The 47,139-nt window shown below is 67.2% G+C and carries 38 protein-coding genes (1 of these 38 cut by a window edge); 21 read left to right on the top strand and 17 right to left on the bottom strand.

Annotated elements, in window-relative coordinates:
* Positions 1 to 131 precede the first annotated feature (131 nt).
* Entirely contained in the window at positions 132 to 1,100 is a 969-nt protein-coding gene (locus ACFTS5_RS31150; RefSeq protein ID WP_378638091.1) for a glycosyltransferase family 2 protein, read from the top strand.
* On the top strand, positions 1,097 to 2,620 hold the full coding sequence (locus ACFTS5_RS31145; protein WP_378638089.1) for a DUF2142 domain-containing protein: 1,524 nt from the start codon (positions 1,097 to 1,099) through the stop codon (positions 2,618 to 2,620). Before ACFTS5_RS31150 ends, ACFTS5_RS31145 begins: the two co-directional genes overlap by 4 nt.
* Before the next feature lie 21 nt (positions 2,621 to 2,641).
* Here the strand turns inward: ACFTS5_RS31145 and rfbB are convergent, their stop codons facing one another.
* Positions 2,642 to 3,643: a dTDP-glucose 4,6-dehydratase gene (rfbB, locus tag ACFTS5_RS31140; protein ID WP_378638086.1), complete on the bottom strand. Its 1,002-nt coding sequence runs from the start codon at positions 3,641 to 3,643 to the stop codon at positions 2,642 to 2,644.
* A gap of 326 nt (positions 3,644 to 3,969) precedes the next feature.
* Here rfbB and ACFTS5_RS31135 point away from each other — a divergent pair, with 326 nt between their 5' ends.
* Positions 3,970 to 4,668 carry a hypothetical protein gene (locus ACFTS5_RS31135; RefSeq protein WP_378638083.1) on the top strand — a complete coding sequence of 233 codons (699 nt, stop codon included), beginning with the start codon at positions 3,970 to 3,972 and terminating at the stop codon, positions 4,666 to 4,668.
* A 188-nt stretch (positions 4,669 to 4,856) separates the two neighbouring features.
* Here the strand turns inward: ACFTS5_RS31135 and ACFTS5_RS31130 are convergent, their stop codons facing one another.
* The gene (locus tag ACFTS5_RS31130) at positions 4,857 to 5,900 is read right to left on the bottom strand and encodes an alpha/beta hydrolase (protein WP_378638081.1); all 1,044 of its coding nucleotides are present in this window, start codon (positions 5,898 to 5,900) and stop codon (positions 4,857 to 4,859) included.
* Positions 5,901 to 6,145: 245 nt separating this feature from the next.
* Between ACFTS5_RS31130 and rfbA the strand changes: the two genes are divergently transcribed.
* Both rfbA and ACFTS5_RS31120 read left to right on the top strand, forming a co-directional pair.
* The gene (rfbA, locus tag ACFTS5_RS31125; protein ID WP_378638078.1) at positions 6,146 to 7,018 is read left to right on the top strand and encodes a glucose-1-phosphate thymidylyltransferase RfbA; all 873 of its coding nucleotides are present in this window, start codon (positions 6,146 to 6,148) and stop codon (positions 7,016 to 7,018) included.
* A 3-nt stretch (positions 7,019 to 7,021) separates the two neighbouring features.
* Positions 7,022 to 7,573, top strand: a complete 552-nt coding sequence (locus ACFTS5_RS31120; protein WP_266295138.1) for a dTDP-4-dehydrorhamnose 3,5-epimerase — start codon at positions 7,022 to 7,024, stop codon at positions 7,571 to 7,573.
* 60 nt (positions 7,574 to 7,633) lie between these two features.
* Here the strand turns inward: ACFTS5_RS31120 and ACFTS5_RS31115 are convergent, their stop codons facing one another.
* The gene (locus ACFTS5_RS31115) at positions 7,634 to 9,112 is read right to left on the bottom strand and encodes an MFS transporter (protein WP_378638075.1); all 1,479 of its coding nucleotides are present in this window, start codon (positions 9,110 to 9,112) and stop codon (positions 7,634 to 7,636) included.
* A gap of 85 nt (positions 9,113 to 9,197) precedes the next feature.
* On the opposite strand from ACFTS5_RS31115, the gene ACFTS5_RS31110 reads away from it, so the two are divergent.
* Positions 9,198 to 9,617 carry a MarR family winged helix-turn-helix transcriptional regulator gene (locus tag ACFTS5_RS31110; protein ID WP_378638073.1) on the top strand — a complete coding sequence of 140 codons (420 nt, stop codon included), beginning with the start codon at positions 9,198 to 9,200 and terminating at the stop codon, positions 9,615 to 9,617.
* Here ACFTS5_RS31110 and ACFTS5_RS31105 read toward each other — a convergent pair.
* Both ACFTS5_RS31105 and ACFTS5_RS31100 read right to left on the bottom strand, forming a co-directional pair.
* Positions 9,601 to 10,446, bottom strand: coding sequence for a helix-turn-helix domain-containing protein (locus ACFTS5_RS31105; protein WP_378638070.1), 846 nt, complete (start codon positions 10,444 to 10,446; stop codon positions 9,601 to 9,603). The genes ACFTS5_RS31110 and ACFTS5_RS31105 overlap by 17 nt on opposite strands.
* Positions 10,447 to 10,567: 121 nt before the next feature.
* The gene (locus tag ACFTS5_RS31100; protein ID WP_378638068.1) at positions 10,568 to 11,152 is read right to left on the bottom strand and encodes a DUF4282 domain-containing protein; all 585 of its coding nucleotides are present in this window, start codon (positions 11,150 to 11,152) and stop codon (positions 10,568 to 10,570) included.
* A gap of 191 nt (positions 11,153 to 11,343) precedes the next feature.
* On the opposite strand from ACFTS5_RS31100, the gene ACFTS5_RS31095 reads away from it, so the two are divergent.
* The 3 genes from ACFTS5_RS31095 (at position 11,344) to ACFTS5_RS31085 (ending at position 14,910) form a co-directional block, all read left to right on the top strand.
* Positions 11,344 to 11,847, top strand: coding sequence for a hypothetical protein (locus ACFTS5_RS31095; protein ID WP_378638065.1), 504 nt, complete (start codon positions 11,344 to 11,346; stop codon positions 11,845 to 11,847).
* 107 nt (positions 11,848 to 11,954) lie between these two features.
* Positions 11,955 to 14,114, top strand: a complete 2,160-nt coding sequence (locus ACFTS5_RS31090; protein WP_378638063.1) for a molybdopterin oxidoreductase family protein — start codon at positions 11,955 to 11,957, stop codon at positions 14,112 to 14,114.
* 169 nt (positions 14,115 to 14,283) lie between these two features.
* The gene (locus ACFTS5_RS31085; protein ID WP_378638060.1) at positions 14,284 to 14,910 is read left to right on the top strand and encodes a pyridoxamine 5'-phosphate oxidase family protein; all 627 of its coding nucleotides are present in this window, start codon (positions 14,284 to 14,286) and stop codon (positions 14,908 to 14,910) included.
* Between the two features lie 4 nt (positions 14,911 to 14,914).
* On the opposite strand, the gene ACFTS5_RS31080 is transcribed toward ACFTS5_RS31085, so the two are convergent.
* On the bottom strand, positions 14,915 to 15,412 hold the full coding sequence (locus ACFTS5_RS31080; RefSeq protein ID WP_378638058.1) for a GtrA family protein: 498 nt from the start codon (positions 15,410 to 15,412) through the stop codon (positions 14,915 to 14,917).
* 27 nt (positions 15,413 to 15,439) lie between these two features.
* Here ACFTS5_RS31080 and ACFTS5_RS31075 point away from each other — a divergent pair, with 27 nt between their 5' ends.
* The 3 genes from ACFTS5_RS31075 (at position 15,440) to ACFTS5_RS31065 (ending at position 19,717) form a co-directional block, all read left to right on the top strand.
* Positions 15,440 to 16,855: an FAD-binding protein gene (locus tag ACFTS5_RS31075; protein WP_378638109.1), complete on the top strand. Its 1,416-nt coding sequence runs from the start codon at positions 15,440 to 15,442 to the stop codon at positions 16,853 to 16,855.
* Positions 16,852 to 17,631, top strand: a complete 780-nt coding sequence (locus tag ACFTS5_RS31070; protein ID WP_378638055.1) for a decaprenylphospho-beta-D-erythro-pentofuranosid-2-ulose 2-reductase — start codon at positions 16,852 to 16,854, stop codon at positions 17,629 to 17,631. The genes ACFTS5_RS31075 and ACFTS5_RS31070 overlap by 4 nt, the downstream gene beginning before the upstream one ends.
* A gap of 115 nt (positions 17,632 to 17,746) precedes the next feature.
* The gene (locus ACFTS5_RS31065) at positions 17,747 to 19,717 is read left to right on the top strand and encodes a galactan 5-O-arabinofuranosyltransferase (protein WP_378638052.1); all 1,971 of its coding nucleotides are present in this window, start codon (positions 17,747 to 17,749) and stop codon (positions 19,715 to 19,717) included.
* A 55-nt stretch (positions 19,718 to 19,772) separates the two neighbouring features.
* Here the strand turns inward: ACFTS5_RS31065 and ACFTS5_RS31060 are convergent, their stop codons facing one another.
* On the bottom strand, positions 19,773 to 20,402 hold the full coding sequence (locus ACFTS5_RS31060) for a TIGR03086 family metal-binding protein (RefSeq protein WP_378638050.1): 630 nt from the start codon (positions 20,400 to 20,402) through the stop codon (positions 19,773 to 19,775).
* 83 nt (positions 20,403 to 20,485) lie between these two features.
* On the opposite strand from ACFTS5_RS31060, the gene ACFTS5_RS31055 reads away from it, so the two are divergent.
* The 5 genes from ACFTS5_RS31055 to ACFTS5_RS31035 all read left to right on the top strand — a co-directional run bounded on the left by ACFTS5_RS31055 (position 20,486) and on the right by ACFTS5_RS31035 (position 26,615).
* A complete protein-coding gene (locus tag ACFTS5_RS31055) occupies positions 20,486 to 21,448 on the top strand; it encodes a helix-turn-helix transcriptional regulator (RefSeq protein WP_378638047.1) in 963 nt (320 codons plus the stop codon).
* Positions 21,449 to 21,624: 176 nt separating this feature from the next.
* A complete protein-coding gene (locus tag ACFTS5_RS31050; protein WP_378638045.1) occupies positions 21,625 to 22,167 on the top strand; it encodes a hypothetical protein in 543 nt (180 codons plus the stop codon).
* Between the two features lie 214 nt (positions 22,168 to 22,381).
* Positions 22,382 to 22,894 carry a hypothetical protein gene (locus tag ACFTS5_RS31045; protein ID WP_378638043.1) on the top strand — a complete coding sequence of 171 codons (513 nt, stop codon included), beginning with the start codon at positions 22,382 to 22,384 and terminating at the stop codon, positions 22,892 to 22,894.
* Between the two features lie 82 nt (positions 22,895 to 22,976).
* Positions 22,977 to 26,291 (top strand): arabinosyltransferase domain-containing protein, encoded by a 3,315-nt coding sequence (locus ACFTS5_RS31040; RefSeq protein WP_378638041.1) that lies wholly within the window; start codon positions 22,977 to 22,979, stop codon positions 26,289 to 26,291.
* A 162-nt stretch (positions 26,292 to 26,453) separates the two neighbouring features.
* Positions 26,454 to 26,615 carry a hypothetical protein gene (locus ACFTS5_RS31035; protein WP_156677619.1) on the top strand — a complete coding sequence of 54 codons (162 nt, stop codon included), beginning with the start codon at positions 26,454 to 26,456 and terminating at the stop codon, positions 26,613 to 26,615.
* 186 nt (positions 26,616 to 26,801) lie between these two features.
* Here the strand turns inward: ACFTS5_RS31035 and ACFTS5_RS31030 are convergent, their stop codons facing one another.
* Together ACFTS5_RS31030 and ACFTS5_RS31025 are read right to left on the bottom strand one after the other, a co-directional pair.
* On the bottom strand, positions 26,802 to 30,134 hold the full coding sequence (locus ACFTS5_RS31030; protein ID WP_378638038.1) for an arabinosyltransferase domain-containing protein: 3,333 nt from the start codon (positions 30,132 to 30,134) through the stop codon (positions 26,802 to 26,804).
* 379 nt (positions 30,135 to 30,513) lie between these two features.
* The gene (locus ACFTS5_RS31025) at positions 30,514 to 30,873 is read right to left on the bottom strand and encodes a hypothetical protein (protein WP_378638035.1); all 360 of its coding nucleotides are present in this window, start codon (positions 30,871 to 30,873) and stop codon (positions 30,514 to 30,516) included.
* Between ACFTS5_RS31025 and ACFTS5_RS31020 the strand changes: the two genes are divergently transcribed.
* From ACFTS5_RS31020 to ACFTS5_RS31005, 4 genes are all read left to right on the top strand, one after another.
* Entirely contained in the window at positions 30,854 to 31,201 is a 348-nt protein-coding gene (locus ACFTS5_RS31020; RefSeq protein ID WP_378638033.1) for a hypothetical protein, read from the top strand. The two genes, ACFTS5_RS31025 and ACFTS5_RS31020, sit on opposite strands and share 20 nt — an antisense overlap.
* 363 nt (positions 31,202 to 31,564) lie before the next feature.
* Positions 31,565 to 32,062 carry a peptidylprolyl isomerase gene (locus ACFTS5_RS31015; RefSeq protein WP_378638030.1) on the top strand — a complete coding sequence of 166 codons (498 nt, stop codon included), beginning with the start codon at positions 31,565 to 31,567 and terminating at the stop codon, positions 32,060 to 32,062.
* A gap of 171 nt (positions 32,063 to 32,233) precedes the next feature.
* On the top strand, positions 32,234 to 32,761 hold the full coding sequence (locus ACFTS5_RS31010; protein WP_378638028.1) for a hypothetical protein: 528 nt from the start codon (positions 32,234 to 32,236) through the stop codon (positions 32,759 to 32,761).
* A gap of 89 nt (positions 32,762 to 32,850) precedes the next feature.
* Positions 32,851 to 33,411, top strand: a complete 561-nt coding sequence (locus ACFTS5_RS31005) for a Uma2 family endonuclease (RefSeq protein ID WP_378638025.1) — start codon at positions 32,851 to 32,853, stop codon at positions 33,409 to 33,411.
* A 95-nt stretch (positions 33,412 to 33,506) separates the two neighbouring features.
* On the opposite strand, the gene ACFTS5_RS31000 is transcribed toward ACFTS5_RS31005, so the two are convergent.
* The 8 genes from ACFTS5_RS31000 to ACFTS5_RS30965 all read right to left on the bottom strand — a co-directional run.
* Positions 33,507 to 34,088 (bottom strand): Uma2 family endonuclease, encoded by a 582-nt coding sequence (locus tag ACFTS5_RS31000; protein ID WP_378638023.1) that lies wholly within the window; start codon positions 34,086 to 34,088, stop codon positions 33,507 to 33,509.
* Positions 34,089 to 34,213: 125 nt separating this feature from the next.
* Positions 34,214 to 35,758 (bottom strand): acyl-CoA carboxylase subunit beta, encoded by a 1,545-nt coding sequence (locus ACFTS5_RS30995; RefSeq protein ID WP_378638019.1) that lies wholly within the window; start codon positions 35,756 to 35,758, stop codon positions 34,214 to 34,216.
* A 4-nt stretch (positions 35,759 to 35,762) separates the two neighbouring features.
* The gene (pks13, locus tag ACFTS5_RS30990; RefSeq protein ID WP_378638017.1) at positions 35,763 to 40,976 is read right to left on the bottom strand and encodes a polyketide synthase Pks13; all 5,214 of its coding nucleotides are present in this window, start codon (positions 40,974 to 40,976) and stop codon (positions 35,763 to 35,765) included.
* A gap of 187 nt (positions 40,977 to 41,163) precedes the next feature.
* A complete protein-coding gene (fadD32, locus tag ACFTS5_RS30985) occupies positions 41,164 to 43,074 on the bottom strand; it encodes a long-chain-fatty-acid--AMP ligase FadD32 (RefSeq protein ID WP_378638015.1) in 1,911 nt (636 codons plus the stop codon).
* A gap of 181 nt (positions 43,075 to 43,255) precedes the next feature.
* Positions 43,256 to 44,275 carry an LLM class F420-dependent oxidoreductase gene (locus ACFTS5_RS30980; RefSeq protein WP_378638012.1) on the bottom strand — a complete coding sequence of 340 codons (1,020 nt, stop codon included), beginning with the start codon at positions 44,273 to 44,275 and terminating at the stop codon, positions 43,256 to 43,258.
* Between the two features lie 140 nt (positions 44,276 to 44,415).
* Entirely contained in the window at positions 44,416 to 45,408 is a 993-nt protein-coding gene (locus tag ACFTS5_RS30975) for a cutinase family protein (protein ID WP_378638106.1), read from the bottom strand.
* Positions 45,402 to 45,905, bottom strand: a complete 504-nt coding sequence (locus tag ACFTS5_RS30970) for a DUF732 domain-containing protein (protein ID WP_378638010.1) — start codon at positions 45,903 to 45,905, stop codon at positions 45,402 to 45,404. The genes ACFTS5_RS30975 and ACFTS5_RS30970 overlap by 7 nt, the downstream gene beginning before the upstream one ends.
* A 113-nt stretch (positions 45,906 to 46,018) precedes the next feature.
* Positions 46,019 to 47,139: the 3' portion of an alpha/beta hydrolase-fold protein gene (locus tag ACFTS5_RS30965; protein ID WP_378638007.1), read on the bottom strand. It continues 673 nt past the right edge of the window; 1,121 of the gene's 1,794 nt are visible here — the last part of the coding sequence; the start codon falls outside the window, past its right edge; it ends in the stop codon at positions 46,019 to 46,021.

Raw genomic sequence — 47,139 nt, 5'->3', positions numbered from 1 at the left:
GAACACAAACGATCAAGCAACGGCGGCTAACCGGCGGCCCCTTGGGGCCGCGAACACGCGCGCGCCAGCGCGCCGACAATCCTGTAGCCTCCCGGTGTCCCACTGCTGCCTAACTCCGAGGATTGACCCGGGTGGACTCCACCGAGCTTCGCATTGCCGCCGTGGTCCCCTGCCACAATGAAGAGGCCGCGGTCGCCAAGGTCGTCACCGACCTCAAAGCCGCTGTGCCGGGGATCGTCGTCTACGTCTACGACAACCTGAGCACCGACCGCACCGCCGAATGCGCCCGTGAGGCCGGGGCGATCGTGCGCTTCGAGAACACCAAGGGCAAGGGCAATGTGGTGCGCCGCGCCTTCGCCGATATCGACGCCGACGTCTATCTGATGATCGACGGCGACGACACCTACGAGGCGTCGGCCGCTCCGCTGATGATCAAGACGCTGCTCGAGGGCCCCTACGACCACATCCTCGGTGTACGCAAGCAGGACGACGCCGACGCCAGCGCCTACCGCAGCGGTCACGAGACCGGCAACAAGGTGCTCAACGGCGTGGTCGGCAAGGTGTTCGGCGAGAACGTCGAAGACATGCTGAGCGGCTTCCGGGTGTTCTCGCGCCGGTTCGTGAAGAGCTTCCCGGCCGTGTCGCGCGAGTTCGAGATCGAGACCGAGCTGACCGTGCATTCGCTGCACCTGCGCGTGCCGCAGACCTCGGTGCCGGTCGGTTTCCGCGACCGCCCCGCGGGCAGCGAATCCAAGCTGCGCACCTACCGCGACGGCACCAAGATCCTCGCGCTGATCCTTGGCCTGGCCCGCCACGAACGCCCCGTCGCGTTCTACGGCCTGTTCGGCACCATCGCCTGGCTGGTCTCGGTGATTCTGACCGTGCCGATCGTGATCGACTTCTACAACACTCACCAGGTGGCGCGGTTCCCGACGCTGTTCCTCGCGTTCACACTGCTGCTGCTCGGCAGCCTCGCCTGGACCGCGGGCCTGATCCTGGACGGTATCCGCCGCTCCCGCCACGAGACGGCGCGGTTGGTCTACCTGCGTTATTCGGCCGCCGGGGTGAGCGAGGACGTCGCGGCCGGAGACCGTCGGTGACCACGTCCATCGAGCCCGAGACGACTGTAGAACCCAGCAAGACCCCCGCACGCAAGGATCGGGCGTTGGCGCCGATCCGGACCGTGACCCAGCGGTTCGGCGCCGCCACCGTCGCGTTCGCGATGATCGCGACCGTGTTCGGCGCCGTATTCGCGGTGCTCACGCCCGCGTTCTGGGGCCACGACGAGATCACCCAGTTCGGCCGCGCCTACCAGGTCGCCCACGGCGGCGTGTTCCCCCAGCGCATCGTCGACGATCGCGGTGTGGCCTACGGCGGGCAGATCCCGGTCAGCGTCGACGCGCTGATGGGCTACGCCTTCAAGGACTACAACGACAACCCCGAAGAGCCCGACGCGATGGTGGCCGACCCCGGCGCCTACGACCGGCTCGCCGCGGCCGAGGTTTCCTCGACGACCCGGCAGATGTGGTTCACCAACACCGCCGCCTACTCGCCGGTGCCGTATGTGCCCGCCGCCGTTGGCATTCGGCTGGGCGAGGCGCTCGGTCTCAACGTGGGTGGCATGTATCTGCTGACCCGTTTCGCCGGCCTGGTCGCCTATCTCGCGGTCGTCGGATTCGGGCTCTACGCGCTGCGCGAGCGGCGTAGCCAGTGGCTGGTATTCACCGTGGCGGTGCTGCCGATCGCGCTTTTCCAGGCGGGCACCGTCACCGCGGACACGCTCACCAACGCGCTCGCCATCATGGTGTCGGCGCTGCTGCTGAAAGCGCTGTTCGTCGGCGATCGACTGCACCGGGCGGAAACCGCCGCGCTGCTCGCCGCGACGATCGCACTGCCGCTGAGCAAACCGACCTATGTGCTGCTGGCGATGCTCGTTGTGGTGGTGCCCGCCGACCGGCTCGGTTTCACCGGAAAACTGAAATTCGTTCCGTGGGCATTCGCGGTGACGGGCGGTGTCCTTTTCCTCGCCTGGACGAAGATCGCGGCGCCCACCGGCGACGGCATGGGCCTGATGCGCCCGCCCCATCAGTGGGGGCAGGTGCGACCGGGCGATCAGCTTAAGGGAATCCTCAGCGACCCGGTGCAATTCGTGCACACCTTCGGCGAGAGCATCGCGCTGCGCGACCATCGCTGGTTCAACCAGTTCTTCGGCGAACTCGGTTTCGCGTATGTGGACGTGCCCGCGATTTCGATGCTGGCGTGCCTGCTCGCCTTCGCGGTGAGTTTCGGCATCGTCGACCGGATGAGTACCACCACAGCCACTTTCCGTCGCACGCTGATCGTGGCGCTCACGGTGCTCGCGAGTGTGGCGATGATCTACGTGACGCTGTACATGTCGTTCACGCCGGTCGATTTCTACATCATCGACGGTGTGCAGGGCCGGTATTTCGTGCCGCTGGCAATCATGGGACTGGCGGTACTGGCTCGCGTGGTGCCGCTGCGACTCACGAATTCCGAGGGCGTGATTCCGGCCCGTGGGACCGCGATCACCATCGCCTGTGCGTCGACTTTCGCGCTTGTCGCTACCGCCGCAACGTATTACACCGTCGTCTGGGGATAATTCCCCAGACGACGGTGGGGATTACAGAGTTTTCTCGCCCGCTGCCGCGTAGGCGCGTTCGGTATCGGCCTTTTTCGGTCGCCACCAGTCCTCGTTGTCGCGGTACCAGGCGACGGTGTCGGCCAGGCCGGCGCGGAAGTCCGCGTAGCGCGGTGACCAGCCCAGCTCCTCGCGCAGCAGGCTCGCGTCGATGGCGTAGCGCTGGTCGTGGCCGGGGCGGTCCGTCACGTGATCGAAATCGGTGGGCTCTCGATCGAACGCCTGCAGAATGAGCTGGACGACCGTGAGGTTGTCGAGTTCACCCTGGGCGCCGATCAGGTAGGTCTTGCCGGTCCGGCCGCGCTCGAGAATGTCCCAGACCGCGCGATTGTGGTCGTCGACGTGGATCCAGTCGCGCACCTGATGGCCCGCGCCGTACAGCCGTGGGCGCACACCGTCGATCAGGTTGGTGATCTGGCGCGGGATGAATTTCTCCACGTGCTGGTAGGGGCCGTAATTGTTGGAGCAGTTCGACAGGGTCGCGCGGACACCGAACGACCGGGTCCAGGCGCGTACCAGCATGTCGCTGCCCGCTTTGGTCGCCGAATACGGGCTCGACGGGTTGTAGGCGGTGGATTCGGTGAAGCCCGGCTCGTCGGGGGTGAGATCGCCGTACACCTCGTCGGTGGAGACGTGGTGGTAGCGCACCTCGTGGCGGCGTACCGCCTGCAACAGTGAGTAGGTGCCGACGATATTGGTCTGTACGAACGGCCACGGCTCGGCCAGGGAGTTGTCGTTGTGGGATTCGGCCGCGAAATGCACGACCGCGTCCACCCCGCTGACCAAGTTGTCGACGAGATCGAGATCGGCGATATCGCCGTGCACGAATTCGATCCGATCCGCGACCGGATCCAGCGATGCCCGGTTGCCCGCGTAAGTGAGCGCGTCGAGCACGGTCACTTGGACATCCGGGCGCGTGGCCACGGTCTGCTGGACGAAATTCGCACCGATGAACCCGGCCCCGCCGGTTACGAGCACTCGCACTCGGTCAACGATACGTGCATTCCATGGACGCTCGTGACGAAAGGTGTCACCGTTATGTGTTGCTGGAACGTCTCTGACCTGTGACCCGGCATATATTTACACAGTGATCTCCGTCACATTACCTGTAGGTAGGTTAAGACTCAGAGTTGGTTTTCCTGAGAAAAAGCCCGGTCAACGCTCAGGTTTCTATCAGCGCACAGGCATCGGAGTATCAATGGTGAACAAAACTTGAACTAACAGTCACAGCAGGTTCACCTCTGGTTAGCTGCGGGAGCTTTTGATCTACGAGTCCCCTCCGCACGCTCCGACTTTGAGGTTCAACAAAAATGCTGATGAGGAAATTCGCCGCCACGTCGGCGCTGCTGATCGCCGCCATGGGCGTCACCGCCGGCACCGTGAACGCCGCGCCGGCCGAAGAAGCCGCCCCGATCAACTACTCCGCCGAGGTCGTCGACGGTTCCAAGTCCGTCATCACCACCGATGCCGGCTCGCTGGTCGTCGAAGACGGCGCCTTCAAGATCAAGGCTGCCAACGGCACCACCGTCGCCGGCACCCCGCTGTCGTTCCGCCTCGATGACTTCGAGCTGCCGATCGCCGCCGAGATCTCGGGCAACAAGGCCGTCCTGACCCCCCAGCTCGACCCGGCCCAGGCCGTCTACAAGCCGGTGGCCCTGCCCTACGAGGACAAGGCTCCCTGGAAGACCGAGTACGAGCGTGAGCAGGCCGCCTGGAGCCGTCTGACCTCCACCATCTCCATGGGCGCCACCATCGGCACCCTGGCCGGCGGCCTCGGCGGCGCGACCATCGGCTGCATCGCGGGTGCCGCGGCCGGCCTGGTCGCTACCGGTGTGCTGCTCGCCCTGTTCGGTGCCGGCCCGCTCGCGGGTTGCGTCGTCGGCGCCACCACCATCGGCGCCCTCGGCGTCATCCTGGGCCAGATCTTCGTGACCGCTCCGGTCGCGATCGGTGCTGCGATCCAGTACTTCACCACGATCAACCAGCCCTTCGTCGCTCCGGCCAAGTAATTTCGCCGTAGTACAGAAGGAAAGCGGCCCCCGCCCGGAGAAATCCCCTTTCTCCCCCCGGCCAATTTATTTCCCCTTTATTACACATTCAACGGGCCCCCCCCCGGTATAAACCGGGGGGGGGGCCGCTTCTTCGTGTCGGAGGTGGCTCGGTCGGCCGACCGTGGTCAGGACCGCCCGAGCCGTTCTCAGGCCGTACGTGCCCGCTGGGCCGGTTCCACCGCGGTCCGGACGAACTTCGCCACCCGGCCCAGCGCCGAACGACTCTCCGGCATGCTCGGCAGGATGCTCATGAACGCGTGCACCTGCCCGCGCCACAGCTCCAGGGTGTTGGGCACGCCCGCGGCGGTGAGCCGGTGGGCCATCAGTTCACAGTCGTAGCGCAGCAACTCGTCCTCGGCGGCGATGAGCAGCACCGGCGGCATCCCGGCCAGATCGGCGTTGACCGGCGACAGCGCGGGATCGAGCGGACCGGCGTGCTCGGCGCCCAGGTGGACGACCGCCTCGAGGCCCTTCAGCGGAATGTAGGCGTCCCGGTTGACATTGACGTAGCCCTCTTTGGCCCGGTAGTCCAGATCGAGCAGCGGGCTGAGGCCGACGAGGGCGGCAGGCAGCGGCAGGCCGATCTCGCGCGAGCGGATCGCGGTGGCGAAGGTCAGGAACCCACCCGCCGAGTCACCGGCGAACACGATGCGCGCCGGATCGGCGCCGTGACGCAGCAGCCAGCGGTAGGCGAGCACACAGTCGTCGATCGAGGCGTCGATCGAACCGGGAAGTTGCCGGTATTCGACATTGAGGACGGGCAGTCCGGTGCGCCTGGCCAGTCCGGCCACGACCGCGCGGTGTGTCTGCAATCCGCAGACCGCGAAGCCGCCGCCGTGCATGTACAGCAACGCACCGTGGCGCAACGCGCGGGATCCGCCCGCGGGCCGCACCATTTCCATCTTGAAGCCCTGGAGCTGGATCTGCTCGCGCTCGATGCCGTGCGGTTCGGGCCGCAACCGCGACAGCAGGTCGACCGCGACGGCGCCGACCGGGATGGTGGCCCGGTTGATGGGCACGGTGCGCAGCAGCGGTCCGATCAGGCCGAGGCAGGCGCCCATCAGGACTCGCGAGGAGGTACTGGTCCGGCCGGAGTTGACGATGATGCCCGAGTCCGGCCTCTCGGCGGTGCTGATCGGGGCCACGGGCGCGAGCCCGCCCATCACGCCGGTGATCTTTGTGGCTACCATCGCGCACCTACCTCTACAGCTGGCGCGTCGACCCCTGACCAGGCGTAAACCCCCCGGATCGGATGTCGGCGCTGACATCTAACACAGTGATGTTTCACACATCGACGCTCACATAATCAGATGAACGTCTTGTCTGTCTCAGTTATCGCCCGACACACCCGGTCACGAAACGTTCGTGACCAATTCGTCGACGTGTCGGAACCTCCCCGTCTCCGGGGCGGACGGGACTGGCAGACTTGCCACCTATGCGCGGAATCATCTTGGCGGGCGGCACCGGTTCACGGTTGCACCCGATCACGCGCGGGGTGAGCAAGCAGCTCGTCCCGGTCTACGACAAACCCATGGTCTACTACCCGCTGTCCACCCTCATGCTGGCAGGGATCGACGACATTCTGGTGATCACCACGCCGGAGGACGCCGACGCGTTTTCCCGGCTGCTGGGCGACGGCAGCCAGTTCGGCGTCGCGATCAGCTATGTGGTGCAGCCCGAACCCGACGGGCTCGCGAGCGCCTTCGTCCTCGGGGCCGATCACATCGGCAACGAACCGGCGGCGCTGGTCCTCGGCGACAACATCTTCCACGGGCCCGGCCTCGGCGCCAGCCTGGAACGCTTCCACGACATCGACGGCGGCGCGGTGTTCGCCTACTGGGTGAAGGACCCGACCGCCTACGGCGTGGTGGAGTTCGATCAGGGCCGCGCGGTCTCCATCGAGGAGAAGCCGAAGGTCCCGCGCTCGAACTACGCCATCCCCGGCCTCTACTTCTACGACAACGACGTGGTCGAGATCGCCCGCGAGCTGAAGCCCTCGGCGCGCGGGGAGTACGAGATCACCGATATCAACCGCGCCTACCTCGAGCAGAACCGGCTCAGTGTCGACGTGCTCGCCCGCGGCACCGCCTGGCTCGACACCGGCACCTTCGATTCCCTGCTCGACGCGGCCAATTACGTGCGCACGATCGAGGAGCGGCAGGGCCTCAAGATCGGCGTGCCCGAGGAAGTGGCCTGGCGCCGCGGCCTCATCTCCGACGAACAGCTGTGCAAGCTCGCCGAACCGATGGTGCGCTCGGGCTACGGCCGCTACCTGCTGGATCTGATCGACCGCGGAAAAGACTGGTAGCGCATGGAATTTCGTGAACTGGCGATCCCCGGCGCCTGGGTGGTGACGCCGCGTCTGCTCGGCGACGACCGCGGCATGTTCTGTGAGTCGTTCAAGGCCTCGGAGTTCGAGAAGGCCACCGGGCGCCCGTTCGAGCTGCACCAGGTGAACACCTCGGTCTCGGCGGCCGGGGTGCTGCGCGGCATCCACTACACCGACGATCCGCCCGGTCAGGCCAAGTATGTGACCTGTGTGCGCGGCGCCTTCCTGGATGTGGTGGTCGACCTGCGGCCGGGCTCACCGACCTACGGCCGGTGGGACAGCGTGCTGCTCGATGACGTCTCGCGGCGCTCGGTGTTCCTGTCCGAGGGTCTCGGCCACGCCATCCTCTCGCTGGAGAACCGGTCGACGGTGACCTACCTGTGCTCGCTCGAGTACTCCCCCGAGTTCGACAGGGACCTGGACGCCTTCGATCCGCGTCTCGGCATCGAATGGCCGACCGAGGGCCGCGACGGCCGCCCGCTGACCTACGTCCGCTCGGCGAAAGACGAAGCAGCGCCGAAGTTTTCCGCCTGATTCACGTGAAACCACGAACGGCACCACCTGCGAGAGGTGGTGCCGTTCAGCGTTTTCCGATCAGGCGACCGGTTCGAGAACCTTCGCCTCGACGAGCGGTGCGTCCTGGGCAGGCTTGCGGAACCTGGGCAGGAAGACAGTCAGTGCGACCAGCGCGCCGACGATGGTGACGCCCGCCGCGAACTCCAGGCCCGGCCGGTAGGTGTCGAGCATCTGCTGCGGAGTGGCACTCGTACCGTGCCCGCCGGAGGTGACGATGGCGGTGGTCACCGCGAGCACGACGGCCGCGCCGACCTGCATCGAGGTCTGCAGCACGCCTGCGGCGAGCCCCTGCTCGTCGTCGTCGATACCGCTGGTGGCCTGCACATTGATGGCGGGGAAACCGACCCAGCCGATGCCGATCAGCAGGATCGCGGGCAGCAGCACGGTGAAGTAGCCGGGTGCCGTGTCAATCCGCAGGAACAGCAGGTAGCCGATCGCCATCACGCTCATGGTGACCGCGATGACCGGTCCGGTGCCGAAACGGTCGATCAGCTTCTCGGAGAAGAACGCCGACCCGACGACCAGGATGCCCACCGGCAGCAGGGCCATCGCCAGCTTCAGCGCCGACCACTCCAGGGTGTCCTGCATGTACAGGGTCACGATGAACTGCCAGGAGAAGTAGGAACCGGCGACCGCGATGATGGCCAGGCTGGCTCGCACGAGCGAGGCCTTGCGCAGGATGCCGAGGCGGACCAGCGGGTGCTTCACCCGCTGTTCGGTGACGACGAACGCGGCGAACAGGGCGACCACGGCGAGGAACGAACCGATGGTGCGGCCCGAGGCCCAACCGACTTCCGGCGCGGTGACCACGGTGTAGACCAGCAGCAACATGCCCGCGGTGGACAGCAGCGCGCCGAGTAGATCGTGTCCGCCTTCTTCGGCCTTACCGTCCTTGGGCACCAGCACGAACGCGGCGGCCAGGGCAGCGAGCGCGATCGGGACGGGCAGCAGGAAGGTCCAGCGCCAGCCGACGCCGGTCATCAGGCCACCGAACAGCAGGCCCATGGAGTAGCCGCCCGCGCCGAAGACGGTGTAGATCGACAGCGCCTTGTTGCGCGCTTTTCCTTCGGCGAACGTGGTGGTGATGATCGACAGACCGGTCGGCGCGGTGAACGCGGCGGCCAGGCCCTTGATGAAGCGGGTGGCGATCAGCAGCGCGGGGTCGCTCACCAGACCACCGACGAGCGATGCGACCGCGAACACCGCGAGGGCGATGAGGAAGACCTTGCGGCGGCCGAGCAGGTCGGCGGTGCGTCCGCCCAGCAGCAGCAGGCCGCCGTAGCCGAGGATGTAGCCGCTGACGAGCCACTGCAGGGTGGAGGTGGACAGATCGAGTTCGGCGCCGATGGACGGCAGCGCGACGCCGATCATCGAGACGTCGAGCCCGTCGAGGAAAAGGACGATGCACAGAGTGATCAGCATTCCCCAGAGGCGGAGGGGCCACCTGGTGGGATCGGTCGCCTGATCTGCGGCCGAGAGCGTTGCTGGCGAAGTCATGCGGAGGACATTACATGCGTGTGCATTAATTGCCAACACATAAAATGCCGTTGCATGAACATGCGCCAACCACTAAGATGGGGCCATGAACCCGGCCGTAACGTCAGCTCGGCGCACCGAAGCGCCCACCGAGCTGGTCGGTCAGTGGCGCGAACTACTCGGCAGGCATGCCGCCGTGAGTTGCGCCCTGGAGAAGGCGCTCCAAAGGGACCACGAGATCGGCCTCAGCGAATTCGAAACGCTGGACCGACTGGTCGACGCGGCGTGTCAGAAGTACCGCATGACAGAACTGGCCCAGGACATCTACCTGAGCCAGAGTGCGCTCTCGCGCGCGGTGGCCAGGCTGGAACGCGACGGCCTGGTCGAGCGGAGCATGTGCGATCTCGACCGTCGCGCCATCTTCGTCCAGCTCACCGACAAGGGCAGGGCGGTCTACGACCGAGCCCTGCCCACCCACCGTTCGGTGCTCGCCGGTTCGTGGGACAGCCCTACAACGTGCCCGTAGCCGCCGCGGTGATATCGGTGAAAGCACGCCGGTAGCGATCACATTCGGCAGGCTTGTCCAGATAGGTGCTGCCCGCGAAGGTCTCCACGTAGACCACCGGCGGCTCCGGTCGATCCACCGAATCGTCGACCCCGAAATCCAGGATCACGAACCGGCCCGATTCGAGACCCGCGTGGTAGCCGGAATCGCCGGGAACCACCTGGATCCGCACCGTTTCGCGCTCGGCCAGCTCCCGTAATCGCGCGAGCTGGCCCGCGCGGACCCGGTCGTCACCGATCACACGGGTGAGCACCGACTCGGCCAGCACCACGTCCAGTCGCAGCGGCGAATCTGCCCTGGTCACCAGAGCCTGCCTGGCCGCCGACACCCGCAGCCTGCGCTCGAGCTCCGCCTCGGTGAGCCCGGGGATCGTCTGCTCCAGCAGCGCTTTCGCGTAGTCCTCGGTCTGCAACAGGACAGGGACGAGGCCGTCCTCGTAGAGCGCGAGCCCCGACGCGGCTTCCTCGAGGCCGATGTAGACCTCGAATCCCTCCGCGATCACGTCGCCGTAGCTCGTCCACCAACCCCGCGCTTTGGTTTCGCGAGCCAAGGCGGCCAGCGGTTCGACCAGATCGGCCGGCGCGCCGTACACCTTGCACATGGCCTCGACGTCGAGGCTGCGCAACGACGTCTGCCCCGTTTCGATCCGCCAGATCTTCGCTTCCGACCACTCCAGTTGCGCCGCCGCGGTTCTCGTCGTCATCCGCGCACGATTGCGCAGGTCACGTAAGTGCCTGCCCAACTGCCTGCGCGGCATCGTAGAACCGGTGACGCCCTGTGGTGAAGCCATACTTCCCCCCTGTATCCGAACTCCGGTCTCCGGACAGAACTTTCGGAGACCGACCTACGCAGCCGACATATTCGGATCTGCGTACGGATTGTTTCACAATGAATCGGACACCGCGCAAGACCTATTTTTTCTTGCGGAACCGCCAGAACTGCACCGCACGAACGTCTTCGGAGAGCTGACTCACCGGCTCGGCGACATCGGACAGCGCCTGGAACAGGCCGTCGGCCAGGTCACTGATGTGTTCGACGCGGCCGGCCAACCGGGCGGCGTTGTCGGCGAATTCGAGCATCAGGCGGACCGAGGCCGCGATCGTGAGCCCCAGCGGGATCGACACCAGCGCGGCGAGCACCCCCAGCACCGCGGAGGCTTTCCACATCAGCACGGTGAAGGCGATCGGCAGGCCGATGCCGAAGGACGCGACACCGAGCACGTAGGCCAGCGGTAGCAATGTCCTGGTCGCGGGCCTGCGGAACTGCACGTCCAGCAGCGAACGGGCGGCTTCGGCGGCCCACTGTTTGGCGGAACCGGTACTGCGGAACGGCTCTTCGAACCCCGCGTCACGCGCCAGATCGGCTTCGTAGGAGACTTCACCGGCACGATCGGGCCGCTTGCCACCGGCCTCTTTCCAAGAGAGCCAACGGGATTCGGCGTCGAATTCCTCGACATCCTCGTCGTTCGACTCGGGAGTGCCAGGCGCTTCGGTCATGCCTCGAATCCTGCCCGCTTTCGACCCCGACGCCAACCTCTCGGCACCTTACCTGCGATAGCGAAGGTTACCGGACTGAGACGAAGCAGACACTCTCGAATATTTTTCGGTAACGGCGTAACGAGTCGGCCACCTCCCGCCGATACGCCCATGAACGCAGGAACAGAGCTCTTCGGGGAATGGAGAACACAGTGCGCACGACGTTTCCGACCACCACTACGGCCGCCGACAAAGGTGCCGCCGCGCAGGAGTACACCGCGCGTGGATGGACGGTCGCTGAAACCACCAACGGTCTGTGCTTGATCACCGACGACGAGGTCTCGGCCATCGAGATCACCGGTGAGATCGCGGGCGACGTTCGCCGCTTCCTGCGCGCCAACAACCTGTCCGGCCCCGTGATCGAGATCCCGGGCCAGGAGCGCCGCGAGATCCACCTGGTCACCGGTGTCCGCAAGGCCGCCATGGCGATCGAGGCCATGCGTGAGGCCGGCGTCATCGTGCACACCGACGGTGCCAGCATCCCGCTGCCGCCGACCCAGCTCGCCGCGGGCAGCGCCTCCTGGGGCGTCGCGCCCACCGAGGCTCGCTGGATCCCGCCGGTCGTCGCCCTCGGTGCGGCCGTCCGCTCGGCGATCGCCCGCAGGCAGACCGGCAAGCAGGCAGGCAAGCGCGCGGCGCTGACCCTGGCCAGCTGATCTGAACCAGCCCGGACCCGCGATCCGCGACGCCTCCCCGACGTCGCAGCTCGCGGGTTTTCGGCGTTTCCGGCCATCGCCCGCCCCAGTGGGCGTAAGCATGGAGTATGGCTCCACGTTCGCTGTTGCGTACCTGTCCGCTGTGTGAGGCCGTCTGCGGTCTCACGGTCACCCTCGACGACGCCGACCAGGTGCTGTCGGTCCGCGGCGACCGCGACGACCCGTTCAGCAAGGGCTTCCTGTGCCCGAAAGGCGCCAGCTTCGGCAAGCTCGACAGCGATCCCGACCTCGTCACCACCCCGCTGATCCGCGACGGTGACGGCTTCCGCGCGGCAGGCTGGGACGAGGCGTTCGACCTGATCGCGGCCGCGTTCGCCGAGATCCCCCGTGGCGCGTCCGCGGTGTACCTGGGCAACCCGAACGCGCACACCGTCGCGGGCGCGCTCTATCTGCCCGTCCTGATCCGGGCGCTGAGCACCCGTCACATCTACACCGCGAGCTCGGCCGACCAGATGCCCAAGCAGGTCGCGGCCGGGCTCATGTTCGGCGACCCGCTGACGGTCCCGGTCCCCGACCTCGATCGCACCGACTTCCTGCTGATGCTGGGCGCCAATCCACTCGAATCCAACGGGTCGCTGTGCACCGCGCCCGACTTCCCCGGGCGGTTGAAGGCGTTGCGGGCGCGCGGGGGCAAGCTGGTGGTGGTCGATCCGCGCGAGACCAGAACCGCGGCGCTCGCCGACCAGCACCTGTTCATCCGGCCGGGTTCGGACGCGTATCTGCTGTTCGGGGTCGTGCACACGCTGTTCGACGAGGGTCTGACCGACGTGCGCGTCGACGTGGCCGGACTCGACGAACTGCGCACGGCCGCCCTCGATTTCCCACCGGAAGCGGTGGCCGAGCGCACCGGCATCCCCGCGGGCACCATCCGCGCGCTGGCCCGCGAACTCGCGGCCGCGCCCACCTCGGCCGTCTACGCGCGGATCGGCACGTGTACCGCCGAGTTCGGCACGCTCACCCAGTGGCTGGTCGACGCCGTCAACACCCTCACCGGCAACCTGGACTCCCCCGGCGGCGCCATGTTCGCCGATGCCGCGGCGGGCGGGGTGCAGCGCAGCAAGCCGTTCCGCCTCGGCCGCTGGACCAGCCGGGTCCGCGAGCTGCCGGAGGCGATGGGCGAACTGCCCGTCGCCACCCTCGCCGACGAGATCGAAACACCGGGTGAGGGGCAGATCAAGGCGCTGGTGACGGTGGCGGGCAACCCCGTGCTGTCCGCGCCGAGCGGTGCGCGACTCGACCGTGGCCTGGCCGGGCTCGAGTTCATGGTCAGCGTGGATCGGTACGTCAACGAGACGACCAGACACGCGAACGTGATCCTGCCGCCGCCGCGGTCGGTGCAGTCACCACACTTCGATTTCGCGCTGCTGCAGTTCGCGGTGCGCAATTACGCGCGCTACTCGCCGCCGCTGGTTCCGCTGGGCGAGCGGCCCTCGGAATCGGCCGTGGTGGCCCGGCTCGCGGCCGCGGTGAGTGGTCAGCCGCATGCCGGGACGGGCGCGGCCAGCCCGATCGCGATGGTCGACGAGCTCGTGATCGCCGGCACCCTGCACAAGGCCGACATGAGCGAGCGCCGCGACGAGCTGACCGGCAACGACACCACCGAACAGCGCCTCGATCTGATGCTCAAGCTCGGCCCGTACGGCGCGTGGAACGGCGGCGACCTGAGCCTGAAAACCCTCCTGGACAACCCGCACGGCATCGACCTCGGCCCACTGCGCCCACGACTGCCCGGTGTCCTGCGCACCGCGTCGAAACTGGTCGAGCTGGCACCGCCGCAACTGCTCGCGGACGTGCGGCGCCTGCGCGCCGGACTGGCGAGCACCGCGCCCGCGATGGTGCTGATCGGACGACGTCAGCTGCGCTCCAACAACAGCTGGATGCACAACATCGCGGGTCTGGTCGGTGGCTCCAACCGCTGCACGCTCCAGGTCCACCCCGACGACGCGACCCGCCTCGGCCTGGGCGAACAGGCCGAGATCACCTCGGCGGCGGGCTCGTTGACGGTGCAGGTCGAGCTCACGCCGACGATCATGCGCGGCGTGGTGAGCCTGCCGCACGGCTGGGGCCACGGCGCGAGCACCACCCAATCGGTCGCGCTGGCGCACGCGGGCGTGAACGCCAATGTGCTGACCGATGATTCGGTAGTCGACGTGGTGTCCGGAACCGCTGTGTTCAACGGTGTACCGGTGACGGTAGGTCCAGCCTGATCAGTCCGGGCCCGGAAACCGTTGCGCAAACTCCGCTTTCATCCCATTCGCAACAATGGACACGCCCCACCGGCAGTGAGAGTCCCCTAGACTGGGTGAGATTGCGGTCACAGCGGGGGTTTCGTCTAGAAGCCCGCATCAACCGGTACGGCTAGCAGAGGGGGCCCCGATGCCCGAAAAATTCGTCGGCAGCGACGGAGAACACGAGCTACAGGACACGTTGGGCACCTCGGACAGAGCCGAGCGCTTCTACGACGACCAGGTGATCGACTATCTGAACCCCACGATGGTCGATTTCGTCGCCCGGATGGACATGGCCTTCATCGCCACCTCCGATTCACACGGCGAATGTGACTCCAGCTTCCGTGCGGGGACCCCCGGGTTCCTGCACGTGATCGACGATCGCACGATTGCGTACCCCGAATATCGAGGTAACGGGGTGATGGCCAGCCTGGGCAATATCCTCGAGAACCCGCACGTGGGAATCCTGATGATCGACTTCGTTCGCGACCTCATCGGCCTGCACATCAACGGAAGAGCCCGCATGGTCGCCGACAGCGAGCTGCGCGACGACGTCACCGACCTGCCACCCGCCGAGCGAGGAAAGACCTCGCAGGTATGGGTGGTGGTCGATGTCGAAGAGGCCTACATCCACTGCCGCAAGCACATCCCGCAGATGGTGCCGGTCTCGCGGGACCAGCGCGAATGGGGCACCGACAACGTGCGCGCCAAGGGCGGCGACTACTTCGGCGTCAAGGCAGGCAAACGGGCACCGGCTATCGCCGAGGCCAGCTAGCTATTTACTTGATCTTGAAGATCACCACACGCTGCACGACGAAGTTGATGACGGTTGCGGTGCCCTGCGCGATCACGAACGCGAGGGGCTGGCGCCACCACTCGTCGGGCAGCGCGAAGTACAGCGCCGCGTTGATCCCCACCTGCACCGCGAACGTCACCGCGTAGAGCGCCACCACCGCGAAGAACCTGGCCCTGCTCGGCTCTGCCTTGAACGTCCAGCGCCGGTTGATCAGGTACGCCGTGGTGGTGCCCGCGACGAAACTGATCGCCTTCGCCAGGCTCACCGGCAACCCGAGCAGATTCAGCAGCAGGCTGTAGATGCCGTAGTCGACGATCGCCGACAAACCACCCGTCAGCGTGAACCGCACGATCTGCGTCTTGAGGTCTACATCGGTCCCGCCGGGCTCGTCGACCAGGGGAATTTCGGCGGGCAGCGGCAGATGCGGTTGGGCTTGCACGTGAGGAAGACTACGAGACCGGTCGCTCCCCGCGCCATGCATGTAGCCTCTTAGCCGATGTCTGAGAACATTTCGACCACCAACGATGAGGCGTTCGCGCTCCCTACGCGCACCCGCAAGCTCACCGGTTGGGGTCGCACCGCACCCACCTCCGCCGAAGTGCTCTCGACCAGCGATCCGGAATTGATCGCCAAGGCCGTGAGCATGGTGGCGCAGGACAACGACTCGAAGCCGGCGCATCTGCGACGCGGCGTGATCGCGCGTGGCCTGGGCCGCTCGTATGGCGACAACTCGCAGAACGCGGGCGGCCTCGTGATCGACATGCCCGCGCTGAACAAGATCCACAGCATCGACGCGGCCACCCGCCTCGTCGACGTGGACGGCGGCGTCGACCTCGACCAGCTGATGAAGGCAGCGCTGCCGTTCGGCCTATGGGTTCCGGTCCTACCCGGTACCCGCCAGGTCACCGTCGGCGGCGCCATCGGCTCCGATATCCACGGCAAGAACCACCACAGCGCCGGTAGCTTCGGCAACCACGTGCGTTCGATGGATCTGCTCACCGCCGACGGTGTCGTCCGCACGATCACCGCCGAGTCCGATCCGGAGCTGTTCTGGGCGACCATCGGCGGCTGCGGCCTGACCGGCATCATCCTGCGGGCCACCGTCGAGATGACCCCCACCGAGACGGCGTACTTCATCGCCGACGGCGATGTGACCAGCACCCTCGACGAGACCATCGCCTTCCACAGCGACGGCTCCGAGGACAAGTACGAATACAGCTCCGCCTGGTTCGACGCCATCAGCCCGCTGCCCAACCTGGGGCGCGCGGCCATCTCACGCGGCAACCTGGCCAAGGTCGACCAGCTGCCGAAGAAGCTGCAGAAAGACCCGCTGCGCTTCAATGGCAAGACCTTCTTCACGCTGCCCGATGTGTTCCCCAACGGGCTGGCCAACAAGTACACCTTCGGGCCGATCGGTGAGATCTGGTACCGCAAGTCGGGTACCTACCGGGGCAAGGCGCAGAGCCTGACCGCCTTCTATCACCCGCTCGACATGATGGGCGAATGGAACCGCGGCTACGGCTCCAACGGCTTCCTGCAGTACCAGTTCGTGGTTCCGCCGGAGTCGGTCGAAGAGTTCAAGCGCATCATCATCGACATCCAGCGCTCGGGTTTCTACTCGTTCCTCAACGTGTTCAAGCTGTTCGGCGAGGGCAACCAGGCGCCGCTGAGCTTCCCGATGGCCGGCTGGAACATCTGCGTCGACTTCCCGATCTCGCGTGGGCTCAACGAGTTCGTCACCGAACTCGACCGGCGCGTGCTCGAGTTCGGCGGGCGGCTCTACACCGCGAAGGATTCGCGCACCTCGGCCGAGACCTTCCACAAGATGTACCCGCGGATCGACGAGTGGATCAAGGTCCGCCGCAGCGTCGACCCGAATGGCGTGTTCATGTCCGATATGGCCAGGAGGCTGGAGCTCCAGTGATCAACGCAGTTGGCAACCCGCAGACCATCCTGCTCTTCGGCGGCACCTCCGAGATCGGTCTCGCGATCGTGGCCGAGTACCTGGCCAAGAGCCCGGCCCGGGTCATCCTGGCGAACCTGCCCGGCGACCCGCTGCTCGAGAACGCCGTCACCCAGGTGAAGGCCGCCGGCGCGACCCAGGTCGACGTCGTCGACTTCGACGCGCTCGATACCGAATCGCACCCCAAGGTCGTCGACACCGCGTTCGCCGCGGGTGACGTCGACGTCGCGATCGTGGCGTTCGGTGTGCTCGGCGATGCCGAGGAGCTGTGGCAGAACCAGCGCAAGGCGGTCATGACCGTCGGCATCAACTACACCGCCGGCGTGTCGGTGGGTGTGCTGGTGGGCGACAAGTTCAAGGCCCAGGGCCACGGCCGGATCATCGTGATGTCCTCGGTGGCCGGGGAGCGCGTTCGCCGCTCCAACTTCGTCTACGGCTCCACCAAGGCGGGCCTGGACGGTTTCTACCTCGGCCTCGGCGAGGCGCTGCGTCCCTTCGGGCCGCGCGTCACCGTGATCCGGCCGATGCAGGTGCGCACCTCGGCGACCAAGGCCCACTGGGAAGCCACCGGCTCCAAGGAAGCCCCGCTCACCGTCGACCCGGAAGACGTCGCCAAGCTCGCCGTCACCGCGTCGGAGAAGGGCACCGAGATCGTCTGGGCGCCGGGCGAGGCCCGCTTCCTGATGTCGGCCCTGCGCCACGTGCCGCGCCCGATCTTCCGCAAGCTCCCGATCTGATCGACTGCGTTTCGGACTGCCGCATCATCCCCGGATGGTGCGGCAGTTCTGCTTTACGGCTCCACTAGGCTGGCCCGGACCGTGGAGCACAGTGGAGCCGGAGGATTGCGCGCCGATGACGACCAATGACGAGGTGCGGGCGGGGCGCAAGATCTGGAGCGGGGTCGGCGAGGGGGCTGCCGCCGCGGGCGTGGCGCTCGTGGTTGCCGTGGTGGGACTGTTCGCGTTCTCCGCGGTGCAGTGGCCGGCGTTCAACTCCTCCAATGTGACTCGCGCGCTGACCACGGTGGGACAGGTGGTCGCGGTCGCGCTGCTGGTGGTCTCGGTGCTGCTGATCCGGCTGCGCAAGTGGCCGGTGGTGGCGAAACTGCTGTCCTGGGTGGGAATCTCGAGCTTTGTCACGGTCACGCTGGGGATGCCGCTGGCCGCGACGAAGCTGTATCTGTTCGGTGTCTCGGTGGATCAGGAATTCCGGACCGAGTACCTGACCCGGCTCACCGACAGTGCCGCACTGCGCGATATGACGTATGTGGATCTGCCGCCGTTCTATCCGGCCGGGTGGTTCTGGATCGGCGGGCGCGTGGGCAACGTGCTCGGGATGGACGGCTGGGAAGTGTTCAAGCCGTACGCGATCGGGCTGCTCGCCGTCGCCGCCACGGTGGCGCTGGTGTTGTGGATGCAGCTGGTGCGGGCCGATATGGCGGTGGGCGCGGCTGCCGCCGTCACGGCGATGACGTTGGCGTACGCCTCGCCCGAGGCTTACGGCGCGGTGCTCGTGGTGTTCGTTCCGCCGGTGCTGGTGCTGGCGTGGGGTGCGCTGCATCGGCGGTCCGGTGGGTGGGGCGCGGTGCTCGGTACGGGGCTGTTCCTCGGGGTGGCGGCGTGTTTCTACACGTTGTACCTGGCGATCGCGGCGTTCACCGTGGTGATCATGGCGGTGGTGGCGGCCGGGTTCGCGGTCTACGCGCAGCGGGCAACCGAGCGGCGGGCAAGCCGGCTGGGCAGCGCTGCCTCGGCGCAGGCCGGTGCGACCTCGGCGAGCGCCTCGCCCGCCTGGCGCGCCGCGATCACGCCGCTGACCAAACTGGCGGCGATCGGCGGTATCGCCATCGTGCTCGCCCTGGTGGTGTGGACGCCGTATCTGCTGAAGATGGCCTCCGGTGCGAAACTCCCCTCCGGCAGTGCTTTCCACTATCTGCCGGAGTCCGGCGCACAGCTGGCGTTCCCGATGCTCGAGTTCTCCCTGCGGGGAGCCCTGTGCATGATCGGCGTGCTGTGGCTCGTAGTTCGCGCCGGATCGTCGAGGCGCGCACAGGCACTGGGCATCGGCGTCGTATCGATCTACCTGTGGACCGTGCTCTCGATGACGGCGACCGCGGCAGGCACGACCCTGCTGTCCTTCCGGCTGGAGCCGGTCCTGCTCGCGTTGCTCGCCGCCGCAGGTGTTTTCGGCTTCGTCGAAGGCGCGACCGCCCTCTACCAGGCGTTGAACGAGCCCGCCCCGATGCGCACCGCGGCTGCCGCGATCGCCGTCCTCGGCGCCATGGCCTTCGCCCAGACGATCCCCACCGTGCTCACCCACGAGATCGACACCGCCTACACCGACACCGACGGCAACGGCGAACGAGCCGACCAGCGCAAACCCTCCGCCGTCTCGCACTACCGCGAGATCGATGCGGCCATCCTGGCGCAGACCGGCCGTCCCCGAGACGAGTCCGTCGTCCTCACCGCGGACACCACCTTCCTGGCCTTCTACCCCTACTGGGGCTTCCAGGCCCTCACCTCCCACTACGCGAACCCCCTGTCGGACTTCAAGGCTCGCGCCGCCACCATCGCCGACTGGAGCAAGCTGCCCGGCTCCCCGGCCCTCGTCGAAGCCCTCGCGAAGTCCCCTTGGCGCGCCCCCGACGCCTTCCTCTTCCGCAACGACGGCGACAACTACACCCTGCGCCTGGCTGAAGACGTCTACCCCAACGACCCGAACGTCAAGCGCTACACGGTCTCATTCCCCAAGTCCCTCTTCACCGACCCCGCCTTCACCGCCACCGACATCGGCCCCTTCACCCTGATCACCGTGCGCCGCTGATACTCGACGACCACTGTGGCGACGCCATGTCGTCGCCCAGTGGCCGAACCCCGGCTCACGCAGAGGCGCGGCCGAGGTAGTGGAGGAGTTCGGCGGTGGGCGTGGTGGCCGCTGTTTCGACCACGGCGGCGTAGGCGCCCCACTGGCGCAGGGGTTCGATGATTTCGGCGTCGGTGCCGGAACCGGGGGCCGGGCGGATCGTGCGGGCGGCGGTCAGGAGATGGGCGGACAGGTCGTCGGTGAGGGGCGACGGCTGGCCGGTGGCGATCGCGATGTCCCAGGCGTGGACCGCGGCGTCGAGAGCGGCGAGGGTTGCCGCGACGGCGGTCGGGAGGTCGCCATGCGGGAGCGGCGTGGGGACAGTGGTGGTTTCGTCGGCGACCGTTGCCCACGCGGCGGCGGTCTGGTCGACGGCTTCGCGGACCAGGTCGGCGGCGGAACCGCCGATCTCGCCGGAGGGGTCGAAGGGGTTGTAGGACGGGCCGGGGCCGACTCCCAGGGCAGCGGCGTAGGCGAGCTGGTCGCCCGCGGCGTGCTGGATCACCTGGGTGACGGTCCACTCCGCGCAGGGGGTGGGCAGGTTCCACTGGTCGTCGGCGATACCGGCCACGACGTCGCCGAGGGCCCGGTAGGAGGTGGCGACCACGTCGCGCCAGACGGTTTCGAGGGCTGCGGTGCTGTTCATGATGGTGCCTTTCGTTTCGGTGATGACTCCAGCCTAGAAACCTATTAGGCTCGTTTCTTTCCTAATTTTCGACGAGGTGGAAAATGGCCGCGACAACCCCGCGCGTACTGCGCCTACTCGCCCTGCTGCAGGACCGCGCCTACACCGGGCGCGAGCTCGCCGACCGTCTCGAGATCACCGAACGCACCGTGCGCAACGACATCTCACGGCTGCGCGAACTCGGCTATCCCGTCCACGCGGAACGGGGCGCGATCGGCGGCTACCGCCTCGGCCGCGGCGCGACCATGCCGCCGCTGCTCCTCGACGACGAGGAAGCGGTGGCGGTCGCGCTGTCCATCGCCGTGGCCCACGACGGCTCGCTCGCCGTCTCCGACATCGGCGACCAGCTCACCAGAGCGCTCCGCAAGATTGAACAGATCCTCCCGAAACGCTTGCAGCGCAAGGTCTCCGCGCTGCGCGACGCCACCGAGATCGGCCCCGCCACCACCGGTTCCCGCGAACCGGACGCGCCGGTCGCCGCGGGTATCCTCACCACCCTCGCCGACGCGGTCCGCCGCACCACCGCTGTCACTGTCGAAACCTCTGACGGCACAACGGAACTAGAGCCCTACCGGCTGATCAACTGGCAACGCCGCTGGTACCTGGTCGCCTACAGCATGCGCACCCACGACTGGACGGCACTGCCCGCCGCCGGGATCACCCGGGCCGAGGCGGGTACACGCGTGTTCGCCCCGCGCACCCTCCCGCACGACGACCTGGTCGCCTTCGTCATGCGTCACATCGCCTCCACCGGCTGGCGCGTCCACGCCCGCGTCACCGTCCTCGAATCCGCGGAGACCGTGATCGCCAGGATCAACCCGGCGGTCGGTGTGGTCGAGCCGATCGACGAGCACAGTTGCGTACTGCTCACCGGCGCCGACGCGATGGAGACGATCGCGATCTACCTCAGCATGTTGATGATGGATTTCCGCGTCGACGGCCCGCCCGAGCTGGTCGCGCACCTGCGCACCCTGGCCCGCCGCTACACCGAATCGGTCGCCGGGTAGCCGCCGCGGATCGTGTCCCTTCCGTGCCGGAAGCCGGTGTTCATCCCGCTCGACGGCACTACACTGACTGGTGCGGCACGGTCGTCGCCGGCGGATTCGAACTCCCCCGGCGGCTGGCGTTGAAACCAGATCCTGCACGTCACGGGTCCCGGCGACCCGCTACCGGAGGAGGACGTATGTCCGATCCGTTGCACACGAGGGTGTGCCTCACCGGCTTGAACTGTTCCTGCCCGAGCATCAGCGTTTTCCTGGTGCCGGAACCGCTGGTTCTCGGCGGTCAGATGATGCACCTCCTCGAACAGGCGCCGATCGCCGGGCGAATACCCCAGCCCACCCCGGACGCCGAGCTGATCGACCTGATCCAGGCCGTGCGCACGCCGCTGGACACCCGGGGACTCGCCCGCGCGCAGCAGGTCGCGTTCTCCGGGCCGCGCCACGATCCGCCGGTCGCGCGGGAGGTGCTGCACGACCATCTCATCGAGGAGCCCGCGCCATGGGGACTGGATGTGGACGACCCCGCGGAACTGACCCGGCTGGCGATGCTGCCCGAGCGGCGCATCGGGGTGCGTCGCATCGACGATTTCCAGGCGCATTCGGTCCGTCAGGCGATGGAGGCCGTCTACCGGTATTTCGCGATCGACCAGCGCATTCCCCTGGTCTATCACGGCTTCGCCGACCCGCGCGATGGCTGGTTCGCGCTGCGCGCATCGGCGGCGTGAGCCGATCCCGCGGTGTGACGGCGTCGACCCTGTGTCTATCGACACCCGATAGCTACTGGTGTGCGGAAGATCGATAGACCACAATATGTCCGGTCAGTGTCAACAAACCGCGCGGTCGGTGTCGCGGGGCGAGTACGCTGCGAAATGTTGGAAGTTCGGCCGACCGAAATCAGGTTTTGGTAGCGCTGATCGGTACGGATGCAGAGGTATAGCTATGACGCTCAACCGACCGGAGCGGATCGATCTTTTGTTGTCACGGCCGCAACGCCTCGGCCGTGAACCGGAACCGCGCGAACAGCTCGACTCGCTCGCCGCGATCGAACGGGTCGTCATCGACGCCACCATCGCCCTGCTCGCACCCGGCCAGAAATTCGCCCTGCTGTGGTCACTACAGGTCGGCGAGCAGACCGTCGCCGGCGTGCAGATCAAAGAGCGCGACGGAACGGTCACCAACCTGATGCCGCCCACCGAGGTGCTCGAATACCTCACCGATCACAAGCGCATGTCCTACGACCCGGACACCGGGGCCTGGCTCAGCGCCGAGATCTTCATCGCCGGTCCCACCCGGTACAAGACCAATTACTCCACCGGCTCGGTCGCCGACTGGATGCCCGAGGTCACGGCCGACGACCTGCGCGCCGAATTCGCCGCCTTCCCGCGCCGCGACACCGAGATCCCCGACTGGGCCCGATCCCAACTCGACTGGGCCGACCGCCGCACGGGTTGAGAGGTACCGCCGCCGTCACCGCGACGGCCCGTTAGGAGCGGCGCCGACCCGCGCACAGGTTCGATGGCTAGCATCAGACCCCGTGCGACCGGACCGATCTGAACGAGCGTTCACCCGATACCGCCTGATCGCCCTTGTCTGTGGGCTGCTCGGGTTCGTGCTTGCCCTGCTCACACCGCTGTTACCGGTGCGCCAGGACCGCGCGAGCCTGGACTGGCCGCAAGCGGGCGCGACCAGCGTCGAGGCACCCCTGGTGTCGTATGTGCCGCAGCGGCTCGACGCAGAGCTGCCGTGCGCGATGCTGAGCGGGCTGCCGGGTCCCGGGGCGGAGAACCCCACCGCGACCACCCTGCTGACGACGATTCCGGTCGCCTCCGGCAAAGCCGACCGAGGGCTGAGCGTCACCGTGCGCGACGGCGTGCTGGGAGTGCAGGCGCGCGATGTGCCGATGCTGTCGGCGCCGATCGCCGAGATCGCCGGGTGTGAGCGGATCAGCATCGTCTCGACCATCGAGGCCACGACCGTCGAGTTCGTCGGGGCCGCGCGCCAGGACGGCACCCCGTTCCGCAACACCGTCACCGTCGACAAGCGCCCGCAGATCGTCGGCGTCTACACCGACCTCGACTCGGCCGCCCTCACCGGCGCCCGGCTGCACGCCGACATCGACTCCCGCTTCACCTCGACGCCGACGACGCTGAAACTGGCGACGATGATCGGCGCCGGTGTGTTCACCCTGCTCGCGCTGATCGCGCTGCACCTGCTCGACACCACCGACGGCCGCCGCGCCCGCCGCTTCCTGCCCCGGCACTGGTGGCGGATCACCCCGACCGACGTGGTGGTGGTCATAACCCTGCTCGGCTGGCATGTGATCGGCGCGAACACCTCCGACGACGGCTACATCCTCAATATGGCGCGCGCGTCGGGCCCGTCGGGCTACATGGCGAACTACTACCGCTGGTTCGGGGTGCCGGAGGCGCCGTTCGGCTGGTCCTACGAACTGCTCGCCTGGATGACGAAGATCTCCGACGCCAGCCCCTGGATGCGCCTGCCCGCGCTCGCCGCCGGATTGGTCTGCTGGGCGGTGATCAGCCGAGAAGTGCTGCCCCGCCTCGGTGCTCGGGTGCGCCGCGACAAGGTGGCGCTGTGGACGGCCGGCCTGGTGTTCCTCGCCTTCTGGCTCCCGTACGACAACGGCCTTCGCCCCGAACCGCTGATCGCGGCGGGCGCGCTGCTCACCTGGTGCCTCATCGAACGCGCCATCGCCACCGCGCGGCTGCTGCCTGCCGCGTTGGCGATCCTCATCGCCGCGTTCTCGCTGGCGGCGGGCCCGACCGGCCTGATCTGCATCGCCGCCCTGATCGCCGGTACCCGGCCGGTCATGCAGATCATCATCAAACGCGCGCAGGGTCTGCGCCCGCGTCGGATCGCGAGCCCGGACAAGACGGCAGACTCGTCGGCTCGGCTCTCGCTGGGCGCCAAGATCTTCCGTTACGCCGCACTGCTGGCTCCCGGCATCGCCGCGGGCACGCTGGTACTCGTCGTCGTCTTCGCCGACCAGACCCTCGCCACCGTCATGGAGGCCACCCGAGTCCGCACCCTCGTCGGGCCGAACGTCGCCTGGTTCGACGAACGCACCCGCTGGGACTCGCTGTTCATGCTGTCCCCCGACGGCTCGCTCGCCCGCCGTTTCGGCGTCCTGGTGCTGCTGCTGTGCCTGCTCGTCTGCATCCTGCAGGTGCTGCGCAAGGGCCGCATCCCCGGCACCTCGCGCGGCCCGTCGGTGCGCATCCTCGGCATCGTCTTCGCCGCGCTGCTGCTGATGATGTGGACGCCCACCAAGTGGACCCACCACTTCGGGGTCTACGCGGGCCTGGCGGGTTCGCTGGCGGCACTGGCGGCGATCGCGGTGGGCACCAACGGAATCAAGGCCCCACGCAATCGAGCGCTGTTCACCGCGGCGGTGTTGTTCCTGCTCGCGATGACCTTCACCGGCTCCAACGGCTGGTGGTACGTCTCCAGTTACGGCGTGCCGTTCTGGGACAAGGCGCCGATGGTGGCGGGCAAGGGTGTTTCGACGCTGTTCCTCGGTCTCAGCATCCTCGCGCTGCTGGTCGCCCTGTACTTCCACCTGCGCGCCCCGTACCGGACACCGAGCGACACCGGGCGTTTCGACCGCTTCGCGACCATGCCGCTCACCATCGCGGCGGCACTGCTGGTGCTGTTCGAGGTGGCGTCGATGGCCAAGGGCGCCATCACCCAGTACCCCGCGTACTCCATCGCGAAGTCGAATTTCAATTCGCTGCAAGGCAATACGTGCGGCCTGGCCAATGACGTTCTGGTGGAATCGAATACGGCGGATTCCCTGCTCACCCCCTACACCGGCGCCCCGGCCGACGGGCTGAACGCCGAATCCACCGGCTTCACCCCGGACGGCGTGGCCGACGACCTCACCGCCGACGCCGACGAGACCGTGGTCGGCGGCGCCAACTCGGTCGACACCGATTCCGCCAACAAGACCACCAAGACCACCGGCGCGGGCACCGGCGGCGGCACCAGCGCCGAACCCGGCATCAACGGCAGCACCGTCGCCCTGCCGTTCGGCCTCGACCCCGCCCGCACTCCGGTCCTCGGCTCCTTCCAGGACGGCGTGCAGCAGCAGGCGAAGCTGACCTCACAGTGGTATCGCGTCGACCTCGGCGAGAGCGTGCGCGACGATCCCGCGTATCAGGCCCTCGTGGTCACCGCGGCCGGGCGGATCCGCTACGTCGACACCGACGGTGTGGTGCACTACGGCCAGGAGTTGCGCCTGGAATACGGCACCCGCGCCGCCGACGGTTCCGTCGAGGTGACGGGCTCGGTCGCGCCGATGGACATCGGCCCGGCCCCGTCGTGGCGCAACCTGCGCGTGCCGATCGATCAGCTGCCCGTCGGCGTGAACGCGGTGCGCCTGGTCGCCGCCGACAACGACATCACCGGCAAGCAGTGGCTCGCGGTGACGCCCCCGCGGCTGCCGAAACTGGCCACCCTGGACTCGGTGGTCGGCCGGACCGCGCCGGTGCTGCTCGACTGGCACGTCGGCCTCGCGTTCCCCTGCCAGCGCCCGTTCGAGCATCACGACGGCGTCGCGGAGGCTCCGCAGTGGCGGATTCTGCCCGACCGGGTCGGTTCGGACGCGTCCAACGCCTGGCAGGACGATATCGGCGGTGGCCCGCTCGGGTGGACAAATCTGCTCCTGAAGGCCGAGACTGTGCCCACCTATCTCGACCACGATCTCGGCCGCGACTGGGGCTCGCTCGAGCGGTTCACGCCGTATCAGCCGGCACCGCCGGCGAAGATCGGGGTGACTGTGATCGATCAGACAGGACGAGCGAAAGAACCGGCAATTCGGGCACAGTAGAACGGCGTAGAGACTATGGCAGCGCAAGGGCAGTGACCGGGCACTTGCCCATGTCGCTCACGAAACACTCAGTGTCCGTTAGGGTTTCGGTTTGATGAAACACCTGTAAATGACAGCGTAAAGGTCCTGTGCCTGCACGTTTGAGCACGTACCCTGGTGGGTATGACAGGAGCCTTCGATGACATGGATCTACGAGATCTCGTCGAGTTGCTCAGCAACGACGAGAAGCAAGAACTACGACCGGCCGTAATGCGGGTACTGGAAAGACTGCCTTCACAAGAGGTATTACGCCGCGACCTGAACCGTCGCATGCTCAACGTCTGACTCCTGTCCCCCATCCAACCGAAAAGGCGCGGACCACATGATGTGATCCGCGCCTTTATTCTTGGCGGCTGGTGCCGCGAATTCTCGGCCCTGAGGGCCTCGATCTTCCCTCCCTACGGGCACTCCTTCGTCGCACCCTTCGGTCAGTCCAGATCGAGGCGGCCGAGAACTACGAGACTTACCTGGCTAGAAGACCCGCAACGGTCCCGGGCTCCACAGCCCGTTGCGCGGCGCGGTGCCGGTCTCCAGCTCGGCAGGCGTGGCCTGCGCGTACTGGTCGTAGCGTTCCAGCGAGCCCCAGTCGCGCGCCCAGTCGTCCTTCAGATAGGTCGGGATGGTGACCCGGGCCGCCAGCATCTGCGTCATGCCGAGCGGACCACCGAACTCCTGCGCCTGCCAGGTGTCGGTCGACGAGATCGCCAGCGGGCGGTCCGGCAGGATCCGGTAGTTCGGCACCTCGGCCACGCCGTTCTTGTGCGCGAACGGACGCTGGCACGGGAACTGCAGGCCGACGGCCCAGTCCAGCAGTACCGGCTGGTCACGGCCGATGAACGTGTCCAGAGTCTGCAGCTTGGGCACCCGCGGCGGGGTGAACGCCAGCCACTGGTCACCGATCAGGATCGGGTCGTTCACCATCACCCGCACCGCGTTCGCCTCGGCCGGAAGGTCGGCCAGCGGCACGCGCAGGTTGCGCCACGACGGGGCCGGGCCGATATCGCGCGGCTGGTAGGCGCCGAGCGTGGTGACGCTGCCGTCGGGGTTGCGGGTGCCGTATTCGACGAACAGCGCCTGCCCGTACTTGTCGGAGCCGGAGTCGTCCTTGGAGGCGATGCGACCGGCCGCGCTGATCACGACCAGCGGCGAGTCGTCCGAGCGGGCGGGCAGGCCGTACCAGGCCGATTCCAGGTGGGCGGGCTGCTGCATGCCCTCCTGGTAGGAGCCGAGAATCGGGGTCTGCGCGGGGTCGAGGCCGAACGGCAGCGCCACGGTGGAACCGTTGACGCCGAGTGCGCCCTCACCACCGCCGGTGCCCGCGCTCTCGCCTTCGGCGAAGGCCGCGCCGACCGACTGGTTGCTGGTGTTGCCAGTGCCCGGCTTCACCTCGACAGCGTCGGCCGACAGATCGCCCGGCACTCCGTTGGGGGTGAACCCGACCGAGCCGGTGCCCGCGAGCGGGTCGTTGGGATCGGTGAACGGACGGGCCGGGTCGACGATGGGGTCGAGCCTGCCGCCGTTCGGGTCGGATTCGACCAGCACGTCGTTGGCCAGGCCACACGAGTTGTCGCTCAGCGCGTCGATGTTGGAGCGGCCGAGCGAGTAGCCGGGGTACTGCTGGGTCGCGCCCTTGACCAGCGAGAGCACTTCGAACAGCACCATCAGACCGACCACGATGGTCAGCGGGATGGCGGCGAACTTGCGAATCCTGTTGCCGCGCTTGGTCTTTGCCGACGGCACCGGCTTCACATAGTCCTCGCGCAGGGCGTACCAGCCGACCAGGGCCAGGGCCACGCCGAACAGGATGAGCATCACCGTGTTCGAGTGGACGCCGCGCAGCGAGATGGTCTTGTCGAACCACGGCACGCCGTAGCTGGACACGTACCAGTAGCCGTTGATGCCCGAGAACGACAGCGCCAGCACGAACAGCAGGCCGGCCAGGAAGATCGCCCGGTTCTTGCGGGAGCGCAGCGCGCTCTGCGACACCGCCACCGCCGTCACCGCCGCGAGCCCACCCGCGATGCCCGCGTAGGCGCCGAAGTGGTGAGTCCACTTGGTGGGGTTGAACATCATGAAGAAGATCGTGCCGAAGACGATTCCCATCAGCCGCCACGTCGGACCCGACGCGATCCCCGGCACCTGACGGCGGCGCAGCAGCACCAGCAGCGTCGTGAACAGGCACAGCAGCATCACCAGGAAGGCGAAACGGCGGGCCAGCGAGCCGTCGACGGTCTCCACGAACATGTAGTAGTAGCGCAGGTAGTCCTCGTACCAGGCCAGGTTCGGGCCGGTGGCCTGACGGACCCGGTTGGCTTCCTGGATGCCGGCGAAGGTCTGGTCGCCGTAGACCACCGTGAGCACGAGCACGCCCGCCGAGGCGATCGGAGCCAGCAGCGGCAGCGTGCCGAACTGGCGATGACGGCGCACGATGATCCGCACCAGCGGCCGGATACCGGCCAGCAGCGCGGCCACACACATCAAGCCGGTCGGCGCGGCGGCGAGAGTGAACGCCGCGATCAGCACCGCGATGCCCGCGGGCAGCAGGCGGCCGGTGGCGATGGCGCGTTCGATGGACACCCAGGTGAGCAGTGCGCCGAGGGCGACGATCGGCTCCGAACGCAGGCCGTTGTCGAACGGCAGCCAGAACGCCAGGAACACCAGTCCACCGGTCCACAGCGCCACCTGAGAGCGCTTCACGGCGTTGCCGAGGCGCGGGACCACCTCGCGGCTGATCACCATCCAGCACAGGATCGCGCAGATCAGCGCGGGCACGCGCACCCACGGGCTCGCCGTGGAGATCTCCGCGAACACCTGGATGACGTAGTAGTACCAGCCGAACGGGGCCTCGGGGACGCCGTACCAGCGGAAGTAGTTGGCGGTATAACCCGCGTCGGGGGCCACGCGCACCATCGACAGGATGTAGCCGTCGTCGGAGGTGTTGGCGCCGACGAAATGCCAGACCAGCAGCGTGCCGATCACCGCGCCGTCCGCCCAGGTGGGCTTGAGCCAGTTGCGCGGCAGGAAGCGGCGGTGCCCGCGCCCGTCACTGCCGTCGAGGCGGCCCAGCGCGGCGAGCGCCAGCAGGGTGCACAGCACGGCCGCGATGATCGCGACCAGCTTGATCAGCGACGGGCTCGACGAGAAACGGGTGTCGATCGTCGAGGTGAGCGAAAGGCCCTGCGGCACCTCGCCCTTCAGATCGGTGAACACACCCACGATCTGCGGCCGCAGGTCACCGGCGAGCTGCCCCTGCACGGGCACCTGCACGGTCTCCACCGCACCTGGCTGACCAGCGACCGGCCGCTCGACCTGCTTGGTCAGCCCCACGAACTCCGCGCTCGTGCGGTCCTGATCGGACTTGATCAGGATCGCCGAGCACCCGTCCATCGCCGACCGGTCCGCCGACGCGACCACCGCATTGCGGTCCACCACGTCGACCGCGGTATCGGAGACGCGCACGAACAGCGCCTCCAAGGCCGCCCGGTCGCCCTGCGGAGGCGCGGTCGCCAGCAGCATCCCGCCCTGCTCGGGCAGTGTCGACACGGCGCTACACGGAATCGACACCGTCAGATCGATCGGCACCTGCGACATCAGCGGCGCCTGCACATTGCCGAGCGAACCGTTCTGCGGCCAGTTCAGTTGCGCGGTCGTCTGGGTGACCGGCAGAAACGGCGTAGCCACCGCGAACAGGGCGCCGAGAATCCCGGCGACCATCGCGATCCATCGCGCGGTCCGGAAGTCCTTCGCGGGGGCCACCGGTTCGGCAGGAGGCTTGGAGAGAACAGCTGTTGCGGCGTCTGGCACGGTTCGACATGCTATCTGCCCGCCCCTTGTTGTGAGTCGTCGCTCGCCACCGGGTGTGAAGTCAGGTCATCTTGACGGCAGCCGCCGGGCGGGCGGTACCTACCCCGTTGTCGCGTCATGCTTATCGGCTATCAGTCTGCACATGACGCGGGCACTCACCGCATCCGAGATCCGCGCAGGAGTTTTTCGAGGATAGCAGTATGCAAAATACATATCGGCAGAAAGTGCCGCAATAACCTCCGATCACCTCGCGGCCGCGCATTTTATGGACGAAAATGTGGGGCCGGTCGAGAATCGCGAAGGTCCCGCTCGGGATACATGGGACTGCGCGAACCACATACAACGATGAATTGCGCTCGTATTCTTAAATACGACAGCTTCACTTCGAATGTCTGTCAGTTCCACCCAAGGAGAACGCAATGTTCGATAAAAAGGTTCTTGCACGCGCGGCAATGGCTTCCGTGAGTTGTGCGGCGGCCGCGGTCACCTTCGGAATCGGGCCGGCGCACGCCGCCGGATCCACCACCATCGCACCCGCGGGCGCGAATGTATCGGCGACCAATTCGGGCACGGTGAAATTCGTGGCGGGCAGTGTGACCGTCACCTGCACCACCTCGAGCACTACCGGGGCGGTGCCGGCCGCGCCGGGAAACACGAACCCGAGCGGTCCTGTTTCGGTGTCGATCGGGGCGCCGAGCTTCTCCGGTTGCACCACCAGCATGTGGGGTGTCAGCGCCACCATCACCACCAGTGGCAGCTGGGCGATCACCGGTCAGAACGGCACGCCGATCACCGGTAGCCTGGCGATTCCCACCGGCGGCATGGTGGTCAAGACCAGCGGCCTCGCCTCGTGCACAGCCGTTGTCGCGCCCACCGCGCCTGCCTCGATCGCGGGCACATGGACCAACGGGGCACCCTCCACGGTCTCGCTCACCAACGCGTCGGCGCCGATCAAGGTAACCGGCGGGTTCGGGTGCCCGACCAGCTCCACCACGGGCTCGGTGACCGGCACCTACAAGGTCGCCAACACCACTACCCCCGCGGTGCCGATCACAGTCGGCCCCTGATTCCATCGGCGATATTCGGGTGACGGGTAACGCGACGAAGCCACTTCGAATTCGATGAAATTCATGCGATAAAGACCCGCGTGCGTAGAAATACGCACGCGGGTCCACATCTTTACACCACGAGCGATACCGGGCACTTACCATGAGTGCGCGGATTTCGGCGTGACAGGAGTCCTTCCGAAAACTATTGAACACCATTCCTATTGTGGCGAATACCCAGAGGAACCGATCCAGCCGGGTTAACCATCCCGGGTGCGCTCACCTCGAATATCCAGCATGGCCTCGCACCGGCGAAGATGTCGCGACGCGCCCGCCCAGACCCCCGCGCTCTTCCAGTGCTCCACGCTCCCTAGACTCGACTCCATGACCAAGGTGAATCTCGAAACCAACTACGGACCGATCGTGCTCGAGTTGGACGACCAGGCCGCGCCGAACACGGTCGCCAACTTCGTGAACTACGTGAACTCGGGCCATTACGCCGGCACCGTGTTCCATCGCGTCATCCCCGGTTTCATGGTGCAGGGCGGCGGCTTCGAGCCCGGCCTGAAGCAGAAGCCGACGCAGGCGCCGATCCAGAACGAGGCCACCAACGGCCTGAAGAACGACAAGTACACCGTGGCGATGGCCCGCACCAACGACCCGCACTCGGCCACCGCCCAGTTCTTCATCAACATCTCCGACAACGCCTTCCTCAACCACACCGCCCCCCAGGGCCAGGGCTGGGGCTACGCCGTCTTCGGCAAGGTCACCGACGGCACCGAGGTAGTCGACAAGATCGCCGCCGTCACCACCGGCAGCGCGGGCCCCCACCAGGACGTCCCCGTCGACGACGTCATCATCGAATCCGCTTCTGTCGCCTGATTCTTCGACGTAGCGTGCCGGGCCGCCACCGAATTCATCGGTGGCGGCCCATTTTTCGATAGGCCCCCAGGAACACGATCCCGGCCGTCGAGTCGTCGCCGATGCGATCGTGACGGTGTCACGGGGCACGCGGTACGGTGTCTCGACTGATCGAAGTTCTTGGGGGAATACGTGAAAGACCTTCTTTACTCGGTGCTGGGCGTGGTGTTCGGCGCCGTTCTCGTTTTCGGCGGAATCGCCACGCTCAACAGTGGTGCCGAGTGCGGCGGCAAGAGCATGTCGGCGGGTGAGACCTGCGTGACGACCAGCAAGGGCTCGTCGGTGGAGCGGGACGCCGCCGGGCAACAAGCCCAGAACAAGCGCACCGGGTGGATGCTGATCGGCGGCGGCGCGGTGATGAGCATCGGCTCCGCGTTCTGGCTGCGAAGCAATCTCCGGTCGCGCCGGGCCCGCCGCGCCGCCACCTCACCGCAGGGCTACCCGCCCGTCGGTGGGCCGCCGCCCGCCCCGCACGGGCTGCCACAGGCGCAGGGCCAATGGCCGCAGGGCGCACCCGCTCCGTACGGAGCGCCGCAACCCCAGGGCCAGTGGCCGCAGGGAGCTCCCGGATACGGCGCACCCGCCTATCCGCCGCACGCTCAGCATCATCCGCAGGCACCGCAAGCGGGCGCCGGGTACAACCCGAACTACAGGCGGTAAAAGGGGCATTCCTTCGAGCTTTCAAGTCGCACGATCAGACTTGGTCCAGCGGGTTATCCGACCGCTCGAAGATGTCCGGAAGGAGCGCCATGACTGCCATCGCCCCCGCGTGGATGCACGAGCAGATCACGGCTGCGGAGTACGACACCTGGTCCGAGGAGCAGTGCGCGGGCATCGAGATCGTGGACGGGATGGTCGCTGGGCGCCCCAGTGCGTCCAAGCGGCACAACCGGTTGGCTCGGATCCTGGCCAACGCGCTGGACACCGCGGCCGGACCGGACTGGAATGCCGACACCGACTTCGACGTCCGACTTCAGGATGTTCCACTCACGAATCGGCGACCCGATGTCGTTGTGTATCGCGCCGATACGATCGACCTCACGCCCACGCGCCCCGAACACGTACTGCTCGTCGTCGAGGTGGTCTCGCCCGGTTCGGAGACCACCGACCGGATCGTCAAGGTGGACCAGTACGCCAAGGCGGGCATCGCCTTCTACTGGCGGATCGAGCAGGCGGCAAACGGTGTTCCGCTGATCTATACCTACATCCTCGACCCGGCCACCAAGTCGTACCGGACCGGCGACATGTTCACCGGAACGGTCGAGGTGTCGGCTCCCTTTCCCGTGGAGATCGACCTCGGCAAGGTTTGATCCCTTCCACACTCGGATCAACGCCATGGCGCAACGAGTTTCGACAACGCCGAGGAATTCCGCACCCATCTCAGCCAAAGCGCCGAACGCTGACCTCAGGACACCCAGGCCTTCAGAGGCTCAGTGTCGAGGGTGATGCCGACTGGGTCCGGGATGGGGACCTCGGCGCCGAAGGGCTGGATGAGGATTCGTTCGTATTCGCCGTCGACCGGATTGCTGCGGACCACGACAGAGCCCTTTTCGCGGTCGATCAACAGGTAGACCGGGATGCCTGTTCGCGCGTAAGCGCGAGGCTTTTCGCAGCGGTCACGGCGGTCTGTGTCTTGGTCATGGGAGGTCACCTCGACAACCATCAGGACCGGGGCGGGGTCGGCCCACTCAGATTGGCCTGCGAAGACTCCAGTTGGTGCCAGGGTGCCGTCTGGACGTGCCCGGCCGGTGCGGTAGGAGTCGATCTTCAATCCGCGTTCGGGGAACAGCCACAGTTCTGGCCGAAGCACGAGTAGGACGCGCATCAGCCACTCGAGCACGCAGTCATGGTCCCCGTCCGGCACTGCTTTCGCCCCCAGCTTCCCCTCGACGTACTCGAGCCGAACACCCTCCGAGACACGACCGGCGGCCCGAGCAAGTTCTTCGAACTCCCCGGTCGTCATGAGCGGCTCAGGCGCTGCGGTCATGGCACAACGATACCCAGGCGGGATGAAGTTTGTAACTGCCGCCGACATCGTGTACGGGATGCCACGACACGGACGCGGAACGGGCCGCCTCGGAGAGCTTCCGGGGCGGCCCGTTCGGGTTCTGGTTACAGCGGCAGGACGTGGTGCTTGCGGGGATTGCGCTGGATCTTCTTGTCCTGGAGCAGCTTCAGGGCCCGGCGCAGTTCGAGGCGGGTGGTGGCCGGTTCGATGATGGCGTCGATGAAGCCTCGTTCGGCCGCTACCCACGGGGTGGCTACGTTTTCGTTGTAGAAGTTGATCAGGTTCTGGCGGATCGCGGCGCGCTGGTCTTCGGGAGCGGCGGCGATCTGGGCGGCGCCCAGGAGGCTGACGGCGCCCTCAGCGCCCATGACGGCGATGCGGGCGGTGGGCCAGGCGAGGTTGATGTCGGCGCCGAGCTGCTTGGAGCCCATCACCGCGTAGCCGCCGCCGTAGGACTTGCGGACCACCAGGGTGATCTTGGGGACCGAAGCCTCGACATAGGAGAACAGGAAGCGGCCGCCGCGCTTGATGACGCCGACCTTCTCCTGTTCGACACCGGGCAGGAAGCCGGGGGTGTCGACGACGAAGATCAGCGGGATCTCGAAGGCATCGCACAGTCGGACGAAGTGCGAGGCCTTGTCGGAGGCGCGGGCGTCGAGGGCGCCTGCCGCGGCCATCGGCTGGTTGGCGACGACACCGACGGTGCGGCCGTCGATACGGGCGTAACCGGTGATGATGTTCTGGCCGGTGTCGGCGCTGATCTCCTTGAACTCACCGTCGTCGAAGATGCGCAGCAGGATGTCGTACATGTCGTAGCCGGCGTTGTCGGAATCCGGCATGAACGTGTTCAGCTCGCGGTCGGAATCGGTGATCTCCGGCTCGAGACCGGGGTTCACCACCGGCGGCAGTTCCTGGCAGCTGCTCGGCATGTAACCCAGGTACTCGCGCACCCAGGTGAAAGCCGCTTCCTCGTCCTTGGCGACGTGGTGGATGTTGCCGTACTGGGCCTGCGTGCGCGCACCGCCGAGCTCCTCGAGGCTCACGTCCTCGCCGGTGACCTCTTTGATGATCTTCGGGCCGGTGACGAACATGTGCGCAGACTCGGTCGCGACCACCACATCGGTGCAGATCGGCTCGTACACCGCACCACCGGCGCAGTTACCGAGGATCACCGACACCAGCGGAACCATGCCCGACAGCGGCTCGAGATTGGTCGCCATCCAGGCGTACCAGGCCAGCGAGCTGATCGCTTCCTGCACGCGCGCGCCACCGGAATCGTTGATGCCGACCAGCGGGATGCCGACCTTCGACGCGTACTGCATCAGACCGCACAGCTTGCGACCGAACGCCTCACCGACCGAACCGCCGTACACGGTCTGATCATGGGAGAACACCGCCACCGGGCGACCCTCGACCTTGCCGTGGCCGACGACGACACCGTCACCGTAGAGGGCGGTCGGGTCGCCGGGCTTGCGCACCAGCGCGCCGATCTCGACGAAGGTGCCGGGATCGAGCAGCTGGTTGATCCGGTCGCGGGCACTGGGAATGCCCTTGTGCGCCCGCTTCGCGATGCCCTTCTCACCAGCGGGCTCTTTGGCGAGCTCGAGCCGCTCGTGTAGATCGGCAAGCTTTTCGGCGGTCGTGCTCACTTACTTATTCTCCCTTAGCGGAAATCGCGGCCAGTTTGGCAGCGAGGTCGGCACCGATCTGGCCGATCCGCGGTTCGTCGACAATCTGCAGGTGGTCGCCCGGAATGTGGACGATCTCCAGGTTCGGAACGTACTCGTCCCAGCCGCCGTTGGGCTTGCGGTCAGCGAATCGAGGCTCGAGTTCGATCGCGCCGTCGTGGTAGCGGTCGGCAAGGTAAAGGACCACATCGCCCTCGTACTTGCGCGGCTGCACTTGCTGCAACGCGCGGTTCTCGATCCAGGAGGTGCGCTGGTGTTCGAGCACGCCGCCGGGGATCTTCGCACCGGAAAGCTTGATCAGATCGCTGATCATCGAGAACTGCTCCGCATCGGAAGCCGCTGCCAGTTCCTCGATCTGGTCACGGTCGAGCTCGGCGGGGACGTTGTAGGTCTTCTTGGCGAAGGCCTGGTAGCGCTCGAGGCGACGCACGCGCTCCTCGGGGCTGTTGTCCTCGTCTTCGACTGTCATCGCCAGATCGATCAGGCCGACATAGCGCACATCGGCGCCTTCTTCACGCAGCAGCTGACCCACCTGCATCGCCAGCACCGCGCCCAGCGACCAGCCGTACAGCACGTACGGGCCGTCGCCCTGGAGCTTGCGCAGTTCCGGCAGGTACTGACGAGCTCGTTCCTCGATGGAACCGTCGACCCGCTCGATGCCGTACATCGGAGTGTCGGCGGGCAGACGCTTCAGCAGCGGCTCGTAGACCAGGGTGTTGCCACCGGCGGGATGGAACACGAACACCGGCGTGGCATCCGAACCATCGACGCGGGCACGCAGTGGGCGGATGAATCCGTCCACATCAGCGCCGCTGTCCTGCAGGTTGCGCACGATCTCCGAGAGCTGCTCGATGGTCTCGCAGTCCAGCACATCGTCGACGGTGATCTCGGCACCCACCCGCTCAGTGAGGCGGGCGGCCATCTTCTCGGCTAGTTCCTCTTCGAGGATCGGCAGGGTGTTGAAGACACCGCCGGGCGAAGCGCCGGTGACGACGGCCCAGGTGGCGTAGGCGAGACGCTCGGCCGCGTCGCGCGGGGGAACGTTGTCCTCGTCGCCCGCAGGGGCGGAGTAGTCGACATCAGGAACGATCGGCTGCGCCGCAACGACATTCGGTGCGGCATCAGCTGTTGCCGAGCCGTTGTCGTCAGCGACGGACGAGACCGGCCCTTCGGCTGAAGCATCCGAAACCGGCTCGGCCGCAGCAGCTTCCGACGACAGCTCGGCTTCGGCCTTCTTCGCCACCGCCAACGGATCCTCACCCGCGGCGATCGCGGCCCGAGCCGCCTCGACGAAGTTGGCGTCGACACCCAGCTCGACATCTTCACCGGCGGCCTTGGCGGCAGCCTGCTTCTCCGCCATCGCCGCGACCTCGTCGCGATGCTCGATCGCGTAGCGCAGCACCTTCGACACCTCGTTGAGGCTGGCGTCGCGTACCGCGGAGATCTGCAGCTGCGGGATGTCGAATTCGTATTCGACGCGGTTCTTGATGCGCATGGCCATCAGCGAATCGAGGCCGAGCTCCATCAGCGGGATCTCCATCGGGAGGTCCTCGACGGCGTAGCCCATGGATTCGGCGACGATGACGCACAGCCGCTGCTCGATGGTCTCGCCGCTGTCGGCGCTCCAGCGGTCACCGGTGGCGATGGCGATCTCGGCGGCGGTGGGCTCTGCGGCCGCGGCCGGAACCGCAACGGCGGCAACCGGTTCGGGCAGCGCCGCACCGGAGGTGACGACCGCATCGAACAGCAGGGAGAACCCGGCGCCGGACTTGGCGTGCACCTGGACCGACGCGCCACCGAGGTGGGGAGTCAGCGTGGTGGTCAGCGTGCCGGCGGTGGGCAGCGCCGCGTGCGGATGGGACACCGAGACCGCGACATCGGAAAGAACCTGGGCGGCAGCGGCTTTCACCAGCGCGGCCAGGTCGCTCACCGACGAGGCCTGGATCTCCCAGGCGTGACGGCCGTCCGGCATCGCCACGTGCGCGCCGGGCACACGAGTGTTGCCACCGCCCGAGGACATCGAGACCTTGGGCCAGTACTCCTTGCGCACGAACGCGGTTCGCGGCACGTCGGCGTAATCACCTTCGGGCAGCAGCGAACTCAGGTTCACGGCATGGCCGTGCACGTAGAGCTGGGCGAGCGCGCCGATCACACCGGCGGACTCGTCTTCCTTGCGCTTGAGCGTGGGGATGAGCTGCGCGTCGTGCACGCCCGCAGCGAACGTGGTGCCCAGAACCTGCATCAGCGCAACAGAATTGGGGGCCAGTTCGAGGAACGTGGTGTGCCCGGAGTCGACGGCGGCCTTCACCGCGTTGGTGAACCACACGCTGTGGCGCAGGTTCTTCACCCAGTAGGGCTCGTCGTGGATCGGATCGGAACCGGGCTTGAAGTACAGCCCCTCGTGCACGGTGGAGTACAGACCGGTCTTCAGCGAGGTCGGCTCGATGCCCGCCAGTTCCGCGGCGAGTTCGCCGAGCAGCGGGTCCATCTGGGAGGTGTGGCCCGCGCCGCGGGTCGGCAGGATGCGGGCGAACTTGCCCATCGCCTCGACCTCGGCGACGATCTGCTCGACCTGCTCACGCGGACCGCCGATGACGGTGTTGGTCGGCGCGGCGTACACCGCGCACTCCACATCGGGGTACTTCGGCAGCAGCAGCGCCACGTCGTGGGCGCTGAGTTCGACCAGTGCCATATTGCGCACTTCGTCATCGGTGAGCATCTGCTCGCCCTCGCCCATCAGGCGCGAGCGGGCGCAGATCACGCGCACCGCGTCTTCGATCGACAGGCCACCGGCGATGTAGGAGCCGGCCACCTCGCCCATCGAATGACCAACCACCGCAGCCGGTTCCGCGCCGTGCGCGCGCAACAACGCGGCGAGGCCGAGCTGGATGGTGAAGATGCCGACCTGGCAGGTGCCGACGTCGTAGTCCTGCTCGTCGTCGAGGAACATCTCGCGGATCGAGTAACCCGCTTCGTCCTGCACCAGCTCGTCGACCTCGTCGACGGTCTTGCGGAAGATCGCGTTCTCGCCGTAGAGCTGCTTGGCCATCTTGCGGTGCTGGGAACCGAAACCGGAGAACACCCAGATCGGACCGTTGGACGCGGGCGAATCGGCGGTGAACACACCGGCACCCGGCTTGCCCTCGGCGATGGCGCGCAAGCCCGCGACAGCTTCTTCGCGGGTCTTGGCCACCACCACACCGCGCGAACGCTGGTGGCTGCGCTTGGCCAGCGAGCGGGCGACATCGGTCAGCGGGACATCGGCGCCCGCGCCTTCCAGCCAGTCGGCCAGCTCGGCGGCGGCGCGCTTACGACGCGACGGCAGGTAGGCGGAAACGGCCAGGACCACCGGCAGCGGCTCGTCGCGCTCACCGTCCCACTCGACGAACGGCGGCACCGGCTCGACAGCGGCCTCGGTGATCGCGACGGCCTCGGCGACCACATCGGTGGTCTCCTCACCCTCGATCTCCTCGGCGGCGACCTGCTCGGGGGTGACGTCCTCGACGACCGGGGCCGTCGGCACGTACTCCTGGAGCACCACGTGCGCGTTGGTGCCACCGAAACCGAAACCGGAGATGCCGACCGTCGCGACGCCGCTGTAGCGCGGGTACTCGGTCGCCTCGTCGACGACCTTGAGGTTGGCCTGCTCGAACGGGATGTACGGGCTCGGACCCGCGTAGTTGATATTCGGCGGAATCACGTTGTGCTGGAACGACATCAGCACCTTCGCGAGAGCCGGCACGCCCGCGCCCGACTCGAGGTGGCCGAAGTTGGTCTTGGCCGAACCGAGCAGGGCGGGCTTGTCCGCGTCACGGCCGCGACCGATCACACGAGCCAGCGCCTCGGCTTCGATCGGGTCGCCGATCGGCGTGCCGGTGCCGTGCGCCTCGATGTAGTCGACGGTGTTGGGGACGATGCCCGCGTCGCGGTAGGCGGCGCGCAGAACATCGGCCTGCGCGTCGGGGTTGGGCGCGAACAGACCGTTGGAGCGGCCGTCGGAATTCACCGCGGAACCCTTGATGACGCCCAGGATGTTGTCGCCGTCACGCTCGGCGTCGGCCAGGCGCTTGAGCACGACCATGCCCGCGCCCTCGGAGCGAACCATACCGTCGGCGTCGGACGAGAACGCCTTGATGTGCCCGTCCTTGGCGACGGCCCCGTTCTGGTCGAAACCGAGAGTGATGACCGGAGCCAGGATCAGGTTCACGCCACCGGCGAGCGCCACCTCGGCCTCGCCGCTGCGCAGCGCGCGCACGGCCTGGTGTACGGCCACGATGGTCGACGAGCAGGCGGTGTCGACGGTGACCGACGGGCCACGGAAGTCGTAGAAGTAGGAGACGCGGTTGGCGATGATGCCGGTCGAGCCGCCGAGCAGCGCGTATCCGCGCGATGAGGCAGGCGCATCGGGATCGGTGTCGCCGAGACCGAGTGAGGCGATCATCTGGAAATCGTTGGTGGACGAGCCGACGAACACGCCGACCTGACCGCCCTTGAGATCGCTGGCCGGGATGCGCGCGTGCTCGAGTGCCTCCCAGGTGAGCTCCATCATCAACCGCTGCTGCGGGTCGACCTGCTCGACCTCGATCGGCGACATCGCGAAGAACTCGGCGTCGAAACCCTTGATGACGTCCTGGTCCAGGTAGCCGCCGAGGGTGTTGGCCTGGTCGATGGACTTGGCCACGGACGGGTCGGTCAGGAACTCCGACCAGCGACCCTCGGGCAGCTCACGGATCGCGTCACCGCGCCCGATGATGAACTCCCAGGTCGACTCGGGCGTGGTGCCCGCACCCGGCAGACGCGTGGACAGACCGACCACCGCGACGTCGTGCGCCTCGGAAGGCGCGAACGCGGCCGTGTACTCCGAGGAATCCTCGGCGGGCGGCTCCGGCTCACCGTGCACGATGACCTCGGCCAGCGAGGCGATCGTCGGGTGCTGGTAGACCACCGTCGGGGTCAGCACCACACCGGTGAGGTCCTCGATGTCGCCACCGAGAGCGAGAGCGTCGCGCGAAGCGAGCCCGAACTCCTCCATCGGCCGGTCGACGGTGATCGCGTCGACCGACTGCCCGGTCGCATCGGCGACCCAGCGGCGCAGCCATTCGCGCAGCTCGGCTACCGAGAGCTCACCGCCGGTCGCGGGGGTCTCGGGCGTGCCGTCGTTGTCACCGGAGGAGGTCATCGCACGGTCTTCATTCTGGGCGCCATCGTTGTCACCGGAAGCGGTCGTCCTGGGACGATCGCTGTTCTGGGAGCCATCGTTATGAACCATCAGTCCTCAAGCTACCTGTCTGTGTGCAGGGCGCGCCGTGGAACTCCACGCCCGGCGTGCACAGGGCACGCCGGGCGTCGTCTCCGTGTCGGGCCAATTACTCTTCCGGTGCATCGGGGAAAGCCTGCTGGGTGTAACCACCGCGCAGCGTTCCCTCGAGGTAGGCGGCCTTGCAGGCGCGCCGGGCGATCTTGCCGCTGGAGGTCCGCGGGATGGAACCCGCGGGGACCAGCAGGATGTCACGAGCGGTCACGCCATGACGCGTCGAGACCGCGGCACGCACCGCGTCGGCGATCGGGCCGGGGTCGGCCTTACCGGCGCCGGGGCCACGTTCGGCCACGACCACCAGCTGCTCGGACGCGTCGTCGACGTCGAACTTCAGGCCGGAATGGCTGTCGGCGGCGAAGACCTCGGCGGGCAGCTGGTTGGCGGGCACCGCGAAGGCCGCGACGAAACCGGGACGCAGCGCCTTGGAGGCCTCCTGTGCGGAGTACTCCAGGTCCTGCGGGTAGTGGTTGCGTCCGTCGACGATCACCAGGTCCTTGACGCGACCGGTGATGTAGAGCTCGCCCTCGAAGTACACGCCGAAGTCGCCGGTGCGCATCCAGTCGGCATCGGGATCGGTGCCGTCGGTGTGCCCGCCTTCGATGGGCTCGGTGACCTTGTTGCGGAACGACTTGGTGGACTCGGCGGGGCGACCCCAGTAACCGATGCCCATGTTGTTGCCGTGCAGCCAGATCTCGCCGACCTGACCGTCGGGCAGCTCGCGGCCCTGCGCGGTGTCCGCCGATTCGGGATCGATGATCGCGGCCCACTGCGACAGCCCGACATAACCACACGACACCTGCGCGATGGCGGTCTCGGCGGACTGGTCGACGCGCACCATGCGGCCCGCGTTGAGCTCGTTGCGATCGACGTAGACGTACTTGGCCTCGTCCTCGGCGCGGGTGGCCGAGACGAACAGCGTGGCCTCCGCCATGCCGTAGCAGGGCTTGATCGCGGTCTTGGGCAGACCGTACGGCGCGAACGCCTCGTTGAACTTCTTCATCGAGGAGACCGTCACCGGCTCTGACCCGTTGATCAAGCCGATCACGTTCGACAGGTCCAGCGACTCGCCCGCCTTGGGCACACCACGCGCGGCGGCGTGCTCGAACGCGAAGTTCGGCGCGGCCGCGAACGTGCCGGCACCGTCGGAGACCGCGGCCAGCTCGTTGATCCAGCGCGACGGGCGACGCACGAACGCACTCGGCGACATGATGGTGATGAACTTGCCGCCGACCGCCGGCAGGATCACCGTGAGCAGGCCCATGTCGTGGAACAGCGGGAGCCAGGTGACACCGCGCGAGTTCTCGTTCATGTTCAGCGAGTTGATCATCTGCAGCAGGTTGGTGCCGACCGCGCGGTGGGTGATCTCCACACCGGCGGGCACCCGGGTGGAACCCGAGGTGTACTGCAGGTAGGCGATGTCGTCGATCGCGGTGTCGGGGCGCACCCAGGAGTCACCGAGGGTGTCCGGGATGGCGTCGACGGCGATGATGCGCGGGCGCTGGGCGGCGGGCAGCGAGCGGAAGAACTGGCGCACACCGGCGGCCGAGGAGGTCGCGGTGAGGATCGCCGAGGGCTCACAGTCACCGAGAACGGCGTGCAGGCGGTCGGTGTGACCCGGCTCGTCGGGATCGAACAGCGGCACCGAAATGGTGCCCGCGTAGATCGCCGCGAAGAAGGAGATCACGTAATCCAGGCCCTGCGGCGCGAGGATGGCGACCCGGTCGCCCGGGTTGGTCACCTGTTGGAGGCGAGCGGCCACCGCGCGCAGCCGTACTCCGAACTCCTGCCAGGTCAGCTCGTGCACCTCGCCGTCGCGTTCCCGCGAATAGTCGATGTAGCGGTACGCGAGCGTATTCGCATCGTTACGGGTGTGCTTCTCGACGTGATCGACCAGGGTCCGACCCTCGGGAATGATGATATTCCCGGTTTCGTCCAGGTAGTCGTCGAAAGTCTCTTCCATTCCTTCTTCTCCTTGCGAGGACGCGATGACAAGCTCTGCGGCCTCGACTCGCTATATCGCCACCGGCCGTCGAGCTCACACGAACGTGCGTCGACAACCTGCGGATTTTCGAGCGGTCTGCGCGGTGACCGCTATCGGCTAGATGTTCTCAAACCAGAGTCATGTTACAGAGAGCCCCCGCTCAGTCCTCCCGCAGCAGCGGAATGACAGGCGCGAATGCGTCCATCTGGGTGGGGAAGATGCCCACATACGACATCGAAGTGAGTTGCCGCACACGCTTGACCTGTTCGGCGATTTCCTCGAACGTGCCGATCGCGATGTAGGGCGAGCTCAGAATCTCCTCGACGGTCAGTTCGACGTCGACTTCGAGGTCGGGATGCAGGCCGCGTTCGATCGCGCGCAGCGCCATCTCGGCGGTCTTCTCCCGGTCGTCGGTGATGACGATGGCGGTGATGGCCCAGTTCAGTTCGATATCGGCGAACCGGTCACCGGCAGCGGCCTTGACGATGTTGACCTTCTCGATCGTCTTCTCGAGCGTAATGCCCGAGAGCAGGCCCTTGCCGTTCTTGGTGGTCTGCGGGACGACCGAGACGATATCGGCGTGCTTGGCCGCCAGCGCCAGCATCTTCGGACCGCCGCCACCGGTACACAGCGGCGGGCGCGGGCCCTGCCGAGGGCGCGGCGTGCCCTTGATGCCGCGCACCTGGTAGTGCTTGCCCTCGAAATTGCACTCCTGGCCACGCAGCAGCGTGTCCAGGATGGTCAGCGACTCGTCGAGCTTCTCCAGCCGGATGCCGGGACGCTCGAACGCGATACCCGCGTTGTCGAACTCTTCCTTGATCCAGCCCGCGCCGACGCCGACCTCGAGGCGCCCCTTGGACAGGACGTCGAGGGTGGCCAGCTCCTTGGCGACCACGACCGGATGACGTAAACCATTGGCCAGCACCGAGGTGCCGAGGCGGATCTTGGAGGTGGCCTGCGTGAGTGCGCCCAGCGCGGCGATCGGGCCGATCTGATCGCCCAGGTGATCAGGAACGAAGAAGGTGTCGTAACCCATCTCTTCGGCTTCCTGCGCCGTCTGAACGAACTTGCGCGCGCCACCTTCCTGCTTGTTGCCCTCTCCGGCCGCTCCGAAGCGGAACGGACGCAGCGGCGTACCCAGCGCGGTCAACTCACCGACGGGTGCGGCAGCTTCGGTCATGAACTCTTCGCTCCTGGCTGGTGTGTACTCGGGCGCAATTCCCAGCGCACTTTACAGCGTGTGAGCGATCCGGCGTGCGGATGTCACAGCGAGGCATGATCCATGGCAATCACGCCCCCACTGTGACTGTGACAACTCCGTCAGGAATGGGGCGGATGCGGCGCGTTCTCGATGAGCCCCGCAGCCCAATTCACCGTCCATTGAGTGGCCGTTGTGCCGTTGCCGTCCACCGTGTTCGAGGCGTACAGCGCGTGCACCGGGTTGCCCGCCGAGCGGATCAGCGCCGCGAGACTGCCCAGCGCGTTGGCCGGATTGAGCGCTTGGCGCGGCGCGTCGCAGATCATGTCGCCGGGCGCGCAGATGGAGTTCACCTTCGCCGCCAGCGTGCCGAAACCGCCGGGCCGGGGGCCGGTCATGCTGATGCCCGGCACGTTGACGCCCTTGAGCGCCACCTCGGCGCCCTCGCCGGTGGGCGGCGGATCACCGATCTCGGTGGGCTGGCCCGGGCCGGTCGCGGTGCGGCGGCCGTCGGCGATCACCGTCACGCCGAGCACGTTGGCCTCCGGGATCGGGCCGTTGCCCGCACCGATCTGGGCGGCCACGTCACCGGCGATCACCGCGCCCTGGGAGAAGCCCGCGATGACGAAGTTCGTCAACGGGCATTCCTTGTGGCGCTGAGCCAGCACGTCGGTAGCGCGCGCGGTGCCTTCGGTGCGGCTGTTGTTGTAGGAAGCCTGACCGTCGGGCGGGAACGCGATCGGGTTCGAGAACTGCGCCACGTACGGAACCGTGTACACCTCGAGCCGGTTGTCCGGGAACTGCGCGCGCAGTGGCCCGGACACGCTGAGCATCAACGAGATCGGGTTCGCCTGCGGGTTGTACGGATCGTCGGCGCTCGACGACTCCCAGGTGCCCGGGATCGAGAGCAGCATCACATCGGGGCAGTCGGCCGACTGCGACGTCGGCGGCGGCGGGCCGGGCGGCGTCGGCCCCGGCTCCTTCAACCGGCCCGCGAGCAGGTACCAGAGCAGCACGATGACGATGATCGCCAGCACGAGCAGCGCCAGCACGGTGAAGCACCCCGCAGGCCAGAACCTGCGGGAGCGTCGCGTCGGTCGGGGCGTCACTAGCAGTAGGTGGAGTTCGCGGCAGCGATGTAGATCTGTGCTGCCTTGTTGACGTCCATCTTCGACGCGTCGAAGGACGGGTCGGTGCCCGCCATCGCGGCGACGAAGGTGGCCACATCGGCGTCACTGGCACCGGTGCCCTTGGTGGAGCAGATGTAGGTCGCCGTGGTGAGCGCGGTCGTCTGGTCGCCCGGGGTGATCCCGTTCTTGGCCAGCTCGTCCAGGAACGCCTTGTCCTTGCCGGTCGCGGGCGCGGCGGCGCTGGTCTGCGGGAGGGGTGTCGGCTCCTCGGCGGACGCACTGGTCTCCGGCGCGGTGCTCGACGGGGCCTCGGCCGGCGGTTCGATGACCACGGGCGGCGTCGTCGTCGACTTCGCGGCCGCGCTGGTGGACAGGGTGGGCGTCTGCGACGCGGTCGAGTCGTTGCCGCCACAGGCGGACAACAGGGCGACGGCAGCCAGGGCCGCGACCGATCCGGCTACCGTGCCAGGGATCCGATGCATGAAGATGTCTTTCCTCGATCGTTCGTCAGGGAAGCGGTCGCAGACCAGGCTAGCCGGAGGATCGGCACTGCCGGGCACTGCGCGGCGAAGCTCAGAGAGTTCTCAGCCCGAGCTCACACCCCGTGGACTTCGGATTTGCCGTCTCGCACCACGATGAACCCGGTCTGAAAGTTCTGCTGGATTCCGCCGGGAACCACGAACTCGTCGCTCACCGGATACCCGAGCCTGCCGTTCTCGAACCCCTGCGCGCCCCAGGCGTCGGCGAGCGCGCCGTTGCGCACCGACCAGGCGCCCGAGAGCGGGCTCCAATAGATGTTGCCGCCCTCGAACCGGCTGAAGCGGCCGAGATCCTTCAGCGGCGCCTCCTCGGCGACCGGGAAGCCGAGCGGGCTGTTCTCGAAGCCGAGCTGGCTGTACTTGTCCAGGACGAAGCCCTGCACCCGGTGTGCGCCGGTGGCCGGGCTGTAGAACATCGGACCGTGTTCGAAGGCCTGTACCGAGCCGTCACGGCTGGGTGTGCGCGCCTCGGCGGCCACCGGGTAGCCGGCGGGACCACCCTCGAAACCCTGCTTGCCCCACTCCTCGAGGAACGCGCCTCGCATCACCTGCGCGCCGGTCTGCGGGGTCCAGTAGATCGAGCCGCCTTCGAACGTCTGCATGCGCCCACGCCCGTCGGGCAGGCCGTGTTCGCCGCCGGTGGGCATGCCGAGCGGCGAGGACGGTCCGCCGACACCGGCGTAGGTACCGCCGATGCGCCCGGCCACCGCGTGCGTGCCCGCCGCCGCGGAATGGAACACCCTGCCGTTCGGGAAGTCCTGCACCATTCCGGTGCCCGCCGGGTATTCGGCGGTGAGGCAGTTACCCAGCCAGTTGGCCGCCTGCGCGACCCCGGCGATCGCCCCACCCAGCGTGCAGGTGGCGCCGCCGGGATCGGTCCCGAGCGCCGCGGCGGCCTGCGACCACGACTGACGCATCTCGAAATCCCAGTACGGCCAGGTATGTGTGCCCGCGGGCCGGTAGTTCGCCTGCACCGGGATCGCCAGCTTCTCCAGCTTGGCGACGAAATTCTGGGTCGACAGGCGCGAGAGGATCTCCAGGCCGGTGCCCGCCCAGTTCTCGCTCATCAACGGCACTTCGCCGAGCTGATCGTGCGAGCCGGCCAGGCCGCTGCCGCTGGAGACGTACATGCTCACACCTTTGAGCTTGTCGGCCAGCAGGTACGGGTCGTGCGCCT

The organism is Nocardia sp. NPDC056952, assembly GCF_042674185.1.
Lineage (GTDB): Bacteria > Actinomycetota > Actinomycetes > Mycobacteriales > Mycobacteriaceae > Nocardia.
Note: the sequence above shows the minus strand (reverse complement) of the source record. Positions and strands in the feature narration are given on the sequence as shown.

What these genes read in the sequence shown, in the direction of transcription:
- ACFTS5_RS31065 (WP_378638052.1), top strand. Translation starts at nt 17,747, where the DNA reads ATGACGACCAATGACGAGGTGCGGGCGGGGCGCAAGATCTGGAGCGGG.
- ACFTS5_RS31020 (WP_378638033.1), top strand. Translation starts at nt 30,854, where the DNA reads ATGTGGGGTGTCAGCGCCACCATCACCACCAGTGGCAGCTGGGCGATC.
- ACFTS5_RS31105 (WP_378638070.1), bottom strand. Translation starts at nt 10,446, where the DNA reads ATGGCTTCACCACAGGGCGTCACCGGTTCTACGATGCCGCGCAGGCAG.
- ACFTS5_RS31080 (WP_378638058.1), bottom strand. Translation starts at nt 15,412, where the DNA reads ATGCATGGCGCGGGGAGCGACCGGTCTCGTAGTCTTCCTCACGTGCAA.
- ACFTS5_RS31130 (WP_378638081.1), bottom strand. Translation starts at nt 5,900, where the DNA reads ATGGTAGCCACAAAGATCACCGGCGTGATGGGCGGGCTCGCGCCCGTG.
- ACFTS5_RS30970 (WP_378638010.1), bottom strand. Translation starts at nt 45,905, where the DNA reads ATGCATCGGATCCCTGGCACGGTAGCCGGATCGGTCGCGGCCCTGGCT.
- ACFTS5_RS31090 (WP_378638063.1), top strand. Translation starts at nt 11,955, where the DNA reads ATGGCTCCACGTTCGCTGTTGCGTACCTGTCCGCTGTGTGAGGCCGTC.
- ACFTS5_RS31015 (WP_378638030.1), top strand. Translation starts at nt 31,565, where the DNA reads ATGACCAAGGTGAATCTCGAAACCAACTACGGACCGATCGTGCTCGAG.
- pks13 (WP_378638017.1), bottom strand. Translation starts at nt 40,976, where the DNA reads ATGACCTCCTCCGGTGACAACGACGGCACGCCCGAGACCCCCGCGACC.
- ACFTS5_RS31085 (WP_378638060.1), top strand. Translation starts at nt 14,284, where the DNA reads ATGCCCGAAAAATTCGTCGGCAGCGACGGAGAACACGAGCTACAGGAC.
- ACFTS5_RS31055 (WP_378638047.1), top strand. Translation starts at nt 20,486, where the DNA reads ATGGCCGCGACAACCCCGCGCGTACTGCGCCTACTCGCCCTGCTGCAG.
- ACFTS5_RS31120 (WP_266295138.1), top strand. Translation starts at nt 7,022, where the DNA reads ATGGAATTTCGTGAACTGGCGATCCCCGGCGCCTGGGTGGTGACGCCG.
- fadD32 (WP_378638015.1), bottom strand. Translation starts at nt 43,074, where the DNA reads ATGGAAGAGACTTTCGACGACTACCTGGACGAAACCGGGAATATCATC.
- ACFTS5_RS31000 (WP_378638023.1), bottom strand. Translation starts at nt 34,088, where the DNA reads ATGACCGCAGCGCCTGAGCCGCTCATGACGACCGGGGAGTTCGAAGAA.
- ACFTS5_RS31045 (WP_378638043.1), top strand. Translation starts at nt 22,382, where the DNA reads ATGACGCTCAACCGACCGGAGCGGATCGATCTTTTGTTGTCACGGCCG.
- ACFTS5_RS31060 (WP_378638050.1), bottom strand. Translation starts at nt 20,402, where the DNA reads ATGAACAGCACCGCAGCCCTCGAAACCGTCTGGCGCGACGTGGTCGCC.
- ACFTS5_RS31050 (WP_378638045.1), top strand. Translation starts at nt 21,625, where the DNA reads ATGTCCGATCCGTTGCACACGAGGGTGTGCCTCACCGGCTTGAACTGT.
- ACFTS5_RS31115 (WP_378638075.1), bottom strand. Translation starts at nt 9,112, where the DNA reads ATGACTTCGCCAGCAACGCTCTCGGCCGCAGATCAGGCGACCGATCCC.
- ACFTS5_RS31035 (WP_156677619.1), top strand. Translation starts at nt 26,454, where the DNA reads ATGACAGGAGCCTTCGATGACATGGATCTACGAGATCTCGTCGAGTTG.
- rfbA (WP_378638078.1), top strand. Translation starts at nt 6,146, where the DNA reads ATGCGCGGAATCATCTTGGCGGGCGGCACCGGTTCACGGTTGCACCCG.
- ACFTS5_RS31005 (WP_378638025.1), top strand. Translation starts at nt 32,851, where the DNA reads ATGACTGCCATCGCCCCCGCGTGGATGCACGAGCAGATCACGGCTGCG.
- ACFTS5_RS31100 (WP_378638068.1), bottom strand. Translation starts at nt 11,152, where the DNA reads ATGACCGAAGCGCCTGGCACTCCCGAGTCGAACGACGAGGATGTCGAG.
- ACFTS5_RS31135 (WP_378638083.1), top strand. Translation starts at nt 3,970, where the DNA reads ATGCTGATGAGGAAATTCGCCGCCACGTCGGCGCTGCTGATCGCCGCC.
- ACFTS5_RS31110 (WP_378638073.1), top strand. Translation starts at nt 9,198, where the DNA reads ATGAACCCGGCCGTAACGTCAGCTCGGCGCACCGAAGCGCCCACCGAG.
- ACFTS5_RS30980 (WP_378638012.1), bottom strand. Translation starts at nt 44,275, where the DNA reads ATGACCGAAGCTGCCGCACCCGTCGGTGAGTTGACCGCGCTGGGTACG.